50 protein-coding genes and 1 tRNA gene (1 of these 51 running past the window's edge) are annotated in these 57671 nt (G+C 61.5%); 10 read left to right on the forward strand and 41 right to left on the reverse strand.

Going from position 1 to position 57671, the window contains the following annotated elements:
• Nucleotides 1-497: 497 nt before the first annotated feature.
• Genes H3T92_RS04440 through H3T92_RS04450 form a run of 3 tightly spaced genes read right to left on the reverse strand, consistent with a single transcriptional unit; the run spans nt 498 to nt 4100 of the window.
• Entirely contained in the window at nt 498-1520 is a 1023-nt protein-coding gene (locus tag H3T92_RS04440; protein WP_198189440.1) for a nucleoside hydrolase, read from the reverse strand.
• Complete coding sequence (locus H3T92_RS04445) at nt 1517-2626, reverse strand: LacI family DNA-binding transcriptional regulator (protein ID WP_144086046.1); 1110 nt, start codon at nt 2624-2626, stop codon at nt 1517-1519. The genes H3T92_RS04440 and H3T92_RS04445 overlap by 4 nt, the downstream gene beginning before the upstream one ends.
• A gap of 52 nt (nt 2627-2678) precedes the next feature.
• Complete coding sequence (locus H3T92_RS04450; protein WP_198189441.1) at nt 2679-4100, reverse strand: MFS transporter; 1422 nt, start codon at nt 4098-4100, stop codon at nt 2679-2681.
• Nucleotides 4101-4585: 485 nt separating this feature from the next.
• On the opposite strand from H3T92_RS04450, the gene H3T92_RS04455 reads away from it, so the two are divergent.
• Nucleotides 4586-4756, forward strand: a complete 171-nt coding sequence (locus H3T92_RS04455; RefSeq protein WP_198189442.1) for a hypothetical protein — start codon at nt 4586-4588, stop codon at nt 4754-4756.
• 626 nt (nt 4757-5382) lie between these two features.
• Here the strand turns inward: H3T92_RS04455 and H3T92_RS04460 are convergent.
• From H3T92_RS04460 to glyA, 12 genes are all read right to left on the reverse strand, one after another.
• Nucleotides 5383-6468, reverse strand: a complete 1086-nt coding sequence (locus tag H3T92_RS04460; RefSeq protein ID WP_198189443.1) for a glycerol dehydrogenase — start codon at nt 6466-6468, stop codon at nt 5383-5385.
• A 128-nt stretch (nt 6469-6596) separates the two neighbouring features.
• Nucleotides 6597-7523, reverse strand: a complete 927-nt coding sequence (locus tag H3T92_RS04465; protein ID WP_144086040.1) for a hypothetical protein — start codon at nt 7521-7523, stop codon at nt 6597-6599.
• A gap of 74 nt (nt 7524-7597) precedes the next feature.
• Complete coding sequence (locus H3T92_RS04470; RefSeq protein WP_186279457.1) at nt 7598-8338, reverse strand: histidine phosphatase family protein; 741 nt, start codon at nt 8336-8338, stop codon at nt 7598-7600.
• Nucleotides 8331-8807, reverse strand: coding sequence for a ribosome silencing factor (rsfS, locus tag H3T92_RS04475; protein WP_144086039.1), 477 nt, complete (start codon nt 8805-8807; stop codon nt 8331-8333). The genes H3T92_RS04470 and rsfS overlap by 8 nt, the downstream gene beginning before the upstream one ends.
• Before the next feature lie 41 nt (nt 8808-8848).
• Nucleotides 8849-10225 carry a bifunctional UDP-N-acetylglucosamine diphosphorylase/glucosamine-1-phosphate N-acetyltransferase GlmU gene (gene glmU, locus H3T92_RS04480; RefSeq protein WP_260804506.1) on the reverse strand — a complete coding sequence of 459 codons (1377 nt, stop codon included), beginning with the start codon at nt 10223-10225 and terminating at the stop codon, nt 8849-8851.
• Nucleotides 10226-10239: 14 nt separating this feature from the next.
• Complete coding sequence (locus H3T92_RS04485; RefSeq protein WP_024627950.1) at nt 10240-11037, reverse strand: HAD-IIA family hydrolase; 798 nt, start codon at nt 11035-11037, stop codon at nt 10240-10242.
• A 67-nt stretch (nt 11038-11104) separates the two neighbouring features.
• A tRNA-Gln gene (locus H3T92_RS04490) sits at nt 11105-11175 on the reverse strand.
• Nucleotides 11176-11257: 82 nt separating this feature from the next.
• Complete coding sequence (locus H3T92_RS04495; protein ID WP_045924211.1) at nt 11258-12274, reverse strand: ribose-phosphate diphosphokinase; 1017 nt, start codon at nt 12272-12274, stop codon at nt 11258-11260.
• Between the two features lie 103 nt (nt 12275-12377).
• Nucleotides 12378-13058 (reverse strand): nicotinate-nucleotide adenylyltransferase, encoded by a 681-nt coding sequence (nadD, locus tag H3T92_RS04500; protein WP_144086037.1) that lies wholly within the window; start codon nt 13056-13058, stop codon nt 12378-12380.
• Nucleotides 13059-13063: 5 nt separating this feature from the next.
• Entirely contained in the window at nt 13064-13621 is a 558-nt protein-coding gene (locus H3T92_RS04505; protein WP_144086036.1) for a phosphoribosylglycinamide synthetase, read from the reverse strand.
• Nucleotides 13618-14922 carry a glutamate-5-semialdehyde dehydrogenase gene (locus tag H3T92_RS04510; RefSeq protein WP_144086035.1) on the reverse strand — a complete coding sequence of 435 codons (1305 nt, stop codon included), beginning with the start codon at nt 14920-14922 and terminating at the stop codon, nt 13618-13620. The genes H3T92_RS04505 and H3T92_RS04510 overlap by 4 nt, the downstream gene beginning before the upstream one ends.
• Nucleotides 14923-15050: 128 nt before the next feature.
• Complete coding sequence (gene glyA, locus H3T92_RS04515; protein WP_144086034.1) at nt 15051-16358, reverse strand: serine hydroxymethyltransferase; 1308 nt, start codon at nt 16356-16358, stop codon at nt 15051-15053.
• Nucleotides 16359-16561: 203 nt separating this feature from the next.
• On the opposite strand from glyA, the gene thrC reads away from it, so the two are divergent.
• Complete coding sequence (thrC, locus tag H3T92_RS04520) at nt 16562-18043, forward strand: threonine synthase (protein WP_144086055.1); 1482 nt, start codon at nt 16562-16564, stop codon at nt 18041-18043.
• 17 nt (nt 18044-18060) lie between these two features.
• On the opposite strand, the gene H3T92_RS04525 is transcribed toward thrC, so the two are convergent.
• The 15 genes from H3T92_RS04525 to H3T92_RS04595 all read right to left on the reverse strand — a co-directional run bounded on the left by H3T92_RS04525 (nt 18061) and on the right by H3T92_RS04595 (nt 36678).
• On the reverse strand, nt 18061-18777 hold the full coding sequence (locus tag H3T92_RS04525; protein WP_144086033.1) for an ABC-2 transporter permease: 717 nt from the start codon (nt 18775-18777) through the stop codon (nt 18061-18063).
• On the reverse strand, nt 18774-19730 hold the full coding sequence (locus tag H3T92_RS04530; protein WP_415873707.1) for an ABC transporter ATP-binding protein: 957 nt from the start codon (nt 19728-19730) through the stop codon (nt 18774-18776). The genes H3T92_RS04525 and H3T92_RS04530 overlap by 4 nt, the downstream gene beginning before the upstream one ends.
• 22 nt (nt 19731-19752) lie before the next feature.
• Nucleotides 19753-20160, reverse strand: a complete 408-nt coding sequence (locus H3T92_RS04535; RefSeq protein ID WP_144086031.1) for a GntR family transcriptional regulator — start codon at nt 20158-20160, stop codon at nt 19753-19755.
• Nucleotides 20161-20616: 456 nt separating this feature from the next.
• Entirely contained in the window at nt 20617-22389 is a 1773-nt protein-coding gene (locus H3T92_RS04540) for a DNA repair protein RecN (protein WP_144086030.1), read from the reverse strand.
• Nucleotides 22389-23327, reverse strand: a complete 939-nt coding sequence (locus tag H3T92_RS04545) for an NAD kinase (protein WP_144086029.1) — start codon at nt 23325-23327, stop codon at nt 22389-22391. The genes H3T92_RS04540 and H3T92_RS04545 overlap by 1 nt, the downstream gene beginning before the upstream one ends.
• Nucleotides 23328-23397: 70 nt before the next feature.
• Nucleotides 23398-24711, reverse strand: coding sequence for an ATP-dependent Clp protease ATP-binding subunit ClpX (gene clpX, locus H3T92_RS04550; protein WP_101432235.1), 1314 nt, complete (start codon nt 24709-24711; stop codon nt 23398-23400).
• Between the two features lie 144 nt (nt 24712-24855).
• Complete coding sequence (locus H3T92_RS04555) at nt 24856-25524, reverse strand: ATP-dependent Clp protease proteolytic subunit (protein ID WP_144086028.1); 669 nt, start codon at nt 25522-25524, stop codon at nt 24856-24858.
• A gap of 9 nt (nt 25525-25533) precedes the next feature.
• Nucleotides 25534-26121, reverse strand: coding sequence for an ATP-dependent Clp protease proteolytic subunit (locus H3T92_RS04560; RefSeq protein ID WP_029678947.1), 588 nt, complete (start codon nt 26119-26121; stop codon nt 25534-25536).
• 179 nt (nt 26122-26300) lie between these two features.
• A complete protein-coding gene (tig, locus tag H3T92_RS04565; protein ID WP_144086027.1) occupies nt 26301-27677 on the reverse strand; it encodes a trigger factor in 1377 nt (458 codons plus the stop codon).
• Nucleotides 27678-27726: 49 nt separating this feature from the next.
• On the reverse strand, nt 27727-29013 hold the full coding sequence (locus tag H3T92_RS04570) for an HRDC domain-containing protein (protein ID WP_144086026.1): 1287 nt from the start codon (nt 29011-29013) through the stop codon (nt 27727-27729).
• A gap of 368 nt (nt 29014-29381) precedes the next feature.
• Nucleotides 29382-30263 (reverse strand): pyruvate formate-lyase-activating protein, encoded by an 882-nt coding sequence (pflA, locus tag H3T92_RS04575; RefSeq protein WP_015021700.1) that lies wholly within the window; start codon nt 30261-30263, stop codon nt 29382-29384.
• Between the two features lie 98 nt (nt 30264-30361).
• Complete coding sequence (pflB, locus tag H3T92_RS04580) at nt 30362-32737, reverse strand: formate C-acetyltransferase (protein WP_045924199.1); 2376 nt, start codon at nt 32735-32737, stop codon at nt 30362-30364.
• 242 nt (nt 32738-32979) lie between these two features.
• Nucleotides 32980-33216 carry a hypothetical protein gene (locus H3T92_RS04585; RefSeq protein WP_101432280.1) on the reverse strand — a complete coding sequence of 79 codons (237 nt, stop codon included), beginning with the start codon at nt 33214-33216 and terminating at the stop codon, nt 32980-32982.
• A 5-nt stretch (nt 33217-33221) separates the two neighbouring features.
• A complete protein-coding gene (locus H3T92_RS04590) occupies nt 33222-34901 on the reverse strand; it encodes an NAD+ synthase (protein ID WP_415873704.1) in 1680 nt (559 codons plus the stop codon).
• A gap of 82 nt (nt 34902-34983) precedes the next feature.
• The gene (locus tag H3T92_RS04595; RefSeq protein ID WP_144086024.1) at nt 34984-36678 is read right to left on the reverse strand and encodes an MFS transporter; all 1695 of its coding nucleotides are present in this window, start codon (nt 36676-36678) and stop codon (nt 34984-34986) included.
• A 188-nt stretch (nt 36679-36866) separates the two neighbouring features.
• On the opposite strand from H3T92_RS04595, the gene H3T92_RS04600 reads away from it, so the two are divergent.
• From H3T92_RS04600 to H3T92_RS04620, 5 genes are read left to right on the forward strand one after another with little or no spacing between them, the layout of a single operon-like run.
• The gene (locus H3T92_RS04600; RefSeq protein WP_144086023.1) at nt 36867-37574 is read left to right on the forward strand and encodes a TetR/AcrR family transcriptional regulator; all 708 of its coding nucleotides are present in this window, start codon (nt 36867-36869) and stop codon (nt 37572-37574) included.
• The gene (locus tag H3T92_RS04605; protein WP_144086022.1) at nt 37565-37921 is read left to right on the forward strand and encodes a YccF domain-containing protein; all 357 of its coding nucleotides are present in this window, start codon (nt 37565-37567) and stop codon (nt 37919-37921) included. Before H3T92_RS04600 ends, H3T92_RS04605 begins: the two co-directional genes overlap by 10 nt.
• A gap of 28 nt (nt 37922-37949) precedes the next feature.
• A complete protein-coding gene (locus H3T92_RS04610; RefSeq protein ID WP_144086021.1) occupies nt 37950-38489 on the forward strand; it encodes a peptidylprolyl isomerase in 540 nt (179 codons plus the stop codon).
• 12 nt (nt 38490-38501) lie between these two features.
• On the forward strand, nt 38502-38966 hold the full coding sequence (locus H3T92_RS04615; RefSeq protein WP_101432227.1) for a very short patch repair endonuclease: 465 nt from the start codon (nt 38502-38504) through the stop codon (nt 38964-38966).
• Nucleotides 38959-40005, forward strand: a complete 1047-nt coding sequence (locus H3T92_RS04620; RefSeq protein ID WP_198189444.1) for a Gfo/Idh/MocA family protein — start codon at nt 38959-38961, stop codon at nt 40003-40005. Before H3T92_RS04615 ends, H3T92_RS04620 begins: the two co-directional genes overlap by 8 nt.
• 79 nt (nt 40006-40084) lie before the next feature.
• Here the strand turns inward: H3T92_RS04620 and H3T92_RS04625 are convergent, their stop codons facing one another.
• The 8 genes from H3T92_RS04625 to H3T92_RS04660 form a co-directional block, all read right to left on the reverse strand.
• The gene (locus H3T92_RS04625; RefSeq protein ID WP_045924193.1) at nt 40085-41092 is read right to left on the reverse strand and encodes an ABC transporter permease; all 1008 of its coding nucleotides are present in this window, start codon (nt 41090-41092) and stop codon (nt 40085-40087) included.
• Nucleotides 41089-42168, reverse strand: a complete 1080-nt coding sequence (locus H3T92_RS04630) for an ABC transporter permease (RefSeq protein ID WP_198189445.1) — start codon at nt 42166-42168, stop codon at nt 41089-41091. Before H3T92_RS04630 ends, H3T92_RS04625 begins: the two co-directional genes overlap by 4 nt.
• The gene (locus H3T92_RS04635; protein WP_144086018.1) at nt 42165-43721 is read right to left on the reverse strand and encodes a sugar ABC transporter ATP-binding protein; all 1557 of its coding nucleotides are present in this window, start codon (nt 43719-43721) and stop codon (nt 42165-42167) included. The genes H3T92_RS04630 and H3T92_RS04635 overlap by 4 nt, the downstream gene beginning before the upstream one ends.
• Nucleotides 43722-43856: 135 nt before the next feature.
• Complete coding sequence (locus H3T92_RS04640) at nt 43857-44831, reverse strand: ABC transporter substrate-binding protein (RefSeq protein WP_045924190.1); 975 nt, start codon at nt 44829-44831, stop codon at nt 43857-43859.
• Between the two features lie 181 nt (nt 44832-45012).
• A complete protein-coding gene (locus H3T92_RS04645; protein ID WP_198189446.1) occupies nt 45013-46761 on the reverse strand; it encodes an LpqB family beta-propeller domain-containing protein in 1749 nt (582 codons plus the stop codon).
• Nucleotides 46758-48395 carry an MtrAB system histidine kinase MtrB gene (gene mtrB, locus H3T92_RS04650; RefSeq protein WP_144086016.1) on the reverse strand — a complete coding sequence of 546 codons (1638 nt, stop codon included), beginning with the start codon at nt 48393-48395 and terminating at the stop codon, nt 46758-46760. Before mtrB ends, H3T92_RS04645 begins: the two co-directional genes overlap by 4 nt.
• On the reverse strand, nt 48392-49105 hold the full coding sequence (mtrA, locus tag H3T92_RS04655) for an MtrAB system response regulator MtrA (RefSeq protein ID WP_260804502.1): 714 nt from the start codon (nt 49103-49105) through the stop codon (nt 48392-48394). The genes mtrB and mtrA overlap by 4 nt, the downstream gene beginning before the upstream one ends.
• A 120-nt stretch (nt 49106-49225) precedes the next feature.
• Nucleotides 49226-49804 carry a haloacid dehalogenase-like hydrolase gene (locus H3T92_RS04660; RefSeq protein ID WP_144086015.1) on the reverse strand — a complete coding sequence of 193 codons (579 nt, stop codon included), beginning with the start codon at nt 49802-49804 and terminating at the stop codon, nt 49226-49228.
• Nucleotides 49805-50236: 432 nt separating this feature from the next.
• Here H3T92_RS04660 and H3T92_RS04665 point away from each other — a divergent pair, with 432 nt between their 5' ends.
• Nucleotides 50237-50677 carry a MarR family winged helix-turn-helix transcriptional regulator gene (locus H3T92_RS04665; protein WP_144086014.1) on the forward strand — a complete coding sequence of 147 codons (441 nt, stop codon included), beginning with the start codon at nt 50237-50239 and terminating at the stop codon, nt 50675-50677.
• Between the two features lie 16 nt (nt 50678-50693).
• Here the strand turns inward: H3T92_RS04665 and H3T92_RS04670 are convergent, their stop codons facing one another.
• Nucleotides 50694-52091: an MFS transporter gene (locus H3T92_RS04670; RefSeq protein WP_144086054.1), complete on the reverse strand. Its 1398-nt coding sequence runs from the start codon at nt 52089-52091 to the stop codon at nt 50694-50696.
• 185 nt (nt 52092-52276) lie between these two features.
• Nucleotides 52277-53671, reverse strand: coding sequence for a replication-associated recombination protein A (locus H3T92_RS04675; protein WP_101432223.1), 1395 nt, complete (start codon nt 53669-53671; stop codon nt 52277-52279).
• 243 nt (nt 53672-53914) lie between these two features.
• Here H3T92_RS04675 and H3T92_RS04680 point away from each other — a divergent pair, with 243 nt between their 5' ends.
• Both H3T92_RS04680 and H3T92_RS04685 read left to right on the forward strand, forming a co-directional pair.
• Complete coding sequence (locus H3T92_RS04680) at nt 53915-55429, forward strand: amino acid ABC transporter substrate-binding protein/permease (protein WP_260804499.1); 1515 nt, start codon at nt 53915-53917, stop codon at nt 55427-55429.
• Nucleotides 55426-56241, forward strand: coding sequence for an amino acid ABC transporter ATP-binding protein (locus H3T92_RS04685; protein WP_101432222.1), 816 nt, complete (start codon nt 55426-55428; stop codon nt 56239-56241). The genes H3T92_RS04680 and H3T92_RS04685 overlap by 4 nt, the downstream gene beginning before the upstream one ends.
• Nucleotides 56242-56251: 10 nt before the next feature.
• Here H3T92_RS04685 and H3T92_RS04690 read toward each other — a convergent pair whose 3' ends face one another.
• On the reverse strand, nt 56252-57671 hold the 3' portion of the coding sequence (locus tag H3T92_RS04690) for a DEAD/DEAH box helicase (RefSeq protein WP_232342001.1). 1184 nt of this gene lie beyond the right edge of the window; only the last 1420 of its 2604 coding nucleotides appear in the window; its start codon lies beyond the right edge, outside the window — the gene reads right to left on this strand; the stop codon is at nt 56252-56254.

The following is a 57671-nucleotide window of genomic DNA, read 5'->3' on the forward strand; positions in this document are numbered from 1 at the left end:
CCCGACCTATTAACAACCACCCAACACGCTTACAGCCACAAGGCCAAACCCCCAACATAAACAACGCGTTTAGTTCCTATAGCCCCCAGATCGCTCTCTTCTTTCCTTATGCTCAGCAACAGCCGATACATGTCTGAATCATTGCCAATGACTGTGTTGGCACAGTCAAACTGCCATCATTGACTGTGGGCGATCTGTGAAAAAGCCATGGTTTTTCGACTCTTGCAATTGTGTTTTGGCAAAGCTACCCCCTAAGCAAGGCAGAGTCGTCACCACGGGCAATCGGGCATCATGACCGGCGATAGTCATGCACACAGCGTTTTGGGTCGTTGCTATATGCAGGTTGACAATATTCCTGGGATTTCGAAGGTCCAGGAGGCTGCCAAACAGCACATGACCGCCACCGCAGAGTCCAACCACTTGCGGAATAACTGGACGCGTACATGTGCTGCAGCCCCCATGACTAACTCATGAGATAGTGAAAAGGGCTCGGCACTTCAGCGAGGCAGAACAGCCTGCTGCCAGACCTGAATCATGCGCGAATTATCCACGCCAGTGCAAAGTTCCACCTCATACGATCTGACACCACTAACAGGCTGGTCACCATTCCTGTCAGCCAATAACAGCTTGCCGCTGTCGGCAAGATTCACCCGTGCAGGACGAAAAGCAACAAGGTCACTTTCAGCCAGAGCCAAGACGGATACGAGGTCATGAAGCCACATGCCATCGACCGGTCGAGTTCGTCTGCTGTATGTCAGCCACGGTCTCAACCAACGGTTCATCGAGTCCTTCCACGGCGCCTTGCATGCATCGGCCTCGGCGATCATACGATCCCAGCATCGCTGGCTCAGATGCGTGGTCCTGGTCACATCAAGCGGAACCAAGGTGATGGGAATACCAGATTCCAACACCCGCCGGGCTGCCACCGGATCGACGGCGAAGTTGGTGTCCACCTCATCACCGAATCCAATGGCACCGCCCATGATGCTGATCCTCTCAATATGCCCAACGACCTGCGGCTCATCACTGATCAGCCCGGCTAGGTTGGTGAGAGGTCCTATGGCGGCAATGGACACCGAACCGCTGCAAGCAAGCACATCCTGCGCAAGCTGATCAGGCCCGGAAACCTCTGGTATGGCTGATACCTTATCGGCGCTTGATGCATGGAACCCTGCCTGCGATCCCACGGCATTTCTCCATACTTCTGGCGCCTCGGGGCTGCTGGCCGCATTCAGCCTCTTGGTCAGCCAAGGCTGGCGTGATCCCTGCAGCGGGCCATCCGCCCCTCGACGGACAGGAACATCCATGCGTCCCATGGATCTCAGCAAGGCCTCTGCACTGGAATAACCGAGATCAGAGGTAGTGTTGCCGAACACGGTCCATATTGCTCTGGTCTTGAGCTTTTCGGAACGCAAGGCATAGGCAATGGCCAGGGCATCATCGACGTTGGCTCCGGGTACACCGTTGCCCGGGTCACAGTCGACGATAATGTTGACTGCATCTTTCATTTCTGTTTTCATACCTCATTTTGGCTGCATCCACAGCTACGGCCAATGACCAGCTGTGGAGCTGCCGGAATTGTGCCTAAACCAGTACGGACAGGAGCATCCGAACGATTTGTTGGAGCGACGGAAGTCTCGTAACCCCCTGGTTTGTCGTCTCCATCATCGCCAGTGTCCTGATAGGCGCCGTCCGGTTTCAGCAACACCTTGGCAATCTTGTCCGCTATCTCATCCTCGGACAGCTGGACGGCTGTCAGTGACGGAATCAAATATGCGGATTGGTCAGTCCCATTCATCGCCGCCAAAGCAACATCATCAGGCACTTTTTTGTCGCGCTGGGCCATGCCTGCCAGGAAACCCATGGCCTGAAGTTCATTCGAAGCAAAGACAGCCTCAACCTGATCGTCGACCAGCTCCGCCGCCTCGTATCCCCCCTGGCAGGTGTAGGGAACGAAGATCTCCTGCCCTGGCTCAAGGCCGGATTCACGTATGGCCCTCTTCCACCCACGGATTCTTTCCCGCGAATTGAGACGCTCCCGAGGGCCGGCAATGATGGCCAGCTTTTGATAGCCATGCCCTATCAGATGGGCTGTAGCCATCCTGGCCTCTTCGCTTTCGTCAAGGCCCAATCGAACTCGGCGCCCTGCAGAGGGACTCAATTCCTGTCCTTCCGGTTGGTTGAGCATAACCACGGTTCCCGGGTAGGTTTCGAGGGCATCCATGGGAAGAGGCTGGTCCACGCCATACCAAACCAGACCAGAGACCTGCTGACGCTGGAAGGATTCCAAGAGCTCCATCTGGCGACTGGGGTCATCGCTGGAATCGCCGACCAGGAGGGTCTTGCCCAAGGAGAAAAGCTTGTGCTCCAAAGCCTTGGTCATCTGTGCCAGGAAGGGATTGGCCAGGTCTGTCACCAGCAAGGCGTAGGTATCGCTGGTCCCGTTGGCCAGCGACTTGGCGATATTGTTAGGCACATAGCCGGTTCGCCTAATGGCATCTAAGACCTTGCGCCTGGTCTGCTCGGAGACTGGACGTGGACCATGATTGATCACATAGCTCACCACGGCAGATGAAGTACCCGCCTCCCTGGCCACGTCATCCCTTGTCGGACGCCTCGTCACCATTCCCCTCCTTGCAACTGGTCTCCTTACAGATTACCGATTCAATGGAGATTCATCAGATCGCATCGTCAACCAGGGTCAGGTCCCGGCCACGGGTCTCAGGGGCGAAGAATGTCGTGACCAGACCGATCGCTGCCATCAAGCAGTAATAGGCAGCCAAAGGCACCCAGGAGCTGAAGGCTGCCAGCAGTGCCGAAGCGACCATCGGAGCCGTGCCGCCGGAGAGGATGGAGCCAAGCTCCTTGGCGACTGCCATCCGGGAATACCTGTGCTGAATGCCGAAGAGCTCAACACCGTAGGCCGCTTGGACTCCGAAGATGCCCAGCGAAGCCACACCCATACCCACGATTATCACCAGGCTGACAACAATGGTGTTCTTCGACTGCAACAGGGCAAAGGCCGGGAAGGCGTACAGGACCAGAAGCAGGCAAAAGACGCGGTAGACAATCCTGCGGCCGAACCGGTCGGAAAGCCATCCGGAGAAGGGGATGATCAGGAAGCCCAACAAAGAGGCAATCAGCACTGCTGTAGTTGGCACAGATTTGCTCACGCCCAGTGTGACCACGTATCCGATAAGGAAGCTCTGCGAAAGATACGAGGGACCATTCTCTCCTATACGCAGACCAAGCATGATGAAGAAGGCCTTCCAGCCACCCTCGGACTTCTTCTCCTGCTTGCCTGCGGCAGCCAGAATAGCCTCTTCCTTCTTCCTATTGGCCTGGTAGGAACGAAATGCGGGCGTCTCCTGCATGGAGCGACGCAGATAGACAGCGAAAAGCGCAATCAGGATCGAGACTAGGAAGGGAATCCTCCATCCCCAGGTGATCAGACTGCCATGGGGCAAAAGCAGAACCAAAAGCCAGACGGCAGAAGCCAGCAAAGTGCCCGAATTGGACCCGATGCCAATCAATGAGGAAACCAGACCACGATGGTTGACAGGAGAATACTCGGCGAGCATCACTGCTCCTCCCGACAGCTCGGCCCCTGCGCCAAATCCCTGGCATACGCGGCAAAGTATCAAGAGAATGGGAGAAAGAATGCCCACCATTTGGTACGTCGGCAAAAGCCCCAGGGCTGTAGTCGACAGACCCATCAGCATGACTGTGAAGACCATGATGAACTTGCGTCCGCGCTTGTCGCCTATCTTGCCCAGAACAAAGGCTCCGACAGGCCTTGCCAGGAAGCCCACCGCGTAAGTGGCGAATGAAGAGAGCAAAGCAATGACCGGCGTTTGCCCGGGAAAGAAGATGTCGCCAAAAACTAGTCCTGATGCCAGACCGTACAATGCAAAGTCAACATACTCCATGGTTGTGCCCAACCATACAGCCACGATATTGGTCCAGAAACTCTTCCGGCCTTCCTTAGTGCGGAAGTTGACATCAGCTGCTTGCTCCTGTTGACCGGATGCTTCGGAATTTGACTCGGATCGCTGATCCACGCTTTCGTATTCTTCGCTCTTGATCCGATTCGCTCCCATTTCTGCCTCCTTGCAAGGGATCACTACGACTTGACTGCGAATATCGTAGTTCTACCCGCGTAGATAGGAAAGCGACATTGTTTCGCATTTCCGTTTGTTAGCAACACAATATTCTACGCGCGTAGTTTTTCTTGTCAATTTGAGAACTTCTACACGCTCGGGGATTCCCAAAGAATGCAAACTTTTAGTATTGAGACGCAACGCATATCCATGCATCTGTCTTGATTTTTTTGTCAATGAAAAGTGCCGGTTCCATTGTTTCTGTAATCGCTGCAGCTGTGCTGCATGAATAGAGGTTCATATAGGGATCGCTCTTCATGGCGAATCATGCTCAGCGCGCTGACTGGGCTGTCCATGGGGGACGCACTAGACATGCCCACGCATGGCATGAGTCCTGCAGCCATACATGAGCCTACAGCAGGGTCGACATCCTTCGTGATGCCGTTGCAGATCAGCCAATCGCTCCCAGCAAGCCTGCAGGGCCTGTGACCGATGACACCGAGCAGGCGCTGATCGTTGCGGGTCTGATCATCAACGGCATGGGGCATATTGATCTAAAGGAAGTAGCTCAGCGCCTTCTGGACAGGGAGGACGATATAAAGTCGCGTGGATCGCTCGATCTGCTGAGGCCCTCCACCAAGCTGTCGCTTGAATAGGGTTTCTCCAGGGCGCAGGCATCACGACCAGGGGAAGGCCGGCACCATCGATGAGGCGGCTATACGAATCACCCCAGTATGAATAGCCAACAGGCCCAAGGACATCAGACCACTGGCCGGCAGCTTCCTGGGCAGGAATGGCCTGGCATGGCTGGTATCCCTCCTGCTGGGAGGAATCCTCTACGCCATTTTGCATCTCCTCTCCAAGAATTCCGTGGCGGTGAGGAGCAAGAGCCATGACTGAGCCCAGCATCCTCCATCTCGGTCAGGTGGTGGTTGACCTGAGCATGAACATCGACCACCTCCCGGAACGCGGAGGGGACATTTTCGCCAGACGAAGCTCCATAAATGTAGGAGGCGGATACAACGTGATTCGCGCAGCCAGGCAGATGGGAGCACCGATAGCCTACATGGGGGCGATTGGCACAGGTCCGATGGCGGAGATGGCCCGTGGAGCCCTCGGACGAACGCACCTTTGTTTCGGCAAGGGGCGCAGAACGAAACGCCGCCTGAGCCCTGCAAGGATGACCAGTGCAAAACCATACGAAACATAGGCGGCCGCCGACTCCATGCCGGCGGCCGCCTGACTCTTCAAAGAGGGGTCAAAGGGGTCAAAAGTGGGTTTATCAGAGCTGCTTGCCCAGCTGATCGGCTGCACGCAGGGCGTGAGCCACATCGGTAGGGGTCACCTCGAATGGCATGTTGCCCATGGTTTCGTCAGGGCCGCAGGCATGCTCACCGACCTTGAGCAGATCCTCCTCGCTGGCCTGGCCGATGCCGATCTGCTCCAGGGAGGTGGGCAGACCCACGCTGCGGAAGAAGTCATAGACCCCGCGGGTCTCCTCCAGGGGCCGATCCTCAAGGACCAGCTGGGCCAGGGTGCCGAAGGCCACTTTCTCGCCGTGCAGCATGGAGTGGGTGCCCTCCAGGGCGGTCATCCCGTCATGGATGGCGTGGGCTGCAGCCAGTCCGGAGCTCTCGAAGCCCAGACCGCTCAGCAGCGTATTGGCCTCGATGATCTTCTCCAAGGCGGCTGTGCGGACACCGGCCTTGGCAGCGGCCACGGCCTTGACCCCATCCTCCAGCAGGGTGTCGCGGCAGAGACGGGCCAGGGCGAAGGCGGCCATGGTGGCGTGGCCTCCGGTCATGGTCACCGCGTTCGACTGCACGCAGGCGGCCGCCTCATAGTAGGTGGCGAAGGCATCGCCCAGTCCAGATACCAGGAAGCGCACCGGAGCCTTGGCGATGACGTCGGTATCCATCAGGACCACGTTGGGATTGGCAGGCAGGGGCAGATAACGGTCAAAGACGCCTTGGGGCGTGTAGAGCACGGACAGCCTTGAGCAGGGCGCATCCGAGGAGGCCGCCGTGGGCACAATCATGACCGGCAGATGGGCGAAGTGGGCCACAGCCTTGGCGGTATCCAAGGTCTTGCCGCCGCCGATGCCGATCACCGCGTCGCTGTCGCCCAAATGGGCACGATGACGGTCGATCTCCTCCATGGAGCACTCGCCGCCGAATTTCATCAGTTCGTAGGGGATCCCATCGTGCTCAAAGGAGGCGACAATGTCGTCGTGGTAGAGCCCGTCGATGACCGGATCGACGATCAGATGGGCGCCCTTGGTGCCCAGAGCCGCGTATTCTCCAGCCAGCTTTCCCATGGCGCCCTCCTGCTGAACATAGGAGCCGGGAGAGCACAGAACCTTGCGCATACATACACCTTTCTCATCGCTGATCCCGCCTTCGGGACCAGGTCCTTAGTGACGAGCCTCTTGGCCCGTCTGAAAGTGACCCTAGTCACATTACATGGTGAGATGGGTGTGCCGCGCCGGGCGACCGGTCAGTTATGAGGCAAGGAATTGGTCGTGCTCGTCGGCGACGACTGGGGTGTGGAAGCCGTACTTGAGGGGCTGGGCGTGGAGCCTGTCGCATCCGCAGACGGCGAGGGCGTGCTCGTGGGGTTCCCTCCCTGCTGTTGACCTTGCCCGGATCCCTGTTCGTTGCCTTGGTGCTGATTCGTTCCCGAAGGCTGATTCTGGGGGGCACCCGGGGTCGCCTGGTCTTCAGGCTGCTCAGTACGCTGTGCAGGCTTGGAGGGGGTCTCTTCCTCCTGGCTGGGGGTTACCTGGCTGGTCGAAGGGCTGACCACGTTGCGGACCACCTTGTCGGTGCCTTCGCCTTTGGTCAGGGCATTGATGGCCAGGGCGGACAGCAGCACGGCCACCAGAGCGCTGACCACTGAGACGATGATGACGTTGCGGCGGCGCTGATCCAGTTTCTTTTTGCTGGTTGCCGCAATGGGGGCCGCATGGGCCCGAGGACCATTGTTGGACGAAATGGTTCTGCCGGTCTTGGCTGCCGACTTTTCGCCACCGACAGGAGGCATGACCTGGGTGGATCCATCAACCGGCGCCATGACCTGGGTGGACCCGTCGGCAGCACCGCTGGAATCGTCCGAAGCGCCTTTCCCCTGTGCCGGCAAGACCCTGGTCTGCCTATCAGCGGCTGAATCGCTGTCCGTATCCGTCTTGGAATCGTCATCATCCTGGTCGGCACTGCCGACCACAGACTCCTGCAGCTTCTGACCAGAGGCTTCCAAGACATTCTTGTAGATCTGCGAGGCCACAGCAGAGACGATGGAACCGATGGCTACGCCGATGATGGATCCCGCCACGCCGATCTTGGCGGCCAGCCAGAAGGAGGTCATGGCTGCAAGAGCGCCGGCGACGATCTGCGCCCAGGAAATGTCATGAAAGAACTGCTTCACTACGACCCCTTTTGATCCAACGGCTGGTTGCTGCGCTCTTATGGTAGCTGGTCGTCATGGCGATCCTGTGATGGTCAGTCGGTCTGAACCAGCCCTCGGGGATTGTCCCAGTCCCCCCGCATGGCGATGGCAGGACCGCGATTGTAGTCGATCATGGACCAGCGCAGACCGCCGTCTGGCAGGTCTCGTGGCATCAATCGCGCCCAGTGGGCATTGCGCATGGTGACCAGACCTAGGTATTCGGGATATTCACTGGCCATGCCCAGCAGAGCCTGGAGGGCCTGGGCTATGAAGGACCCATGGGAGAAGACCATGAGATCCGTATCCGGACCAGCCCGATGAATCCAACGATTCAGGGTTTCCAAGCCTCGTTTGCCTACCTGTGCCTTGGTCTCGGCACCGTGAAGCAGCTCTCCCCCGGCGCCTCGGGACCAGGATTCGTAGTCCTCGGGCCAGCGTTGGCGAACCTCTTCGGCGCTGGCCCCCTCCCACTCGCCAAAGCTGCGCTCGCGCAGCCCGGAATCAAGATGGACCGTCTGGCCCAAGGGGTCGGCAAAGGCATGAGCGGTGGCGGCAGCCCGACCCAGGTCAGAGGAGACCACCAGCAGGTGACGGTCTTGAGGAGCGCCATCCACGTACTCTGCCCGGAGCTCCTCGGCAGCCCTCTCCACCTGCCAGCGGCCAACGCTGTTGAGGGGAATGTCGATCTGGCCCTGCATCCGGTGCTTTGCATTATATGAAGTCTGCCCGTGACGAACCACGGTCATGGAGCGCACATGCCGTCCACCCTCGACGGTGGCAACCGAGTCAGTCATGGCTTTCCTGAGGGTCGGCGAAACGGCTGCGCAGATCATCCCCATTCAGATCGTCCGCCTTGGAGGCCAGCTGGCTGTCCTGGTCGTCATCGGCGAGGGTGAAGGGGTGCTCCAGCTGCAGGTCGACCTGGGGGCAGTCCTTCCAAAGCCGTTCCAGATCGTAGTAGGCCCGGGCCTGCTTGTGCATGATGTGGATGACGAAGTCACCGTAGTCCAGCAGAACCCACTGGGCCTCCTGGACGCCCTCCCGCGAGCGGGGATCAAGGTTCTTCTGCAGGTGGAGCTGCTTCTCCACCTCCTCGGCGATGGCCAGGACCTGACGTTCGTTGCTGCCGGTGGCCACCATGAAGATATCGGTGATGGCGATGGGCCGGGAGACGTCGAAGGCCACGATGTCCATGGCCTTGACATCGTTGGCAGCCCGAGCGGCCACCCGGACCGCGTCGATGGATTCCTGCAATGCTGGCACTTGTCACGCCTTTCCTTGTTGTGAAGCCGATGCTCCCATGATTACCGCTCCCAGGCGGGCTTCCAGTCCGGAACCTGATGCTGATCATTGGTGGAGTAGACCATGGCCCCGTCCTCGACCGGATGGCGGATGACCGATCCGGCCCCGGTAGTGACCCCGTCGCCCACCTGGACGGGTGCCACGAAGAGGTTTCCTGCGCCCACGTGCACCTCCGACCCGATCTCGGTGCGGTTCTTATGCACGCCGTCGTAATTGGCCGTGATGGACCCGCCGCCCACGTTGCTGTCGTGGCCTATGTGGGCATCACCCACATAAGAAAGGTGGGGCACCTTGGTCCCGTGGTCGATGGTGGCCTTCTTCATCTCCACGAAGGCCCCGGCCTTGGTGTCCTCGGCAAGGACGTTGCCGGCCCTCAGATAGGTCCATGGGCCGATGTTGGCCCGGGCCCCGATCCGGGTCTCCTGCACGCGGGAACGCTCCACCCTGGCCTGCGGCTCGACGATGGCGTCAATCAGAGTGGTATAGGGGCCGATGACCGTGTCCGAGGCGATCTCGGTATGACCCTGCAGGAAGCATCCGGGCAGGATGACGGCATCCTGCTGGATGACCACGTCGTCCTCGATCCAGGTGGTAGACGGGTCCAGGATGGTCACCCCCTGGCGCATGAACTCCTGGCAGACCCGCAGGTTATGGGCCTTGGCCAGTTCAGCCAACTGGACCCTGTCGTTGACGCCTTCGACCTTGAGCGGATCAGGAGCAGCGAAGGCTCCGACCCGGCCCAAGCGGCGGGCTGTCTCCAGGGCATCGGTCAGATAGAACTCCCCCTGGGCGTTGCTGTCGTCCAGACCGCGGACCGCCTGGCGCAGCAGATCCGCCTCGAAGACGTAAACGGAAGTGTTGACCTCCTTGACGGCCAGTTCGGTGCCGGTGGCGTCCCGCTGTTCGACGATACGCAGGACCCGTCCATCCTGATCACGAATGATGCGGCCGTATCCGCTAGGGTCGTCCAGATTAACCGTCAGCACGGTGGCCCCGTCGCCGGAATTGACATGATAGTCAAGCAGGCTTTGCAGCGTATCCGCGTCCAGCAGGGGCATGTCCGAGGCCACGATCAGCACCTGGCCGTCGTGCTGGAGCTCGCCATCCAGCTGATCCACGGCGCACTGGACCGCACGCCCCGTGCCCGGTCGGCTGTCCTGACGCACGATGCGGACCTGGGGATCGTAAGAGCGTGCAGCCTGCGCCACCAAGTCGGCCTGATGATGAACCACCACGGCCGTCAGCTCGGGATTCAGGGCGATCACCGAAGTCATGACTCTCTGCAGGAAGGTCTTGCCGGCCAAGGTGTGCAGAACCTTGGGATGAGCCGAATGCATGCGAGTGCCCTCGCCTGCGGCCAGGATGATGCCAGCGGTCAGCGTCTGCCCGCCGCTCAAAACTCCACCACCCCGCTCTCGGCGATGTCGATCAGATCCTGAATGGAATCCACCACCTGGTCAGGGCGGTAGGGGAAGGTTTCCACCTCGGAACGTGTGGTGATGCCTGTCAGCACCAGGAAGGTGTTCAGACCGGCCTCGACTCCGGCCACCACGTCGGTGTCCATCCGGTCGCCGATCATGGCCGTGGTCTCGGAGTGGCCGCCCACCCTGTTCAGGGCCGTGCGGAACATGATGGGGTTGGGCTTGCCCACGAAGTAGGGCTCCCGGTTGGTGGCCTTGGTCACCAGGGCCGCCACCGCGCCGGCTGCCGGCAGGACGCCGTTCTCGCTGGGTCCGGTGGCGTCCGGGTTGGTGCAGATGAAGCGGGCGCCTCCCAGGATCAGGCGGATGGCTGTGGTGATGGACTCAAAGGAGTATGTCCGGGTCTCGCCCAGGATCACATAGTCCGGGTTGATGTCGGAAAGAATGAACCCGGCCTCGTGCAGGGCCGTGGTCAGCCCGGCCTCGCCGATCACATAGGCCGATCCCTGCGGCATGGTCCGGGACACGAAGTCGGCGGTGGCCAGGGCTGAGGTCCAGATCCGATCCTCGGGCACGTCGATGCCCGAACGGCCAAGGCGGGCCGAAAGGTCACGTGGGGTGTAGATGGGATTGTTGGTCAGCACCAGATACTGGCGGTTGTTGCGCTTGAGGGTGTCGATGAATTCGGCAGCTCCGGGCAGGGCCGTGTTCTCGTGCACCAGCACGCCGTCCATGTCGGTGAGCCAGGTTTCGATCTTCTTGACTGCCAAGACAGTTCCTTTCGGTTGGTCACCGACCCCAAGGAGGCCGTCTCCGACCGGAATCGGCGAGCGTAAGCTCCCCCACCTGGATTCGAACCAAGACTAAGGGTTCCAAAGACCCGTGTGCTGCCTTTACACCATGGGGGAAAGGCGGAACCCTTGAGGCCCCGCCAGGTTTATTATGCCACAGCCGGACGATTACGCCACGCCATGCCGGGCAGGCAGGGCTTTAGGCAAAGAGGAAGCCCTGGCCGTGATGAGCCGGATACGTGTCGAAGAGCCGGGCCACCGAGCCATCCTCAAAGACCGCCTTGATGGCCGAGGCCAGCAGGGGGGCGATGGACAGCACAGTCAATCCATCCCAACGCTTCTCCTGGGGAATGGGGACCGTGTCGGTGACAATGACCTCCTTGGCCTGGCAGGACTTGAGCCGTTCCACGGCAGGCCCGGACATGACGCCATGAGTGGCCACGATGGTGATGGAGTTGGCGCCGGCCTCCTCCAGGACGTTGCAGGCCTCGGTGATGGTGCCGCCGGTGTCGATCAGGTCGTCCACCAGCACACAGTCCAGGCCACGCACGTCGCCCACCACCCGATGGGCCACAGCCTTGTTGGGCTGGGTGATGTCACGGGTCTTGTGGATGAAGGCCAGGGGCACGCCTCCCAGGCGCTGGGCCCACTGCTCGGCCACCCGGATGCGGCCGGCATCCGGCGAGACCACGGCCACCTTGGACAGATCCATCCGGTCGCGCACATAGTCCACCAGCACAGGCATGGCGATCAGATGGTCCACAGGCCCGTCGAAGAAGCCCTGGGACTGGGCGGCGTGCAGGTCAACCGACATGATCCGGTCCGCGCCAGCCGTCTTGAGCAGGTCGAACATGAGCCGGCAGGAGATGGGCTCGCGGCCCAGATGCTTCTTGTCCTGACGGGAGTAGCCCAGGAGCGGGCAGACCGCGGTGATGGATCGCGCCGAGGCCCTCTTGAGGGCATCGATCATGATCAGCTGTTCCATGATGGACTTGTTGACCGGGTCCGAGTGGGTCTGCAGGACAAAGACATCCGCACCGCGCACCGACTCCGTATAACGCACATACATCTCGCCGTTGGCAAAGTCGTATGCCGTCGTCTCCAGGACGTCGATACCGAGTTGATCGGCCACGTCCGCCGCGAGTCTGGGATGGGCCCGGCCTGTGACAAGTATGAGATTTTTTCCTGGTCTGCCTTTGAGTATCGCGCTCACCATATCTCCAAACGTTGTTTTCGCTGAAGCGGACAGCCTCCATAATAATGGCGCGCGCTGACACGGCCGGGCTGTCCGTGTTGGCGAGTCCGACAGTATGCGAAGCTCAGGAAGCCGAGCGGTAGAGCCCGTGCTTGTTGATGTACTGCACCACCCCGTCCGGAACCAGGTACCAGACCGGCATGCCCCTGGCCGAACGACGGCGCACATCTGTGGACGAGATGGACAGGGCCGGAATCTCCAGGGTATCCACCCGCTGAGCAGGCACCTGAAGGTCGTCCAGGCTGGAGGAGTAGCCGGGCCGGGAAACGGCCACGAACTTGGCCAGATCCCACATCCGGTTGGCATCCTTCCAGCGCATGATCTCGGCCACAGCGTCCGCCCCGGTGATGAAGAAGAGGTCGCTGTCGGGACGCATCCGCTTGATGTCGCGCAGGGTGTCCACTGTGTAGGTGATGCCAGGACGCTCAATGTCCACCCGGGAGACGGTGAACTTGGGGTTGGAGGCCGTGGCGATCACGGTCATCAGATAGCGGTCCTCAGCATTGGTCACCGTCTTGTTCAGCTTGAAGGCCGGACGGCCGGTGGGCACAAAAATGACCTCATCCAGGTCGTAGACCCAGGCCACCTCCGAGGCAGCCACCAAGTGGCCGTTGTGAATGGGGTCGAAGGTGCCGCCCATGATCCCCACCCGGGGTCGGCGGTTATGGTGGGCAGGCCTACATGCCCCGTCAATATCTGGTGGCTCCTGCCCGGATTCCCCCTCCTTGGACAGCTCAGACATCATCCGGTTCACGCCTGCTCGCCCTCCCGTCTGGCTTCCGAGGCGTTCTCCTCGTTCTCAGACTTGGCCTCTTCGCGCATCTGCTCGGCGCTGGGATTGACCCGGTCGGGATCGATCCGCTCCATGTCGGCATTCCACTCCTCCTGGACCACGCGGCGAATCTCGGAGTAGGTGGGCAGTGGGAAGCCCGGCTGGTAGGCCCGACGAACCTGGGCCACGCATCCGGTGATGGCTACCAATGAATCGGACAGGTCGGCAATGCGCCCCTCCTGCTCCTGTTTGCGGAAGACCGGCACCCGCTCCTCCATGACGGTGATGTCATGCCTGACCTCGTTGAGCTGGTCCTTGTCCAGGTCGTACACATCATCGGCATGCTCGTCAGGCCAGCCAATCAGGACAGCGTCGGCGTACTCCAGGCAGGAGCGCTGGTCTGCATCCGGAATGCCGTCCTCGATTTGGACCAGAAAGACGTACCGCAGCAGGCTCAACCGCTCTGAAGCAACCCTGAGCCAGATGCGCGGATTGTCGTGCTCGCGCTGGAAGAGCTCTTCGATCTTCTCGTTCACGGCCGCACCTGCCCCCTGCCGTAACCGATCCACTTGGTGGTGGTCAGCTCCTGCAGACCCATGGGTCCTCGGGCGTGCAGCTTCTGGGTGGAGATGCCCAGCTCGGCGCCCATGCCGAACATGCCGCCATCGGTGAATCTGGTTGAGGCGTTGACCATGATCACTGCCGAATCCACCCGGCGGGAGAACTCCTCCACGGCCTCGTAGTCCCGGGCCAGGATGGCCTCGGTATGACCGGTGGAGTGACGGTTGATGTGCTCGATGGCCTGATCCAGGGAGTCCACCACGCGCACCCCCATCTTCAGATCCAGATACTCGCGGTCCCAGTCGGCTTCCTCTGCGCGAACCAGCAGTTCTTCAGGCAAACCATGCCCGGCGAGAATGTCCATGGAGACCGCGTCCAGGCGCAGCTCGACCTGGGCCTGCGTCAGCGCTTGGGCCACACGGGGCAGGAATTCAGCGGCCACATCCCGGTGGACGATCAGTTTTTCGGCGGCGTTGCAGACGCCCACCCGCTGGGTCTTGGCGTTGATGATGATGGGAATGGCCTGATCCATGTCCACCGAGCGATCCACGTAGATATGGACATTGCCAGCCCCGGTCTCGATGGTGGGCACGGTGGCCTGCTCAATTACGCTGCGGATCAGCCCTCGGCCACCCCTGGGCACCAGCAAATCGATATGACCGCGTGCCTTCATCAGGGCCTGGGCCCCATCGCGACCGTATCGGTCCACGGAAGCCACCAGAGCCGGATCCAACCCCTGCTCACTAAGCACCCCGCCTATCAGTTCCACCAGGGCGCGGTTGGTACGCTGGGCCGCGTGACCCCCTCGCAGGAGGGCCGCATTGCCGGACTTGAGGCAGAGGGCCACCACATCGATGGTGACGTTGGGCCTGGCCTCGTAGATCATGGCCACCACGCCCAGGGGAACTCGCACCTGATTGAGCCGCATGCCGTTGGGCATGTCATGGCCGCGAACCACCTCGCCCAGGGGATCGGTCAGCCCCGCCACCATGCGCACGCCCCGGGCGGCATCCGCGATACGAACCTTGTCCAAGCGCAGACGGTCTATCAGACCGGCGCTCATTCCTTCTTCAAAAGCCTGGGTGCAGTCCTGCTCATTGACTGCGGCAATCTGATCGGCCTGATCGATCAGTGCATCGGCCAGGGCCAGCAAGAGGGCATTCCTGGCCTGGCCGTTCATGCCTGCCAGGCCTGCCTGTGCAGCGGCCGCCGCATCGGCCATGGCACAGACACGATCGAACACATCCTGACGATCGGAGTTCTCGCTTTCACTCATGTTCGTCAGATCCTTTCGCCCTCACGGGTCTGCCAGACCCGTATTCTGTACCGATTGTAACCCTCAGCGAGGGCAATGACGACAGGAGGAGGGAGGGCACTGCCGCGCCTGCCTCCTCCAAGGGCCGATCAGTGGGTCTGGTCCAGCTCAGGATAGAGCGGGAAGGCCTCGACCAGGCGGTCCACCCGGGCCTTGAGGGCATCCAAATCCGCCTGGGGACCCTGGGCCAGCGCTGTGCCGATCACGTCAGCCACCTCCTCGTACTGGGCCGGGCCGAATCCGCGTGTGGCCAGGGCGGAGGTCCCGATGCGCAGTCCGGAGGCCACAGAGGCAGGACGCGGATCGAAGGGGACCGTATTGCGGTTGACGGTGATGCCGATCCTGGCCAGCAGGTCCTCCCCCTGACGGCCGTCCATCTCGCTGTTGCGCAGATCCACCATGACCAGGTGGACATCAGTCCCTCCAGTGAGCACGGTGATGCCGTTGTCGGCCACATCCTTGGCCATCAGGCGCTCAGCCAGAATCTTGGCGCCCTCCAGAGTGCGCTCCATCCGCTCCTTGAATTCAGGCGTGCCGGCCAGCTTGAAGGCCACAGCCTTGGCGGCGATCACATGCATGAGCGGGCCGCCCTGGTTGCCGGGGAAGACCGAGGAGTTGAGCTTCTTGGCATACTCCTGACGAGCCAGGATGAACCCGGACCTGGGTCCGCCCAGGGTCTTGTGGGCCGTGGAGGAGACCACATCGGCATAGGGCACCGGGCTGGGGTGCAGGCCGGCCGCAACCATGCCGGCGAAGTGGGCCATATCCACCCAGAACTTGGCCCCCACCTCGTCGGCGATTTCCTTCATGGCTGCAAAGTCCTCAATGCGCGGATAGGCGCTCCACCCGCCGATGATCAGGGCCGGATGGGTCTCCAGGGCCCGCTGGCGGATGATCTCGGGCTCGATGCGGAAGGTGTCCGGATCGACCCCGTAGGACTCAGCATGGTAAAAGCGTCCGGAGAAGTTGATCTTCATGCCGTGTGTCAGGTGGCCGCCATGGTCCAGGGCCAGGCCCAGCACGGTGTCGCCGGGCTTGATCAGGGCCTGATAGACGGCGGCGTTGGCCTGGGCGCCCGAATGCGGTTGGACGTTGGCATATTCGGCGCCGAACAGGACCTTGGCGCGGTCCCGGGCCAGGTTCTCGACCTGGTCCACCCACTCGCATCCGCCGTAGTAGCGTTTGCCGGGATAGCCCTCGGCGTACTTGTTGGTCAGCACGGATCCCTGGGCCTGCAAGACAGCCTTGGGCACGAAGTTCTCAGAGGCGATCATCTCCAGACCGCCGCGCTGGCGCTCCAACTCTCCATCCAGCAGTGCTGCGATCTCCGGATCCACCTGCGAGATCGAAGAGTTCAGGACATCGTAGGATTGCTGTACCGGGTTCTCTTCGACCATGGGTCGCTCCTTTGTCTGTAACGTACAGCCTCGGATACAGGGGCTGGTGGGCAACACTGTACGCCATGCCGACCCCTGGCAGGCCCTGGCGTCCACAGACAGTTTCCTCCGCGAGCCGAGCAAGGCCATGGTTCAGACCCCTGCACGGGGTAGAATGCCCTGGTAATGATCAGTTCGGCGACATGGCGGAGGGGCAGGCAACCATGAGCACATACCACAGCACCCGAGGCGGCAAGGAGCAGCTGCAGTCCAAGCAGGCCATCAGACGAGGCCTTGCTCCTGACGGCGGACTCTACGTCAGCGATGGACTGGACGCACTGACCATCGACCCTGCCGACGTTGCCGGCCTGGACTACAAGGGCACGGCCAAACTGGTCCTTTCGAGACTGCTGAGCGATTACTCTTCCGCTCAGCTGGACTCCTGCCTGGACGCAGCCTACGGAGAGCAGTGGTCCGATCCGGCAATCACCCCTCTGGTGGACCTGGGCGGCAACGACTTCGTACTGGAGCTCTTCCGCGGGCCCACCTCGGCCTTCAAGGATGTGGCCCTGCAGCTGCTGCCGAGACTGATGGCTCTGGCCGGGGACGATGGCGAACGGATCATGGTGCTCACAGCCACCTCCGGAGACACGGGCAAGGCGGCGCTGGCCGGTTTCGCAGACGCGCCGGGCACGGGCATCACTGTTTTCTATCCTCAGGGCAAGGTCAGTCAGATCCAACGCCTGCAGATGGTCACCCAGGAGGGCGGCAACCTGCAGGTCTGCGCGGTTCGGGGCAATTTCGACGATGCCCAGTCCGCAGTCAAGTCCATCTTCGCCGACACTGATCTGGCTCATGAGCTGGACGAGAAGGCCTCAACCGTTCTCTCGTCGGCCAACTCCATCAATGTGGGCCGCCTGGCCCCGCAGGTCGTTTACTACTTCCGGGCCTACGGGTCCCTGATGGAACGGGGAGTGATCAGACCTGGGGATCCGGTCGAATTCTGCGTGCCCACCGGCAACTTCGGCGATGTGCTGGCTGGATACTACGCCAAGATGATGGGCCTTCCGGTGGCCCGCCTGACCGTGGCCTCGGACCGCAACCGGGTCCTCAACGACTTCCTGACCACTGGCGTCTATGACCGCAACCGCCCCTTCTACGCCACCACCTCCCCCAGCATGGACATCCTGATCTCCTCCAACCTGGAGCGGATGCTCTACTACATGGCCGGCGGCGACACCGAGCTGATTGCCTCGCTTATGGCCGATTTGGAGTCCAAGGGACGCTACCAGGTGCCTGAGGCCCTGATGACCAGAATCCGCGGGCTCTTCTCCTGCGGCTGGGCCGACGAAGACCAGGTGGGATCAGCCATCAGCGACTGCTGGGAGGACCGGGGATACCTGATCGATCCGCACACGGCCTGCGGCTACCAGGTCATGACCGGGCAGACCGACAGGGATCCTGCCGTGCCCCGGGTGCTGCTGTCCACGGCCAGCCCCTATAAGTTCCCCCGGGTGGTCTGCCAATCCCTGGGCCTGGAGACCCCGGACAGCGACTTCGACTGCATGGACATCCTGGCCGAGTCCACCAACACCAGGCCCCCCAAGGCTCTGCGCACCCTGGAAAACGCGCCTGTGCGCTTCCAGGACTGCATCGATCCCGGAGATATGTCCGACTACGTCCGCCACGCGGTCATGCAGTCCTGAAGCCTGAGCGAATCGGCTCAGATTTCCTTCCTGGCATAGACCTTGCGAGATATGGCTATCGAAACCATATCAGCCGCCAGAATCACCGCCAGCCCGAGGAGCACCGGCCGCCACAGGTCGGATGTCAAAAAACGCATGATTGAATTCCAGACGGCCCCCCAGCCAAAGGGCAGCCAACTGCCGACAAGGGCCGTTATTGGTACCAAACCAAGAAGCGCCAGAAAAGCTATCACGGCTTTGGCCATTTCCAGCCAATAAAACAGGGGGGCAGCTACTGCAAAGAGCAAAGACTCCGACATGAACAATCCCAGAGCAAACAGGACGGTAGCACGCCAATGGTCCTGACCCTGCAAAAACGAATCAGCAACGCAGAAATAGAATATTGCATAGCCGCAAGACTGAACCAGGACCAGCAGACTTACAGCAGCATAGCGTCCGAATACCTGGTGATCACGTGTTATGGGCAGCAGACCGTTCAACCGAATCGCCGCATTGCTGAAATCGACAAACAAACCAGATACCAGGCCTACAATCAGTCCGATTCCCATGCCGGCCACCAATCCCGTCAACGCAGTCCGTGCATCATCCCCATCATTGCCTGTCAGAGCCATGACCAGGTTCAGCAGGATTCCGATGACGGGCGCAGACAGGAAAATCAGCACACCAACCCAAGTTCTCCCTGCTCCTGAGAAACGTTGCATGTCCAGCCTGATCTGCTCGGCTATCGCCTTCATGACTCCACCTCCTTGTTCTTGTCGGCCGCAGCAGGTGGGCCTGCGGTCAGTCTGATGATGTTGTCAAAGTCGGCCCGCTCCACCAGGTAGCGGTCCTCTGAAGGCTCCATGGCGGTTGGGGAAGCCGATGCCAGAAAATCCTTCAAGCGTTCAGTGGGCACCAGAGCCTCAAAACCTGTGGCGGAGCGCTGCAAGCCCATCAGATGCGGCATTTGCCCTCCAGCCAGATCGTCCGGCCCCCCTCTCACTATCTGGAAAGCCTCCATCAACTCGTCCTTGGGGCCGGTGTAGAAGACAGACCCCCGATTGATATAGGTGACGAAGTCAGCCACCCGTTCGAGATCCGCGGTGATGTGCGTGGAGAAAAGCACCGAGTGACAACCGTCGCCGATGTAGTCCAGCAAAATATCCATGAGCTCGTCCCTGGCCAGGACATCCAGACCGCTGGTGGGCTCGTCCAGAATCAAGAGCCTTGCATCGTGGCTGAGGGCGACGGCCAGCATCAGCTTCATCTGCATGCCACGGGAAAGCTTGCCGATTTTGCGGTTTTCCAGCAGACCGAACCGACGCAGATAGTCGTGGTAGCGATCACTGTCCCAAGAGGGATACATGGGTGCCATCACTGGCTCGACGGCCTTGACCTTCCATGCCTCCGGGAAATAAATGGAATCGAAGACCACGCCCAGGTCTGCTTTGACCTCCTCCTCCTGGCTCAAGGGATCACGGCCCAAAATGCTGATTGCTCCGCTGTCCCGGCGGGTCATATTCAGCAAGAGCCGGATCAGGGTGGATTTGCCTGCGCCGTTGGGGCCTATCAATCCCATGATGTAGCCCATGGGCAGGTCCATGGTGACCTGGTGCAGGCGGAAACCCGTGCCGTCGGCCTTGGCGTAGCTTTTCCCCAGGTCACTGACGCGCAGGGCATAGTCGACCTCTTCGCCAGAGGTTGTCATCACCGGTGATGCGCACATGCTGCTATTCCTTTCCCTCTTCGGACGCGGGCGCAGAACCCTTGTCGCCAAGCAGGCCGTCGAGCAGGCCGCGAATCCGATCCGGCTCCATGCCGGCCCGACGAGCCGTATCGACTGCCTCGCCTAGCAGGGACTGCACGCGGTCCTCCAGATGCTGCCGCATGACCTGGTCGCCGCTGTCGGCCACGAAGGTCCCCTTGCCTTGGATGTTCTCCACCAAACCCTCTTGAGCGAGTTCGGTATAGGCGCGGGTCACGGTCAGCACGGACACCCTGAGCTCCTGTGAGAGATGTCGCAGGGAGGGCAGTCCCTCCCCCGCTTTCAGGTCTCCGGTCAGGATGGCCGAACGTATCTGGTCCTCGATCTGCCGATAAATCGGCTGCCCGGACAGGGATGAGATGATCAGCTTCATCCAAGCCCCTTTCATTGATGGGCGGCACGACTCTGGCTAAGCTGTGCCGGTGTTCATGTATACACTATAACAGTTTGATCATGAAGACAAACTCCGACCTTGATCTTCCAAGGGGTGGTTCATGGATTGATAGATACGTCTCTAGTGCCGAAATCCCCGGCCGATCACAATTTCAGACAAAATCCATTTGGGCCAGGTCGCCGCCGCATTGTTCATGTCGAGGGCGGATACGGTGTCATCAACGAAAATCCAGCATGTTCGTTGCCGCACGGCCGCCAACAGCCGATTGACTACCGTCAATGCGTCAGAATGAAAAGCAACAGAAGGACAGATGTCGAGCATGCAGCAGCACGGCCGCAAAAAGCGACAAAGTCGTCAGCAACAAAGTCGTCGCAACTGGTCAAAGTCGCTGAATCGAGGGACTTCGGCATGGCAAAGTTGAGCCGACAATCAGATCTATCGGGCCTGGAGCCTGCTGGAGGCCAGAAGCTCTTGGGCGTGCTTCAGGGAGGTAGTGGACTCGCTGCCCGCCAGCATCCGGGCGATCTCCCGCTCCCTGTCCTCGCCCTCCACCTGGCGGACCAGGGTCTCTACGGCATCGCCGCCTTCACGCCCCTTGGCCACGACGAACTGCCGATCGGCCCAGGAAGCCACCTGCGGCAGGTGGGTGACCACAATCACCTGGGCGGTGACGGCCAACCGGGCCAGACGACGACCCAGCTCGACGGCAGCCCGACCGCCGACTCCAGCATCCACCTCGTCGAAGATGAAGGTCATCGTCGGGTCGCCAACCTGGCAATCCAGACCATTATGCCCATCTCCAGCGCCGTCAGATCCCGATGAGGTCCGGCCTTCGGCGGCCACCAGCTCCAGGGCCAGCATGAGCCGGCTGAGTTCGCCGCCCGAGGCGCTCTTGCCCATGGGCAGAAGGTCCGAACCCGGATACGGCCTGAAGAGAAAGTCGATCTGATCCAGACCATGCCCGTCCATGTCCTGGTCCTGGCGTGGCCTGACACGGATCTCCAGCCCGGCACCCGACATGGCCAGGGAGCGCAATTCGCCGTCGACGAGTTCGCTCAGCCTTCGTGCAGCCTTGCCCCGTGACGCAGACAGATTCCGTGCGGCCTTCAGGGCGCTCCCGCGAAGCTGCTCAACCTGGACCTGAAGCTCCTCCAGCTTCTCAGGTGAGGCATCCATGTCCTCAAGTTCAAACGCAGCCTTCTTGCGCCAGGCCAGAACGTCGTCGATGTCTGGTCCCCAGCGCCGGGTCAGCTCATCCAGATCGTGGATGCGGGCGTTGATCTTGTCCAGATCGCCCTCCTGGCCTTCGTCGTCCAGCTGGCTGCTCAGGGTGAAGACCAGGTCGGACAGATCGGCATTCAGCGAGCGCAACCGCTGGGCCGACTCCTGAAAGACCCCCTCTACACCGATGCCCTCCAAGGCGGCGATGGCTCGTTCTACCAGGGCCGTAGCCGATGGTGAGTCTGCATCCGGGTCAATCTGGCCGGCGTCCAAGGCGGATAGTGCGGCCATGACTCCCTGACTGATCTGGGCAGCATGTTCGATCCGGTCTCTTTGGGCCTTGAGTTCACGATCCTCGCCGGGATGGGGGTCGACACGGTCGATCCGGGCGATGGACTCGCGAAGATAATCAGCCTGGGCCATAGCGCCAGACTGCTGGTTGCGCAGCTCCTCCAGATGGTCCTGAGCCTGTCGGTACTGCCTCCAGGCCTTGGAAAAAGCCTCCAGCTGCGGACCGTCACCAGCGTAGGCATCCAGAAATTCACGCTGCCGGGCCGGGCTGGCCATACGCATCTGATCTGCCTGGCCATGGACAGTGACCAGCATCCCAGCCACCTCCTGCAGCAGGCCTCGAGGAGCAGTTCTGCCGTTCAGGGCGGCACGGGAACGCCCCTTGACAGGCATGGTCCTCGCCAGGAAGATCTGCCCCTCATCCTCCAAGGGGAGGCCAGCCCCGGTTATGGATGCGGTCACTGGATTCTCGGCTCCTGCCGTTCCAGCATCGAAAATTCCTTGCACCCAGGACTCCCGAGCTCCAGGCGATACTAGCTGCGGACGGGCGGTGGACCCCGAGATCAGCCGGATGGCGTTGAGCAGCATGGACTTGCCAGCCCCGGTCTCCCCGGTGATGGCCGTCATGCCGGCAGCAGGGCGCAGCAGGGCATGATGGATGGGACCCAGGTCTCGTACTTCCAGCTCTTCCAGCATCAGTGCTCCTTGTTCGACTCCGGCGGCTCCCTCTGGTCCTGCCCGTTCGCAGCCACCGAGGGGCGATGCTGCTCCCTCCAGCCGACCACCGGCAGGTCGAACTTGGAGACCAGCCGTCTGGTGAAGGGCACCCCCGACAGCCTGGCCAGCCGCAGGATGTCATGGGACTGCCGCACCACAATGCGGGACCGCTTGGGCACTGGCCGTTGACGGCGCCCGTCGTTGCAGATCCAGCCGGCCGACTGGGAATCACCCAGAACATCCAGGGTGAACTGCGACTTCGGGCCGATGATCAGGGACCTGGCGAAGAGGGCGTGGGCAGCAATGGGCACCATCTGCAACGACTGTGCATCCGGCCAGACGATGGGCCCGCCCACCGAAAAGGCATAGGCCGTCGATCCGGTCGGGGTGGCCACAATCATGCCGTCGCAGCCGAAGGAGCTCATCTCCACATCGTCCACTCGGACCGATACCTCGATCATCTTGCCCCGATCATATCGTTCCAGGGTCATGTCATTAAGGGCCCAGTCGCTCAGTGGTCGATCGGCTCCGGGTATCCACAGGTCCACGTGGGCCACCATGCGCTCGTCGATGGAGTAGTCATGATCGGCCACCCGGCGAATGGCCTCACCAATCTGGAAGCTCTCGAACTCCGCCAGGAACCCCACGTGGCCAAGATTGACCCCCAGGATGGGCACCTCGGTACCCTTGACCAGCTCTGCAGCCCGCAGGATGGTCCCATCGCCGCCCAGGACGATGACGATCTCGGTGTCGTCGGCCACCTGCTGGCTGGGACTGCCGAATTCCGGGGCGGCAATGTTGTCGACAATCGAGACGCGGAATCCGTCCCGGCGCAACTGCTCCTCGACCTCGTCAACCAGGTGGCCGCTTGCCCGGACCCGGCTGTGCGTGACCACGACAGCGCTACGAGCACCCATGGGGCCTCCCTTCCGGCAACAATGCTCATCCTATCGGGCCCGGCCAACAGCGGCGCCCATCGTGGCGGGGTCAGGCCAAACGACGACCAGCAGCTGTGGCCATGCCCTGCCCGGTCTCATACCGGGGCGATCCGGTCCCATCCACGGCATCGGCATCCACCACGACACGGGAGACATCCGTCCTGTCGGGCAGCTCGAACATGGTCGCCTCCAGGGTGTGCTCGATGATTCCACGCAGCCCACGGGCGCCCACCTTGCGCTCCAGAGCGATGGCTGCAACCCGATCCAGGGCGGCATCCGTGAAGACCAGATCAGCCCCGTCGTCCAGGAACATGCGCCGGTACTGGTCGACCAAGGCATTATCCGGTTCGGTCAGCACCCGCCGCAGCTCATCGGCGCCCAGCGGCTCCAGGGTGGAGATGACCGGCAGCCGCCCCACGAACTCGGGAAGCAGGCCAAACTGTTCCAGGTCCTCGGCCCTGACCTGGCTCATGACCCGGTCGTCGGGCACCCTATCGCTGCCCTGAGTAGCCGAGAATCCGCTCTCCCGCAGGCCCAGCCGCCGACGGACAATCTCCTCAAGACCGACGAAGGCGCCACCGCAGATGAAGAGGATGTTGGCTGTGTCCATGACGACCGTGCGGACATCCCCATGCCGCCGCGAACCCTGGACCGGCACACGGGCCTGGGTACCCTCGATGATCTTGAGCAGAGCCTGCTGGACCCCCTCGCCGGACACGTCCCGGGTAATGGAGGTGTTCTCGCCGGATTTTCTGGCGATCTTGTCGATCTCGTCGATGTAGATGATCCCCCGCTGGGCCAGGTCCATATTGCCGTCGGCGGCTTGCAGCAGCCCCTGCAGGACGGACTCCACATCCTCGCCCACATACCCCGCCTCGGTCAGGCTGGTGGCATCCACAATGACAAAGGGGACGTTCATGATGGTGGCCAGGGTTCGTGCCAGGTAGGTCTTGCCCACGCCGGTGGGACCCATGAGCAGGATGTTGGACTTGTCCACCTGGACGCGTGGGGCTGCGTCCTTTTGTTCAAACGCTGCGTCAGTAACACGGCCACGGTCGCCCAGGTCCATATTGACGCGCTTGTAGTGGTTGTAGACAGCAACAGCCAGGGTGCGCTTGGCGGCCTCCTGGCCGATGACATACCGGTTCAGATAGGCGAATATCTTTGAGGGTGCAGGCAGGGTCACCCGCCGGTCGGCGGCATCCTTGGCCATATCCTCCTGGATGATCTGGGCGCATAGGCGTATGCATTCGTCGCAGATGGCGCAGGAAGGCCCCTTGACCAGGCGACGCACCTGGTGCTCGTCCTTGCCGCAGAACTCGCATCGATTCAGTCCGTCATTGTAGCTGACCACACGGCCCATGGCTCTCCCTTCCTGGAGAATCCGCTAGGATCGCCGAAATCATATATGACCGGCATCGTCCATGATGCCAAAAACGTCCGGAGGCCGTGGGTCCCGAGGACCCGCCGCCATCCGGACGATCAATCATGTACGCAGTCACCGGAGCTAATTGCGGTGCTCCAGGACCTCGTCCACCATTCCGTAATCCTTGGCCTGCTGGGCGGTCAGAATGGTGTCCACTTCGATGTCCTTGCGAATCTTGTCGACATCCTGGCCAGTGTGCTTGGCCAGGGTCTCCTCCAGCCAGGTGCGCATGCGCAGCATTTCCTTGGCCTGGATCTCGATCTCGGTGGCCTTGCCGAAGTCCTGCTCCATGGCCGGCTGGTGAATCAGCACACGGGCGTTTGGCAGGATCAGCCGCTTGCCCTTGGTGCCGGCCGCCAGCAGAACGGCAGCAGCCGAGGCAGCCTGGCCCAGGCAGACAGTCTGCACATCGGGCTTGATGTACTGCATGGTGTCATAGATGGCGGTCATGGCCGTCATGGATCCCCCCGGCGAGTTGATGTAGATAATCACGTCGCGGTTGGGATCCTGGCTCTCCAGAACCAGGAGCTGGGCCATGATGTCGTCCGAGGAGGTGTCATCCACCTGGACGCCCATGAAGATGATTCTGTCGTCGAAGAGCCTGGTGTAAGGGTCCTGGCGCTTGTAGCCGTAGGGGGTGCGCTCCTCGAACTGCGGCAGCACATAGCGGTCGGTGGGCATGGCGCCCAGGCCGCGAGGGCCGGCCAGTCGACGGGCCCGTGCTACGAATTGCGCTTCTTCAGATGCCATGTGGAGTGCTCACTTCCCTTGATCCGCGGTCATAGTGCCGTGGGTGGTCACGATCCGGTCGACGAAGCCGTACTCCAGGGCTTGCTGGGCCGTGAACCAGTGATCGTATTCGTTGTCCCGGTAGATCTCTTCCAGGGTGTGGCCGGTCTGCTCGGCCGTCAGCTGGGAGAGTGTGCGCTTCATGTCCATGATCAGTTCGGCGTTGATCCTGACGTCAGTGGCCGTGCCTCCGACGCCGCCCGAGGGCTGATGCATGAGCACCCGTGCATGGGAGGTGACGAAGCGCTTGCCCTTGGCCCCGCTGGAGAGCAGGAACTGGCCCATGGAGGCCGCCATGCCGACTGCGACGGTGGCCACATCAGGCTCGATCAACTGCATGGTGTCGTAGATGGCCATGCCCGCGGTAATGGAGCCGCCTGGCGAATTGATGTAGAGCCAGATATCCTTCTTGGGATCCTCGGCCGCCAGCATCAGCATCTGTGCGCAGATGACGTTGGCGTTGGCGTCCTTGACCTCGTCCCCCAGCCAGATGATCCTGTCCTTGAGCAGTCGATTGAAGATGGGATCGGTCGGCGTAGGGGCCTCCCCCTCCTCCATCACGGGACTGGTTGCCAATGAGTTGTTCACCCTGTCTCCTTCGATAAACGTATCTGTATTGAGAGTAGCCCCCGCAATCGACGCGGTCTTGGTCTTTCTGCTCTTTGCGCAACCGTTGCGACAGGGCCGCACCCAGGCTGTTTCGCCACTGGGTGCGGCCCTGTTCGCTGCTTTGAAAGCTACTCCTGATCCTGGGAGAGCTGGTCGGCCACTTCAGCCGCGGCGGAGGCAGCCTGGACGCTCTCGTCCTGCTCCTCCTGGGCCTCGGGCTCATCCTCGCCTAGGAAGCGGCTCAGATCCACCTCCTGGCCATCGGGATCCTTGAAGGTGACGGCCCGCATGCCGGCCAGCATGCCCTTGGAGCGGCCGACCTCCTGCACGGCCGAACCTAGCTGGCCGTTGCGGACGATGCCGTTGATGAAGGCGCTGGGATCCATGCCGTACTGCTGAGCGATGGAAGCCAGGAAGTTGGTCACGTCGGCCTGGCTGACCGTGATGCCCAGCTTCTCAGCCAGGGCGTCCAGTGTCATCTGGTCACGCAGCTCCTTCTCGACACTCTTCTCGGCCTCGGACTTCTCATCCTTGCTGGCCTTGTCGGGATCCTTGCCGGTGTTCTTGAGCTGATCGGTCACCATGGACTGCTTGATGCCCTTGGGCACCGGGATGTCCAGGCCGTCCTGGAGCTTGGCGATGAAGGCGTCGCGTGCGTCAGTGGCCTGCCGACCCTCGGCATCCACCTGGCACTGCTTGCGCACGTCCTCGCGCAGCTCTTTCAGGGTCTCGAACTCCGAAGCCTCCTTGGCGAACTCGTCGTCCAGTTCGGGCAGCTCCTCAGCCTTGACCGAGTTGACCTTGACCTTGATCTGGGCCTTCTCGCCCTGGTGCTCGCCGGCCTCCAGGGTGCCCTCGAAGGTGGTCTCCTCCCCGGCGGACAACCCGTCCAGGGCCTCATCCAGGCCGTCCAGCATGGTGTTGGAGCCCAGCTCGTAGCTGACCCCCTGCTGGGAGTCCACGGACTCGCCGTCGATGACGGCATCCAGGTCGATGTTGGCATAGTCGCCCTTGGAGGCGGGACGATCCACGCTGACCAGGGTGCCGAAGCGCTGACGCAGGTTGTCCAGACGCTTGTCCACGTCCTCGTCGGTGACGGCAGGCTTGGGGACCTCAATCTCCATGCCCTCGATGTCGGGCAGCTCGAACTTGGGACGAATCTCCACCTCAGCGGTGAACTTGAGCTTGGTGTCGTCCTTGGCCGAGGAAGGCATGTCCTTGACATCGATCTGCGGCTGGGCCATGGCGTGCAGCTGCTTCTCCTCCAGGGCCTTGGAGTAGAGCTCGGGCACGCCGGCGTTGACGGCCTCGCCCGCCACGCTGGCAAAGCCCACACGCTGATCGATGATGGGTCCGGGCACATGGCCCTTGCGGAAGCCGGGAATGGTTACCTGCTTGCCGATCTCCTTACGGGCCTGATCCAGGTAGGGGTTCAGCTCATCGGGATCGACGGTGATGGTGAGCCTGACCTTGGTGGGCTCGAGGTTTCTGACGCTGATTTTCACGCTGCGCTCCAATTCATCCAAACCGTTTGATCTGCCAGTAAGGCAACCGTTACATAATAGCGCGAGTCAGGGACTCTGACAGGAGCGAAACCTGCCAGGGACGGGCGCCCTCCTGACGCAGGAAGTCAGCCACATCCCGCTTCTCCGGTTGATCGGTCCAACAGAGGTTGCGCAGGTAGCGGGGCTTGATCAGAATCTCGTCGGGGGTGTTGGTCTGGCGTCCCACCTCTGTCACCGCCTTGCGCGCTGCCTCCAGCCTGGCATATCGTTCCGGGTGGCGGTGCCGCCAGACCTGCATGGACTTAGGGGCATTGGTCTCCTCACACCGCGGCTTGGGAGGCACAGGCAGCTCTTCGGTGGGCAGATGCAACGCATCCAAAATGGCCTGTTTCCAGACTGAGGGTCTGACCCGGCGCTGGATGGGAGCATAGCGCTCGAACATGCGGTCCTGCTCACCGCCGGTGTGGATTCTGACCCGTTCATTCAAGGATCGGATGGCTCGGAACTGGGCGTTGTTGCGGGGCTTGAGCCTGCCGGCCTCGATGATGGCCTTGTCGGGCAGGAGCAGCGTCGGAGCGATGTCGTTGCGCCGGGCCAGCTGGTCTCGGGTGGTCCACAGCGAACGGGCCACAGCAAGGCCTCGACGGTCATTGTGCAGGGCATTGATATGCGAAATATGCCGCCAGGGCTGCTCGGGCTCCGGCTTGGGGATTTTGCCCTGCTCCAGCAGCCAGGTGAATTCCTGCCTGGCCCACTCATCCTTGCCGTGACGGCGCAGATCCTCCAGCTCGCACGATCGCACCTGATCCAGCAGCTCCACATCCAAGGCGGCGTAATTGCGCCAATCACGCGGCAGTGGGCGGTAGGACCAGTCTGCGGCGGAGTGCTCCTTAGCCAGAGTCAGCCCCAGATAGTGTGCGGTAACTGCAGACAGGCCGTAATGACCGAGATTAAGCATCCTGGCCGCCAGCTCGGAGTCGAAGAGCGATGAGGGCCTCATGCCCAGTGCGTAGAAGCCTGGCAGATCCTGGGGGGAGTCATGAATGATCCACTGGGCACCATCAACGGCCTTATTGAATTCCGACCAGTCGCAGCCCGCCTGCGTCAGAGCCGGTGGGTCCAGCAGGAATATCCCCGCCCCCTGGCGCTTGAACTGGACCAGGTAGTCGTCGTGGCCATAGCGGAAGCCTGATGCGCGTTCAGCGTCCGCGGCCAGCGCACCGCTCCCCTGGGACAGCAGCCGACATGCCCGGCGATATCCGGCCATATCGTCGATGACCGACGGTACACCCTGGGCGGGCTCTGAAAGCAGCTGCGTCTTAGGATCCGTGGTCACCTGCGCTCAACCTCTTTTTTAGTTTGTCTTCCATAACGCCACCGGGCCGACCAGGCCCGGAAAACACTCGCCTGAAAGCATAGTCCATGGCCTCAACCCGCTGACAATCGTTTACCGAGCATGACTGGTCAGCAATTTATCGATTTACAGTGTCGGTCATCCATTGGATCCGCCACCCATTGGCTCTTCCAACCATTAAGTCGGTCATTCAGCGTGCAAGGCATTCAGTGAGTCGGTCATTCGCTGATTGGCTGGCTGGCCTGCGCCCAAGCAAACAAAACTCCCCACGGCATCTGCCGTGAGGAGTCACAAGTTGATTATTCGGGTTTGTCCTAGGACCGCCCGGGAACCACAGTGGGTTCTGCGGCTCAGTAGACCACGAAGCCGTGGGCCTCAAGCTGCTTCTTGACCCGATCCTTCAGGGCCGCCGAAGGGCCTTTGGCATCCTCCAGCGGGTAGGGGATGCGAAGCTCATGCCACTTGGGCCGTCCAAGCTGATGGAAGGGAAGCACATCAATGTGCTCGATGGCATCCTTGAACTGTTCGCACACCCGCGCGACGTTCTCGACGTTCTCCTCGGAGTCGGTCAGCCCCGGCACCAGCACGAAGCGAACCCAAATCTTGCTGCCACGGGCAGCCAGACGCTTGCCGAATTCGATTGTGGGGGCCAACGTGCCGCCGGTCACCTTCTTGTAGGTGGCCTCGTCGCCGGATTTGACGTCCAGCAGACACAGGTCGATATCGTCAATCATGGCATCGGTGTAGTTGCGATTGAGGAAGCCCGAGGTGTCCAGGCAGGTGTGGACGCCCATCTCCTTGGCAGCGCGAAAGACGCGTGAGACAAAGGCTGCCTGCATCATGGACTCACCGCCGCTGAAGGTGATTCCTCCGCCCGTGCTCTTGAAGAGGTCCTGGTAACGGGCCACCTTATCGATCATGGCCTGTAGGTATACGGGCTGGCCATCGCGCATCTTCCAGGTGTCAGGATTCTGGCAGTACTGGCAGCGCAGGGGGCATCCGCTCATGAAGACGGTCATCCTTGTGCCCGGCCCGTCCACTGAGGTATTGATGTCCCAGGAGTGAACAAATCCGATGTCGCCCGTGCGCAGGGCATTCATACGGTCGTGCCGGTCCAGTCCAATGGGCGATTCGAACCCCGAAAGGCCGCCCATCAGGGTCTGGCTCTGGTAGACCTTGGATTCCTTGAGCATGTGCGGCTGTGTGGTATGGAAGGTGGTGGTCTCCGTCATTGGATCCTCCTGAAAAAGACGAAAAGGGGGCGGGGCCTTGGTGCGCCCCGCCCCATGATTCACCGTCTCATCAACGGTTGACTATCGCACAAGGGCGATCAGTCGGTCACCGCGCCCTGGTGGAAGGTGCGGGAGATCACGTCGAGCTGCTGCTCGCGGGTCAGCTTGACGAAGTTGACGGCGTAGCCCGAGACGCGCACGGTCAGGTGCGGGTACTTCTCGGGGTGCTCGACGGCATCCTCCAGCTGCTCCTTGCGCAGTACGTTGATGTTGGCGTGGTAGAGCCCGTGGCCGTTGCCGGCGTCCAGGATGCCCACCAGGTTGTTGATGCGCTCATCCTCGTCGCGGCCCAGGCCGTCAGGGGTGATCGTGTTGGTCAGCGAGATGCCGTCCAGGGCGTCGTCGTAGTCGATCTTGCCCACGGAGAACATGGAGGGCAGCATGCCGTGCGAATCCATGCCGTTCTCGGGGTTGGCGCCGGGAGCGTACGGAGTGCCCTTCTTGTGGCCGGAGGGGAAGGACCCGGTGTTCTTGCCATACTCCACGTTGGAAGTAATGGTCAGGATGGACTGGGTCGGCACAGCGCCACGGTAGACAGGCAGGCGCTTGATCTGGCCCATAACGGTGGAGACAGTCCACTTGGCCAGGTCGTCGGCGCGATCGTCGTCGTTGCCGTAAACCGGGAACTCGCCGACGGTCTTGTAGTTGACGATCAGGTCGTCGTCAGCGCCCTCGACATACTCAGGGGTGCCCTTGGCATCCTTGTTGTAGATCGGGTAGACCTTGGCGTACTTGATAGCCGACAGGGAGTCAGCGGCGATGGACAGGCCGGACATGCCGCAACCCAGGGTGCGGTAGACCTCCTTGTCGTGCAGGGCCATCTCAATGGACTCGTAGTCGTACTTATCGTGCATGTAGTGGATGATGTTCAGGGCCTCGACATAGGTCTCGCTCAGCCACTCCAGGGCCTTCTCGTAATTGTCCTTGACCTCTTGGAAGTCCAGAGAACCGTCTTCCTTGGGGGTGACAGGCTTGATCACGTCCTTGTCGATGACCTGCATGCCGGTCATCTCGTCACGGCCGCCGTTCATGGCGTAGAGCAGGGCCTTGGCGGAGTTGACGCGAGCGCCGAAGAACTGCATCTGCTTGCCTACCCTCATGGGGGACACGCAGCAGGCGATGGCAGCGTCATCGCCCCAGTGGGCGCGAATGTCCTTGTCGGACTCGTACTGGATGGCGGAGGTGTCGATGGAGATACGGGCGCAGAAGCGCTTGTAGCCCTCAGGCAGCTTCGGATCCCAGAAGATGGTGATGTTGGGCTCGGGGCCGGGTCCAAGATGCTCCAGGGTCAGGGTTGCCAGCAGACGGAAGGAGGTCTTGGTGACCATGGGCCTGCCGTCATCGCCGAAGCCAGCGTCGGACCAGGTGGCCCAGTAGGGGTCGCCCGAGAAGATGTTGTCGTAGTCCTTGGTCCGCAGGAAGCGCACGATGCGCAACTTCATCACGATGTTGTCGATGATCTCCTGGGCATCGGTCTCGTCGATCAGGCCAGCGGCCAGATCACGCTCGAAGTAGACGTCGAAGAATGCGGACAGACGGCCGATGGACATGGCGGCGCCGTCCTGGCTCTTGACCGAGGCCAGGTAGGCCATGTAGGTCCACTGGACAGCTTCCTTGGCGTTCATGGCAGGACGGCTCAGATCCAGGCCGTACTCCTTGCCCAGGTTCAGCAGCTGCTTGAGAGCCTTGATCTGCTCGGCGTGCTCCTCGCGGAAGCGGATCCAGTGCTCGATCTCTTCCTCGGTGAAGTCGTTGCGGTAAGGAATCGAATCCTTGTCGGCCTTCTTGCGGGCAATCAGCTCGTCAATGCCGTAGAGGGCCACACGACGGTAGTCGCCAATGATGCGGCCACGGCCGTAAGCATCGGGCAGACCGGTCAGAATCTTGTTGTGGCGGGCCAGCTTGATCCTCTTGGTGTAAACGTCGAAGACGCCATCGTTGTGGGTCTTGCGATACCGGGTGAAGATCTTCTTGACCTCGGGGTCGGGCTCCTTGCCGGCCTCCTTGAGGGCCTGCTCAACCATGCGCCAGCCGCCGTAGGGCATCATCGCACGCTTGCAGGGTACGTCGGTCTGTATGCCGACAATCACGTCATCCTGAGTCTCGCCGGCAGGCTTGCCGTCGATGTATCCGGCCGGGAAGGCGTCAATGCCCGCCGGAGTGTGGGTGTCCACGTCGTAGACGCGCTGCTTGCGCTCCACGGCGAGGAAATTGTCATCCAGGTAGTTCCACAGGAACTTGGTCTTCTCTGTGGCCGGTGCCAGGAAGGATTCGTCACCGGTGTACGGAGTGTAGTTCTTTTGAATGAAGTCGCGAACGTCGATGTCTTTCTTCCAGTCCTCGCCCTTGAAGCCCTTCCAAGCCTTGGCTTGCAGCTCTGCGGGAGAGACGGTGTTGGTCTCAACTGCTGTCATAGTCAACTCCTTGTTGATATGGTCAATGGCGCTTCCTCACACCACTGTCACTTTCAAGTATAGGGTGCGCACTACCACGGGAAACCGAATCGCGACGTGAGCTATATCACACTAAGGGCGGACTCGCAATGGGCGCCACGCCCATATCTTGCAAACTCGCCCGGCACACCGTCTGAGTCCCGATTCGTTCTGCCTGCATGGCCGACTGGTCGCTAACGCTAGTGAGCGATCCAGCAGGAGCTTCATCTGTCAGCTGATGACTGTCCCTGCCCAGGGTCTCCCTCCCAGGCCTGCCGCCAGCGACGGTCTTCTTCATCCCATTCCTTGTTCCGGCGCTTGGCGATCTTCCAGGCATCGAGGGCCTCCTGCCTGCTGCGGTAGGGGCCCATCCGCCTGTCCTGGGGAGACAGCTTGCCCTGTTCGGGTTCGCCGGTGACGGTGTTGAAGTACCAGGCCGTTTGCTCTTGTTCGGAACCCATGGTGATCATTCCCTGAAGGCGTTGGTGACAGGCAGCCGACGGTCCCGGCCGAAGGCCAGGGAGGTGACCTTGGGCCCCAGCGGGTACTGACGCCGCTTCCACTCGGCTCGATCCACCAGCCGCATGACCGTGTCGACCGTGTCGGGATCGAAGCCATCGGCCAGAAGGTCGGCCCGACCATGCGCACGCTCGATGTATGCCTCGAGGACCTTGTCAAGCAGGCTGTAGTCGGGCAGGGAATCAGAGTCCTTCTGCCCTTGGCGCAGCTCGGCCGAAGGCGGCTTGACGATGGAATTGACGGGGATGGGCTCACGTTCGCCCCGTGCCTGAGCCTGGGCGTTGCGCCAGCGGGCCAGCTGCCAGACCCGGGTCTTGAGCAGATCCTTGATGGGCGCGTAGCCGCCTACTGCATCACCATAGATAGTTGAGTAACCGCAGGCCAGCTCGGACTTGTTGCCTGTGGCTAGGGCCAGAAGCCCCTCGGCATTGGCGTAAGCCATGACGATGACGCCGCGTATCCGGGCCTGCAGGTTCTCTTCAGCCACCCCTTCCAGATGCAGCTGCCCTTGGAAGGCATTGAATTCCGGGCCTATGGCTTGGACCACGTAACGCACGCCCAGACGCTGGGCCAGGTCGGCGGCATCATCCCGGGAGCCTTCCGAGGAATAGCGGCTGGGCATGGAAATGCCGCGCACGTGCTCCCCCCCGCAGGCATCGGCGGCCATGGTGGCCACCAGGGCCGAGTCGATCCCGCCTGAGAGCCCCAGGCAGACGCCAGTGAAGTGATTCTTGGCCATATAGTCTTGTAGCCCCAGCACGCAGGCCCGATAGACCTCCTCGTCTCCAGGCATCTCTTCGGCCATGCATGACTTGCTGGGCATTGGGCGCTCCCCTCGTGCAGGCAAGGTCCACGTGGACAGATCCTGGACGAACCTGGGCGAGCGCTCCAGCAGGGTGCCATCCTGGTCCACCACAAAGCTGCCGCCGTCGAAGACCAGATCATCCTGCCCGCCCACCTGGTTCAGGTAGAGCAGAGGCGCACCGACCTGTTTGGCCCGGCGAGCCGCCAGCTCGTAGCGGACATGCCCCTTGCCCTCCTCGAAGGGGGAGCCATTGATGGTCACCAGGAGGTCGATGTCCCGGCCAGCCAGGTCGCTGATGGGATCGCCCTCCTGCCAGATGTCCTCGCAGATGGCCAGCCCTATCCGGTGCCCCTGCACCTCCAGGACCACGGTTCTGTCCCCCGGAGTAAAAATCCTGTACTCGTCGAAGACTCCGTAGTTGGGCAGGAAGTGCTTGTCATAGCCGGCCTCGACACGCCCCTGGTGCAGCACTACCAGCCGATTGCGGGGCCTGTCCTGATCCGCGTCGGTGCCCACGGTCCCCACGATCACATGCAAATGGCCCAGACCCTGCTCGTCCAGTTCCCTGGCCAGACGGTCGGCCCGGGACCAGGCGGCCCGACGGAAACTGGCGCGAAAGGCCAGGTCCTCGATCGGGTAACCGGTCAGGCTCATCTCAGGAAAGACCACCAGGGCCGCCCCTTGCTTAGCTGCCTTATGGGAGTAATCCATAATAATGTCGGCGTTGCCGTCAAGATCGCCCACACAGGTGTCGATCTGAGCCAGAGCCACCAGCAGATCGCCATCCCGCTGCGGCTGTTCGTCTTGTATGCCCATACCCATGATTCTAAACCGTGCCGGGCCAGCCGGCGGGCAGACAGTTCCGTGCAGGGAGGGACCCGGGAAAAACGGGATCGCGGACGCCTCAGACCTTGTCGGCGCCAGCCTTGCGGGCGGCCCGACGCACCAGCACCGAGGCAGCCAGTCCCACGAGAAGCAGCAGGACTGCAAAGCCCATGGCCCACTGGGCGCCCTGGGTGAATCCCTCGGTCAGGGCATTGGTCACCTGAGGACCCAGGGCTCCCAGCCGACCCCGTGTGCCCTGGGCGCGCAGGCCGACGATGGCATTCCCGGCAGAGGACTGAACGGATCTGACCAGGCCATCGGCCATCTGCGCCGAGATCCCCTTGAGCGCCGTCAGATGCCTTGGCAGCACCAGGCTCAGAGCCAGGGAGAGGGCGGAACCGGAGACTGCAGCACCCAGGGCGGTCCCCCACTGACGAATGGTGGACTGGGTGGCCGAAGCCTGTCCGGACTGGGCCACCGGAACACCGGAGAGCACCAGGCTGGTCAGCTGTGCCGAGGCAAAGCCCAGGCCGGCACCGTAGATGATCAGAGTCAGGGTCATGGGCCAGACCGGCACCGACCCGCGCATGAGCAGAATGGACAGGGCCACGCCGACGATCTCCATCAGCAGGCCCGTCTGCACCGTGCCACCGGCCCCCAGACGGGCTGAGACAACCCGGGCCAGACCGCCCGAAACAACTGACCCCAGAGCCATGACGCCCAGGATGGATCCGGCCCCCAGTGGACTCAGGCCTCTGGCGTTGATCAGGTAGAGGGGCAGGATGAACATGACTGCGAACTGACCAGCGTTGACGATGGCGGCCGTCAGGTTGCCCCAGCCGAAAGTGCCGATGGCGAACATGGAAACGTCCAGGATGACCATCCTGCCCCTGCGCGCCCTGGACAGCTCGGTCATCGCAAAGGCGGCCAGCAGGGCCAACCCCAGGAGCAGACTGACCGGGACCGGCGACAGGGGTGCCGATGCGGACCAGTGCAGAGGGCCCAAATCGAGTGCGGCGCGTGGATGCCACCAGCCGTAGGTCTGCCCCTCGATCAGTGCAAAGACCACCAGGGCCGACCCCAGGGCCGAAAGGAGTATGCCCTTCCAGTCGGCAAGCATTCCCCACCGGTCACCGGTCTGCCCGGGCGCTGACTTGGTCTCGGGCACAAAGACCGCACTGGTCAGGAGGACGATCAGTCCCAGGGGCAGATTGACCAGGAAGATCCACCGCCACCCGATGGTGCTGGTGAAGACCCCGCCCAGGAAGGGGCCGACCGCCGCAGCGGATGACATGACGGCCCCCCAGATGCCGAAAGCGGTGGCCCGGTGCCGACCCCTGAAGGTGGCGGACACGGTAGACAGGGTGGAAGGCATGACCAGGGAGCCGCCGATTCCCTGAACAAGCCGGGCCAGAAGCAGCATTGTGCCGGAGGAAGCCGATGCGGCGAAGACGGAACCCAGCACAAAGATGACCGTGCCCACCTGCAGGATCCGCTTGCGTCCGATCATGTCCCCCAGTCGACCGGAAGGCAGGAGCAGGGCGGCCAGGACGATGCTGTAGAGGGCGGTCACCCACTGGGCCTGAGCCAGATTGATGTGGATGGCGGCGATGATGGAAGGAATGGAGACGTTGACGATGGACGAATCCAGCACGATCATGGCCAGACCCAGGGCCAACACCCAGAGGGCACGCCAGGGCGGCGTTGCCTCCTGAGACTCTTGACGGTTCTTCTGGCTGCCCATCTTCACGTCCGCACTTGCCAATCCGGTCATCTGAACTCCCCTCACCCTGGCCTGCGAATTTTTTGCGACTATACGTCGCGAAAACTCGTCTGGCAAGTTCACTCTGCGCGGACAAGCCGCACGCTGAACCAGTCCTGGCAGCTTGGTTCCGCAGCAAATAGGCCATATCATATGCCCCATGACCGGCCCACTCCCAGGAGGCCGGACCAAGGAGGACCATGCCCAGGATCCGCGAATCCACGCTCCAGGAGCACCGCGCCAAAACCCTGGACCAGATCATCGCCGCCGCCGAGGCCATCCTGCGCACCGGCGGACGAGGCCAGCTGACCATGGCCGAGGTGGCCCGACGCGCCAACCTGGCCCGGAACTCCCTCTACCGCTATGCCCGGGATGCCGATCAGCTCTGCGATATGGTCATGGAACGGCATCTGCCTGACTGGGGCCAAGCCCTGGACCAGGCCCTGGGCAGGACAGACGACCCGCGGCGGACGATTGAGGTCTGGACCCGCACCAATCTGGAGCAGGCCGGACTGCACGGACACGGCTGGCTGATGAACCTCTACGCCGAGCAGCACGACGAGCAGTTACGCCGGGCCCTGATCTACGGCAGTCCCTCGAATCCCCACGAGCCCACCTCAAGGAGCGATCGGTCCACAGACCGGCAGATCCAAGCCCTGCTGAACTTCCACCGGCAGGTCAACCAGCCGCTGATCCAGGCGTGGACAGCCCTGCGCCCAGCGGATCCGGCCATGGGCGTGGAGGTGACGCGGGGCATCGTCCAATCCGGCATGCGACTGATCGACGCCCTGGACTTGGATCTCGCTCCCGAACAACGGCAGGAACGACTGACCATCATCATTGAGAAGGTGACCGCCTGCGCCAAGGCCGTCACCGCCACCCTGACGGAAGGACCCGCATGCGCCTGATCGGCAACATCTGCTGGCTGCTGCTGGGAGGACTGGCCATCGCCCTGGCCTGGACCCTGGTGGGTATCGTGCTCTGCCTGACCGTAGTAGGCATCCCCCTAGGCATCCAGGCCTTCAAGATGGCCAGACTCACCCTGACCCCCTTTGGCCGACAGGTCATCTATGGAGGCGGACTGGGATCCTGGCTGGCCAACCTGCTCTGGATCATCCTGGGCGGGTGGTGGCTGGCCCTGGCCTATCTGGTGGCCGGACTGGTCACCATGTTGACCGTGGTGGGCATCCCCTTCGGTCTGCAGGCCTTCAAGATGGCCCGCCTGGCCCTGATGCCCTTCGGATCCTCAGTGTGAGTCGCCATCTTATGAAAGGATTGGTGACATGAGCACAGTTATCATGCATACCTCGGAGGGCGATATTCGCCTGGACCTCTTTGACGATCAGGCCCCTGAAACCGTAGCCAACTTCCTGGACCTGGCCGCAGGCCGCAAAAACTGGACCGACCCCGAAACGGGCCAGAAGCGTCAGGATCCCTTCTATGACGGGCTGACCTTCCACCGGATCATCAAGGATTTCATGATCCAGGGCGGCTGCCCGCTGGGCACCGGCACAGGCGGCCCCGGCTACGAGTTCGACGATGAGATCGACCCCTCCCTGACCTTTGAGGAACCCTACAAGCTGGCCATGGCCAATGCAGGACTGCGCCGTGACCCCGCCACAGGGAAGACCCATGGCACCAATGGATCACAGTTCTTCATCACCACCGTGCCCACCCCCTGGCTGAACGGGCATCACACCATCTTCGGCCAGGTGGCCGATGAGGATTCCCGGAAGGTGGTCGACAAGCTGGATGCCGTGGCCACTGACCCGGGCGACCGTCCCCTCGAGCCGGTCTTCATCAACAGCGTCGAAGTCCTCTGAGCCGTGCCGGGGATGGTTTCGAAAAAGGCACCCAGCAGATTCCAGCCCGGCACACGCAGCTACACCATGTCCCGCATCAGGGGCACGGAAACATCAATAGAGCGCCAGGTCCGGTCCTACCTCTTCTCGCGCGGTCTGCGGTTTCGCAAAAACGACAAGCGGTATCCGGGCCATCCTGATGTGGTCCTGCCCAAGTGGCGGGCCATGGTATTCGTCAATGGCTGTTTCTGGCACATGCATCAGGGCTGTGCCAAATTCTCCCTTCCCAAATCCAATGTGGAATATTGGACCACCAAGCTGACAAGGAACCGTCTGCGGGATCAGGAGCAGGGCAAAAAACTGAAAGCCATGGGTTGGCGGGTTTTCACCGTTTGGGAGTGCCAGCTGGATGCCCGCCATGCCCAGGAAACCCTGCAAACATTATATGAGGCCATCACGGCTGATGGCCATCCAAACGAAGGAGTCAAGGATGAGTAGATTGAACGGCAAAGGACAAGAGGCTGAGCAGAAGGGCATGCGGGTCAACTTCGCCATTCTCGGCGCCGGACGGATAGCCAATGCGCTGGCCAAGACGGTGGTCATGATGGCCAAAGACCAGCAATACAGCCATCTGGTTGCCCCATACGCCGTGGCCTCGAGGGATGGGGATCGCGCAGCCGCTTTTGCCAAAAAATATGGATTCGAGCACTCTTATGGTTCCTACCAGGAGCTCCTGGACGATCCCCAAGTGGATCTGGTCTACATCGCCACGCCTCACAGCCTCCACGCCGAGCAGGCCATCGCCTGCATGAAGGCGGGAAAGAACGTGCTGGTCGAGAAGTCCTTCACGGCCAACGCCGACCAGGCCAAACAGGTCATCGAAACATCCGAGAGCACCGGCCTGCTCTGCACCGAGGCCATCTGGACCAGGTACATGCCCTCGCGCTCCATCATCGACGACATCGTCTCTTCGGGAGAAATCGGCACCGTCAGAACGGTCACCGCCAACCTGGGATATGTGACCATGGGCAAGGCCAGAATGACCGACCCGGCCCTGGCCGGCGGCGCCCTGCTCGACGTAGGTGTCTACCCTCTCAACTTCATCGACATGGTCATGGGACCCAAGCCTATTGAGCGGGTCTGCACGGATTGGGTCCGCAGCCCGGAGGGCGTTGACAGCCAGAACTCCACGACCATTCTCTACCAGGATGGATCCATGGGGGCAGCGACCAGCTCCATGGTCTCGGCCAGTGACCGGACCGGCAGCATCTGCGGAGACCAGGGCTACCTGCAGTGCGCCAACATCAACAACGTGGAGTCAATCGACCTGTACGACGCGGATCACCAATTGAAGAAGCGCTACCCCATCCCTGACCAGCTGACCGGTTATGAGTATGAGGTGTCCAGCGCAGCGCAGGCCATTCTGGACGGCGAGACCGAGTGCGCCCAGATGCCCCACAAGGACACCCTGCGCATCATGGAGCTCATGGACTCCCTGCGCCGCCAGTGGGGCCTGGTCTTCCCCTTCGAATCATGAACTAGCAGCGCGAATGGGGGCTGATGCCGCAATCGCCACGGCATCAGCCCCCATTCAGATCATCCAGGAAAGCCCTGCGTCATTCCTTTCTCACGAAGGTCACCAGACGCTGGAGGATGACGAAGACCAGGATCATCAGACCGACCACGATGGTGACGGCCTCAGCAGGGACTCCGAAGTCCGAAGTCAGAGGATCGATGATCGAGCGGACCAGCGCACCTATGACAGAACCCAGCACGTAGCCGTAACCGCCAGTGATCAGGGTGCCGCCGATGACGACCGCAGCTACAGCGTCCAGCTCCCAGCCCACGCCCATGGTGTTCTTGGCTGAACCGATGCCAGCCACATAGACGATGGAAGCGATGGAGGCCAGGACAGCCGAAGTCAGGTAGATGACATACTGCGTCCGCTTGACCGGAAGGCCCATCAGCTCGGCCGAGGACCGGGAACCGCCGATGGCGTAGATGGTACGGCCCGTCCTGGTCTTGTGGAGGATGACATAGCTGACTGCCACAACGACCAGAGCGACTACCACGCCGAAGTTCAGCGAAAGATCATTGGAAATCTTCGGGTTGTCGATGATTTTCAGTCCCTCGCCGCCGATCCAGCTGAAGTTGTTGTTCTGCGGCATATTGAGCGAATCAGTTGAAATGATGGAGGCTATGCCCCTGGCCAGGAACATAGTGGACAGTGTGGCGATGAAGGGCTGCATGTTGAACTCTTCGATGAGCACGCCGGCCAGCAGCCCAAAGACTGCGCCAATGGCGATCATGATGACGATGACCACCGCCGCCGGCACGCCGGCGATCATGAGCTTGACACCGACGACGCCAGTGATGGCGACTATGGCCCCCACGCTCAGATCGATGCCGCCGGTGAGAATGGGGAAGGTCATGGCTACTGCCAGGATCACCAGGTAGGCGTGGTCCATGAACAGCGAGGACATGAATCCCAGCCGGATATAAGTGCCGAAGAGCACCTGGCCCATGATCAGCATGAGCAGGAAGATGACCACGGCAGCGACTGTCGGAATGGCCCTGGGGCTCAGCCGGAAACCTGCTTGTCTGCTTGCACTCTTCTTCATCATGCCACCACCTCTGCAGGCTGCCTCATGGCACGCCTGCGTTTGAACTCAGCGACCGCGTTGTGCACCTTGGGCGCCTGCATGACGCAGATGATGATGACCACCACGGCGAAGAAGGCTGGCGTGGCGGCTGAATCAATGCCCAGGGTGATGATGGTCTTGCGGATCATCGCAATGATCACGGCACCGAAAGCGCTTCCCAGCAGCGAGAACTTGCCGCCCAGCAGGGAGGTGCCTCCAATGACCACAGCCAGAATGGCGTACATCTCCAGATCCTGACCGGTCTTGACCACATCGACCCTCATCACTGAAGCAGTCGCGAACAGCCCTGCCACAGCGGCCAGCAGACCCGAGATGGCGTAGACCAGGAAGAGGATCCGACGGGGCTTGATGCCGGTCATTCGGCTGGCTTCCTGGTTGATGCCCACCGACTCGATCATCATGCCGGCTGCCGTCTTCCTCATCAGAAGACCGACAAGGCAGACGATGATCACGGCTATGACGAAATTGGCCGGGATTCCCAGAATGAAGCCATTGGCCATCCAGCGCAATGGTCCGCTGCCGGCCACGCCTGAAGCGTCGGCATTCTGCCCATTGGTGATGACCTTGGCCAGTCCCCTGCCTGCCAGCATCATGATCAGCGTGGTGATGAAGGGCTGGAGTCCCAGAATGGAGACCAAGGCGCCGTTGATGCAGCCCAGAACCAGACCTACGGCCAGGGAGATCAGAATGGCCATCCAGACGTTCACCCCGTTGATCAGCATCTGCATGGCTGCAGCTCCGGCCACGGCCATGAGCGAGCCGACCGAAAGGTCGATGCCCGAGGTCGAGATGACCAGGGTCATGCCGGTGGCGATCATCAGGTATCGCGCAGACTCCTGGATCATGGTGATCAGGGGTCCTGCCAGGCCGCCTGTGCGCGGATTGTATGACAGGCTGAGGAAGGAATGATCCACTAGGGTGCAGACCACAATCAGCGCGAGGAAGGCGACCACGCTCCAAATCAGCTGATTGCCGAATATGCGGCGCAGGAAGGATGGACCTTCATCCTCCGATTGCTGCTTGGCGGGCTTGCTCATCTTTCCTCCTTTCCTTGAGATTGTCCGGAGACCGAGGTGTTGGCTATGTCTTCCACGATGGTCTGCTGGGAAACCGTGTCATCGTTGTCCATCAGGTCGATCTTGTGACGGTCCTTGAGGACGGTTATCTGATCGGAGAGGCGGACGACCTCATCAAGTTCAGAGGAGATGAAGACCACGCTCATGCCCTGAGCGGCCAGATCCAGCACCGTCTGCTGGATCTCCGCCTTGGCGCCGATGTCGATTCCCCTGGTCGGTTCGTCCAGGATCAGCAGCTCAGGATCCGTGGCCAGCCACCTGGCCAGCAGGACCTTCTGCTGGTTTCCTCCTGAAAGGTTCTTGATCAGCCTGTCGGGATCGGCCGGGCGAACATTGAGCTCCTTGATGTACTTGTCGACTATCCGGTCAGCCTCCTTCCTGGGGATTGGCCTGAACATGCCCCGGGTGGCCTGGAGGGCCAGGATGATGTTCTCCCTGACCGTCAGGTCGCCGATGATGCCCTCATCCCTTCTGTTCTCCGTAGAGTAGGCAATCTTGTTCTTCAGGGCGTTGGCCGGGCTGTCGATGGAGATCTTCTTCCCATCAAAGGTGTAGGTACCCTTGTCGGGCTTGTCTGCGCCGAAGAGCAGGCGGCCGATTTCGGTTCTGCCGGAACCCAGCAGGCCGGCCAGTCCCATGATCTTGCCCTTGAAAAGATCCATGTCGAAGGGGTAGATGCTGCCCTTTCTGCCGAAGCCGCGGACGCTGGCCAGAGGCCGGTCTGTTGCGGCTTGGGGTGTCTCTTTCCTCGACTTGGTGCCGATCAGCGAGAGCTCATCGGCGTTCTTGCCGATCATCTTGGTAATAAGGACATCGCGCGGCATGTCCTTGACCATGGTCTCCTCGACGAATTTGCCATTGCGCAGAATGGTCATTCTGTCGGCGATCTCGTAGACCTGGTCCAGGAAGTGGGAAACGAACAGTATGGCGATGCCCCGGTCCCTGACCTTGCGCATGATCCGGAAAAGATCCTGAACCTCATTGGCATCCAGCGAAGATGTCGGCTCATCCAAGATCAGGACCTTGGCATCGATGACCATGGCCCTGGCGATGGCCACCAGTTGCTGCATGGCTATGGATATCTCATTGAGCGGTGTGTGAGGATCCAGATCCGTCAGGCCCATCTGGGCCAGAAAGCCTTTGGCCGCCTCATGGGTCTTGCGCCAGTTGATGCCCAGGTGCCCCCTCACCTCGTGCCCGAGCATGACGTTTTCGCCCACGCTCAGATTGGTGCACAGGTTGACTTCCTGGTAGACCGTGGCGATGCCGGCGTTCTGCGCATCGGCTGTGCCGTTGAAAATCCTGTTTTGGCCGTTGACGGTGATGGTTCCCGCGTTGATTTTGTATACCCCGGTGAGCGCCTTGATCATGGTCGATTTGCCTGCGCCGTTCTCCCCCATGAGGGCATGGACCTCACCGGGGAACAGACGCAGATCGACATTGTCGAGCGCCTTGACACCAGGGAATTCAATGCTGATTCCCTTCATGGAGACCAAGGGTGCTTCTTTTGTCATTGTCTTGCCTCATCAAACTGAATGCTGATCGGGGGCGGTACAGCGGCCCAAAGACCCTTTCCCGCCCATGAAAAACGGCGTACCGCAACCTTCCCGGGTGCGCCGTCCTGTGCGTCCTATGCGATCAGCGATAGATCAGTACGCTCTGGAATCGATGACCTTCTTGGCCTCGTCGGCGGTGAAGACCTTCGAATCAATGACGATGTTCTTCTTGACCTTCTTGCCGTCCAGGTAATCCTTGACGGTCTTGGCGGTCGTTTCGCCGAAGAGCGGGTTGTACTCGATCACCAGCGACAGATCGCCGTCGATCAGGGCCTTCAGAGCAGGCTTGGTGCCATCGATGGTGATGATCTTGACCTTGCCCTTAAGACCTGCGGCATCGACAGCCTGTGCAGCGCCCAGGCCCATCTCGTCGTTCTGCGAGAAGATGAACTGGACATTCTGGCTCTTGTACTTGTCCAGCAGTCCGGCGGTGACGGTCTTGGCCTCGTCAGTGGACCAGTTGGCCGACTGGCTCTCCAGAACCTTGATGTTGCCGCCGATCTTGGAATCCCAGCCCTTCTGGCGATCCTTGACCACCGACAGGCCGGCAGGGCCCTCCAGAATCAGGCCATTGGCTCCATCGGGGAAGTTCTTGTTGACGAACTCTGCCGCCTGCTGCCCTGCCCACTCGTTGGAAGGTCCGATGTGGGAGGCGACCAGGCTTTCGTCCTTGGTCTGCACGTTGCGGTCGACCAGGAAGACCGGGATCTCGGCCTCCTTGGCCTTCTTCAGCGACTCATCCCATCCGCTGTCCTCGGTGGAGGACAGGACGATGGCATCAACCTCGTCGTTGACGAACTTGTTGAAGGCCTGGATCTGCTTCTGCTGATCGTTGTTCTGGGTCGGCGAATAGATCATGTTGAATCCGGCGTTCTTGAAGGCCTTCTTCAGATCGTTCTCGTTGGCCGTGCGGAAGCCGCCCTCAGGACCCACAGCAACGAATCCGATGGTCTTCTGCTTGTCGCCGCCCTTGCTGGAGCTGGATCCGGAAGAGCCGCAAGCTCCCATGGCCAAGACCGCAGCCGAGGCCGTGGCGATGGTCAGCGCCTTCTTCAGTACTGTATTCATTGTTCTCCTCCTTGAGTAGTCAGCATCGAAGCCACAGCATTATGATCATCGATGATGACATCCACGATTTTCAGTATCGTTTTTCCTCTTGCCGAGCTCAAGGCGCAGTGATAACAAATCGATAACAGTTCAACCACACCGACAGCCAAGCCGCAGCCGGTCCCACCCATCCCGGTGATTGTCACCTGCCGCTGGTAACCGTATCCACCTGGGAATCAATGATGTACCACATGCCCTCCAGGGCTCCGGAAAGGCAGTGAACGATGCCCGAACGGTCCAGGGCGATCAGGCTCTGCATCTGATTGACCTGCCCTGCAGCCAAGCCTGTGGTTCCGGCCGGCAAATGCTGGATCGTCTCCGGACCAGGGGCGATCTGGGAATGGCCGCCCGCATCCATGTCGCCATCCTTGTAGACCAGGGTGTCGTCGTTGTAGAAGGTCAAGGCCCTGATATCCCGATGTCGGGCGATGACCTGGATCTGGTCGCTCAAGCCCTTCGGCCGCTGATTCTCGCCTCGGACGATACCCAGCATGACCAGGGTGTTCATACCCTGCGAACCGTCATCGAGCACCAGGCATAGACGCTGCCCCTCAGGTGCCACAGTCAGGGCGACCACACGCCGCCCATGCAGCCAGGGCAGGGCGAATTCCAAGGCACCCGGCTTGCCTGCGTCGACCAGGATGGCGGAATCACTCTGCCTGACAGCCCAAACCTCATCGGTGAAACTGCCGGCTATGGCGGTAATGGGTGTGCCGGCAAACAGTTTTCCGCAGGATGAAGCATCGGGTTTCAGACAGGTCACCTGGCCCTGATCAGACAGCAGCGCACCGCCATTGGAGGAAAAGACCAGCCCCCTGGGCTCATGAAAGACGGGAGGCTGACCGACCCTGATCAGGTTCGAGGAGTTGAAACCTACCACCCCGCTGCTGCCCAGACTGTAGATGCGGTTGGAAGTCTGCCCTGAAGCTATGGTCAGGTCGTCATCCGCGTGGGAGTAGTCAATCCCTGACGCATCGACCACCCGCAGATCAAACTCGCCATTGCCGTCGCCCAAGAGCATCCGCATTTGATGGACCAGCATGGCCCTGTTTTCGCTGCTCAGGGAGGCGAAGGAGCTGCTGACCCTGATTTCCATGCGTCCCTTGACCTGCTGCACCGCATCGACTGCCAGGGAGACCTTGGCGGTGTTGAAGTTCGTCACGGAATCCCGCAGCCAGGCCGGAGGTCCCTTCAGCAGTTCCTTCAGGGCCAGGGTCCTCCAGTTTCGCCAGCCGAACCAGCGGTTGTCGGGAACAGGCACACCCTTGGCCAAGGGGAACTGATAGATGACGACCTGACGGTAGACCTGCATGAAATCATCCGAAGAGATCACTATCCCCGCCGGGGCCTTGCTGATCCGCCATTGGCCGCGCACTTTAGCGAGCTCAAACCGTTCGGTCCTGTACCCTGAGCCGCAGTCCTGCTCGGTGACGGAGAATATTCCATGGGCGTCCAAGGAGCCAATGCACTCGGTGGTCAGGTCAAGGGCAGTCCTCTTCCCGCTGCCCTCGTCATCCACTCGGTCATAGACAGGGGAACCCTTATAGATCGAGACGGATGCATTGAAATCCCATCCCGCAAAGGCCCGCTTGGTCATGTAGGACTTGGCGACAGCAAAGCCATCGCTTTGAATGCCGGTAGGCAGAGCCGCCAGGAAGCCCTTGACAATGCTCTCTGGCACGGCTCCGTCCACAGGACCTTCCGGGGAGGAGAAGACGCGATGGGGCTGATTCTCGATGGGACTGAGCTGACGGACCGACCCTGAGGTCGGCAGCCCGAATGGATTGGCGCAGCCTCCTGCGACCAGAGCAGCCACCATGGCCACACACATCCCCAGCATCCGCACAGGGCGAAAGGCTCTTGGCCAGCGTGACGGTCTGAAAATGCTCATGATGCAGCCTCTTCGAAGAAGCCTTCCACGTCCAGACCATGGCCAGGCTGGAATCGGACCGGCGCACTCCCCTGATCCAGTTGCTCGGAGACATCCCTGGGCAGGGTCAGCAGGAACCAGGTCCCCTGCCCAACCTGCGAGCGCACCTGGAGCAGGCCATGCATGAGGTCGGTATTGTCCAAGGCGATCGACAGCCCCAGACCTGTACCGCCCGTCAACCGAGACCGCGAAGGATCGGCCCGCCAGAACCGTTCGAATATATGAGTCAGGTCTTCGGGCGCAATGCCGGTTCCCCAGTCGCGCACACTGAATACCACGGCGTGCTCCGAGACGGCCAGCCGCAGCTGCACCGGCCCGTCCTCGGCGAAATCGATGGCATTGTTGACCAGGTTGCGCAGAATCGAAGTGCAACGGCTGGCATCGACGGTGATCATCACCTTGTGGTCGGGAAGGAGCGCCTTCACGGGAACCCCCTTCGTCCTGGCTATCTGGGCGACCTGCTGGACCACGTTGCGGACCAGATCGCAGGCATCGCACAGGTCTGGATTCAGCGATGTCTGGCCAGCCTCGTACCTGGATATTTCGAGAAGATCCTCAAGCATGCTGGCGAAGCGCGACACCTGCTTGTCCAGCAATTCCACGGTCCTGCGCTTGCTGGGATCCAGGTCGTCCCGAGTCTTGAAGAGCAGGTCCGTAGCCATGCGGATGGTGGTGACCGGGGTCCGCAGCTCATGGCTGACGTCTGATACAAACCTGCGCTGGTAGGCTTCGGCCTCCTCCAGCTGACCGATCTTCTCATTGATGGAATCAGCCATCACGTTGAAGGAACGCTGCAGGGTGCCCAGCTCATCGGTCCGGTCCTCGGTGACCCGGACGTCCGACTCCCCTTGGGCCAATCCCTTGGCGGCACCTGCCACCTTGGTCACCGGACGGATGACTGAGTGAAGGGCCAGGAACACGATGATCCCCATCACAACGCTGGTCACCACGCTGACCGCAAGAAGGGCCATCTGCACGGAGAGCACGGAGCGCTGCTGGTCTGCGAAGGAGTAGATGGCATAGAACTCGATCCCTCCGGTGGTGGCCGGCCTCAGCATTGACCCCATGACGATGCCCGGGACCGGGTACTGACCCTTGTCGGCCGTGTTGATCATCTGCGAGTATGAGTGGCTGCCATTTGAGACGACGGCATTCCTGATTTCCGGGGTGATCAGGTCGCTGTCTCCCGGGGCAGTGGATACAGGGACGAACCTGCGGGCTGTGGAGTCATCTGGCCAGATGAAGACCCCAACCATGTTGGGCGCCCCCTCATTCTGAACGTTGGCTGCCATATTGACCACCAGTTTCTGATAGCTGCCCTCATCACCGGTGATGTCTGCGGAGTCAAGTCCTCCCTGAGCCCTGGTCAGCTCAGCGGCAAAGTCGGCCTGCGCCTGTCGCAGAACCTGGTTCAAGAGGGAGGTCCTGACCGAATACAGGGAGGCTGTCATGAAGACGACGCCGATCAGGAGTGCCGAAACCGTTGCCAGAAGGACCATCCGTATCTGCAGGGAGCTCCTGACTGCTCTGTAGAGCCTGCGCAGGAACATCCCGACTGCGGAAGACACCACCCTGTGCCTCGTGCGACTGCTCATGATCCTGGCTGCTCAGCCGCATACTTGTAACCGATGCCCCGAACCGTCTCGATGATTCTGGGATTTTCAGGATCGTCTTCGATCTTCTGCCTGAGACGCTGCACGTGGACGTTGACCAGACGGGTATCGCCCATATCCTGGTAATCCCAGACCTTCCGCAACAGCTCTCCCCGGCTGAGCACCTCCCCGGGATGCGAGGCCAGCACGTAGAGCAGCTCGAACTCCGTGGGTGTCAGGGAAAGCTGCCTGCCCCGCTTGACCGCAGTGTGCTCCTGGCGGTTGATCTCTATCAGGCCATGGATGGCGGCCGGTGACTCCTGCCCCTCCTGATCAGCCCGGACCGAGACCGGACGCAGACGTGCATGAATCCTGGCCAGGAGTTCATCGGTGCTGAAGGGCTTGACCACATAGTCATCGGCTCCAGCCTCCAGACCCTCGACGATGTTCTTGGTATCGGATTTGGCCGTCAGCATGATGATGGGGACATTGGATCTGGACCTGATCCAGCGGGCGATGCCGATCCCATCCATGCCGGGCAGCATGATGTCCAGCAGCACCAGATCAGGTTCCACCGTAGGGAATATCTCCACTGCCCTGGATCCATCCGTACAGGTCACCGGCCTGTAGGACTTCGTCTGCAGCACTATTGACAACATCTCGCCCAGATCCCTGTCATCGTCGACAATCAGTATCGTGGCCGGCTCTTTCACAAGAAGCCCTCCCTCGTTCTCAGCATGCCATTATGCTCACTTGCTTCTAAGCAGAACGATAGCAGGGTTGGTCGGGGCTGCACCCGCCGACGGATCTTGGCGGGAATTGGCAGAGCTGACCTATTTGATGCGACGGACCCGGCCATGCTCCACCATATAGGCTCGCCGCGCCAGATCGATCATGGGCAGATCGAAGGCCGAATCGGTGTAAAAGGCGTCAATGGCCGTCTTCCGGCCCAGGGTCTGCTGAAAGTGCAGGGGCTTGTCAGGCCCGAAGTTGAGGTAGCCCACGGTCAGGGATTCCAAATCCAGGGTGGAGCCGATGCAGCGGGTGATGCCCAGTCGGCGGCAGGCCTCCCCCGCCACCAGATCAAAGGAGGCGGTCACCACCACGTCATCAGCCTGGGGGGTGTACCAATCCATGATCTTGTGCATGTTGGCATCCCAGAATTGGTTGACCAACCGGTCCATGTCAAAGCCGGGACGCGAGGTCAGGCGACGCAGGTAGCGCGAGCCCACCCGGCGCATGGCCGAGTCCAGTTGCTCGAGTGTGACCCGGCCCAGACGATAGCGGACGGCATAGAAGAGGGCAATCGGCAGGTAGCCAAGCACCCGCGGATCCTTGCGGGCAGTGAACAGGTAGAAGTCAAGCAGGCTCTCGCCATCGTAGATGGTGCCGTCGAAGTCCAGTACCCGCATGCCAGTCCTTTCCAGATCTCAGCGCTAAAAAGCGAACATCTTAGCATACCGTGGAGCAATGACGGTGATAGTCCCCGACTTCCATGGGTCATACTCCCCCAAATGCTGACCTGTACAGCCTCACGAATAGGCAGTCCTTTTTCAGCCGACAAGCACGAAGGAGACCGACAATCCCTAGACGATCGACCGTGACAGGCCTCGATCGGAATCGTCGTCTGGGCAATCGTGGCCTGCCTGATCCATGTCCTGATCGTGGATCATCCCCATGGTGTCGACGGTATTGATATGATGAAAATGCGTTGTTCACATAAGGCCGAGGTTTGGGACTTGTCGAAAATAGGCCTGGAAGGGGAACGGCGCCGAAGGGGTCCATGCGGTCAATCATGTCCGCCGAGCTCTTTGATTTTCCTTACCAGCTAGGGGGCAGCAGCGATGTTGAAGAAGAGCCACTACCACAACCTGAGCAGCTGCATAGCCGGAATCTACCGGCATGCACGCAATGACACCAGCCGGTACATGGGCGACTCCACCTTACGGGGCACTCAAGGTGATCTGATCGTATATCTCTATGATCATCCAGGCCTCAGCCAGCGGCAGATCGCCCGGGATCTGTGCGTAGACCCCAGTTTGCTGGCCAGGGATCTCAAGGCTCTGAAGGCCCAGGGCCTGGTCAGCCGTGAACAGAACCCCGCCGATCACCGCGTCAATATCATCGCCCTGACCAGGTCGGGCGCAGACATCGCGCGCAAACGGATCAGGTCGGTCAACAACTGGTGGACGGACCTGTTCAAGCAGAATCCCGATATCGACCCCGAGACCTTCCAGTCCGAGCTTCGCTGCGTCTACAACCGTCTGCTGGCCAATCAGCTCTGACCCGCTTACCGCAGAATCAGCCCACTGAACGACCCGAGGTCTCCCAACCCATGAGGCCCACGACCAGCATGGAGACCAAGGCCACCAGGCTGATGGTGACGAAGATTGAGGTGCTCCCCCATACGCTGAGCATGGCACCGATCAGCACAGGCATGAGCACATTGCAGAGCTTGGCAACGGCATTGGCGATGCCCACGCAGCGGAAGCGGACCGTGGTCGGGAAGAGCTCGGGCGCATAGACGGCCACCACAGAAGACATGAGCACGTAGAGGCTGGCCATGAGCAGGATGCCCACCAGGATGGCCGTTACCTGGCTGGTCTGTGCAGCGTAGAGCAGCCCAAAGACCGCCGTCAGCAGGAAGGCCGTGACGATGATCCGCTTGCGGCCGATGCGATCCAGCAGCAGGGATCCGATCAGGCAGCCCAGCGGAGCGCCCAGCATCATCAGGGTGCTGATCCACAGGGATCCGCTCAGATTGATGCCCCGCTTGAGCAGGATGGTGGGCACCCAGGAGGTGAAGGCGTAGGAGCAGACATTGGTGGCCGAAACCGCCACAGTGGCCACAATCAGGCCGCGGACAATGCTGCCCGAAGCCTTGGCGGATGCCTCAACGCCCTCATCCTTGCCAGCAAGTGCTGAGCCGCTGGCAGAATCGGAGCTTGCCCCTCCCCGGCCATTGTCGGCCTCCAGAAGCTCGACCACCTGGGTGGCCTCGTCCATTCGCCCGTGCAGGGCCAGCCAGCGAGGGGACTCAGGGATGTCACGCCGCAGATACCAGATCAACGCCGCTGCCAGACCAATGCCCACAAAGAGCGGTCGCCAGGACCAGCGCGGAATGATCCAGGCGCACAGGAGCATGGCCAGGGGCACTCCGGTGTTGGCCACCAGGGAGACGATGGCACTCCAGCGACCGCGATGCCGGATGGGAGCGAATTCGTTGACCATGGAGAAGCCGGTGACGATTTCGGCGCCCAGCCCCAGCCCCGCCCCCAGACGGCAGACCGAGAGGACGGCCATGTTCGGAGCCAGAGCACCCAGCAGGGTAAAGCCGCCGAAGAGCAGCAGATTGATCTGATAGGCGGTCTTGCGCCCCCGCAGGTCTCCGATGAACCCGGCCAGGAGCGAACCCACCAGGAGCCCCAGGAAGCCGGCCGACAGGAAGAGGGAGTTCTGGGCGACCGTGGACCACCCGGTGCTCAAGGCTGAACTGGCTACAGCGCTGCCCACATAGACATCGATGCTGTCCATGAGCATTCCCGCGGCCACCAGGGCCACGATCTTGTAAAAAGTAGCCGATTCACGAGCATTGTCTACTCGCCGGGTAATCTCGCGGACCGCCAAGTCGTGCTCGGCCACGCCGAGACCTTTGGATTGTTCGGATATGTCTGCATTGTCAATGACCGCTGTCGACATCGTCACCCTCGCGCCCGTCCATGAGGCAGGCATGCCCCATGCGTCCATGCCAGACCCGCCGACGGCGACAGGCTCCTTCTGGGAGCATGGCGACCGTCACTATGGAAGGCCTGGACCCTGCGGCGTTTCGGTCATTGTGTGGCTGCTCAACGTCTATTGGGTGCCCAGTATAGGAGTCTGGACGGTCATTGCCCAGACCCGGCGTTTCCCTCCGGTCCGGCGGCCCTGTCCAGGATGGCCCTGATGGCCTCCAGACGGGGACCCAGCTGACGCTCATAGCCCCGGTCATTGGGGTGATAGTAGCGTCGCCCGACCAGTTCGTCCGGCATGTACTGCTGGGGCGCCACTGCATCCGGCGCATCGTGGGCATACTGATAGCCCTCGTGGTTGCCCCAGGCCTTCATCAGTTTGGTGGGAGCGTTGCGCAGATGCAGGGGAACCTGGCCGATATGCCCGGCGTCCACGTCCTCCAGGGCCTGGTTGATGGCCATGTAAGAGGCGTTGGACTTGGGCGCAGTGGCCACGGCGATGACTGCCTCGGCCAGGATCAACCTGGCCTCTGGCATGCCCACCATGGCCACGGCCTGGGCAGCCGCGACCGTGATCTCCAGCACCTCCGGAGAGGCCATGCCCACCTCCTCGGCGGAGGCGATCATGATCCGTCGGGCGATGAAACGCGGGTCCTCGCCAGCCCGGATCATCCGAGCCAGATAGTGCAGGGCCGCATCCACGTCGGACCCCCGCATGGACTTGATGAAGGCCGAGGCCACGTCATAGTGGTCGTCGCCCTTCTTGTCATAGCGGACCGCGGCCACATCCATGACCGAGGAGACCACCTTGGCATTGATCAGGGGCCGACGCGCCCCCTTGGCACGAGGTCCATCCTCGGTGACGGCCCCGGCCGCAGCCTCCAGAATGGTCAGGGCCCGGCGGGCGTCACCCCCCGAAAAACGCACGATCTGGTCCAAAGCCGCCGGATCCAGCCGCACCTGGTCCTTGAGCCCCCGCTGGTCCTTGACGGCCCTGCGGACCAGTTTGGCCAGGTCCTGGTCGTCCAGGGCCTCCAGCTTGACCACCACCGAGCGCGAAAGCAGGGGCGCAATGACCGAAAAGCTGGGATTCTCCGTAGTGGCTGCGATGAAAGTCACATCCCGGTTCTCCACGCTGGGCAGCAGGGCATCCTGCTGGGACTTGGAAAAGCGGTGGACCTCATCGATGAAGAGGACCGTCTCCTGCCCCTGGCTGACCAGCCGCTCCCGGGCCTGGGCGAGGACCTGCCGGACCTCCTTGACCCCCGAGGTGACGGCCGAAAGCTCCTCGAAATGCCGCCCTGACTGTCGGGCGACGATGTAGGCCAGGGTGGTCTTGCCCACCCCGGGAGGTCCGAAAAGAATGACCGAACTGGGAGCCGTCAGGCGGTTGTTCGGATCCGACCGAGCCAGCCGCTCCAAGGGGGTTCCAGGAGCCGTGACCTTGTCCTGGCCGACCACCTCGTCCAGGCTCCTGGGCCGCATCCTGACCGCCAGAGGCAGAGTGTGCTCCTCGGGGGGATCCGCCGCCTGGAAGAGATCATCAACCATCTGCAATACCTCATTCCTCGGGGCCCTATGGCTCCCCGCCTTCACCAGCATAGGCCTGCGCCTGCCACAAACAGCAAGACGAACGCGCTAGACTGGAAACCTATATGACCGTATCGCCCAGCGCGTAGTTGGGTCCCGGAAACCCGGTGTGTGTACAGTTTACTGGTCATCCGCCTGAACATCTTCAGGTAGGCCCATGAAAAACCGGGACCGGCACAGTAGGAGCAATAAGGAGAATCGCCAGTGATCGCCAAGCATGTTCGCCAGGGATGGACATCCGGTCCAGGCAGGTGGGCCATGGGCCTGCTTGCCCTGGTCCTGGGGCTCTCAGCCCTGATTGTCGCCCCCCTGGCCACGCCGGCGCAGGCGGCCCAGGACTCACCCGCCGCGCAGGCGGTCCACGGACGCACCTTCCGCGTCGCCACCGACACCACCTTTGCCCCCTTCGAATTCCGCGACTCCTCCGGCAAGCTGGTCGGCATCGACATGGATCTGATCCGCAAGATCGCCGACATCGAGGGGTTCTCGGTGCAGATCCAGTCCCTGGGCTTCAACGCCGCCCTCCAGGCCTTGAACTCCCAGCAGGCCGATGTGGTCATAGCCGGCATGACCATCACCGACCAGCGCAAGCAGGTCTACGACTTCACCGACCCCTATTTCGACTCCGGCGTGCAGATGGCCATTGCCAAGGACAACGACCAGATCCACAGCTACAAGGATCTGCGAGGCACCGTGGTGGCCGTCAAAACCGGCAGCGAGGGCGAGGCTTTCGCCAAGCAGCGGGCGGCCCAGTACGGTTTCACGGTCAAGGCGGTGGACCAGTCCTCCACCATGTACGAGATGGTCAAGTCCGGCAATGCCCAGGCGGTCATTGACGACTACCCGGTCCTGGCCTACGGCATCGCCCAGGGCAACGGGCTGAAGACCGTGACCAAGAAGGAGCCTGGTGCCTCCTACGGGGCGGCCGTCCGCAAGGGCGAGAACAAGGAGTTCGTGGCCGCCTTCAACGAGGGCCTGGCCAAGATGAAGGCCGACGGCAGCTATAAACAGCTGGTCGATTCCTATGTGGGCAGCGGCCAGTCCAGCAAGAGCGCCCCCGCCTCCAGGCCAGGATTCTTCGAGCTGGTCCGCCAGGCCTTCCCCTCCCTGATGCTGGGCCTGCGCAACACCCTGGCCATCACGGCCATATCCTTCGTCATCGCCCTGGCCATCGGCATCATCCTGGGACTGTGGCGGATCAGCCCCAATCGGATACTGTCCTGGATCGCCCGGATCTACGTGGCGGTCTTCAGGGGCACACCCGTCCTGGTCTGGGCCTTCTTCTTCTACCTGGGCGTCCCCCAGCTGATCGGTCACCGCATCAGCATCTGGCTGGCCGGCGCACTGACCCTGTCCCTGAACTCCGGAGCCTACCTGGTGGAGATCGTGCGCGGGGCCATCGAGTCGGTGGATGTCGGGCAGATGGAGGGAGCCCGCAGCCTGGGCCTGACACGTCGCATGGCCCTGCGCCGGGTCATCCTGCCCCAGGCCGTCAGATTCGCCACGCCCTCCATCATCAACCAGCTGGTCATCATGCTCAAGGACTCCTCCCTGCTGCTGGCCATCGGCTTCGGCGAACTGCTCTACCAGGCCCAGCAGATCTACGCGGCCAACTTCCGCGTGACCGAGACCCTGTTCATGGTGGGCGTCATCTACTTCGTCGCCATCAGCGCCCTGACCTGGATGGCCAATATGCTCGATAGGAGGCTGCATCGATGAACTTCGAGGACCCGGACATGGACACCGGACGACTGACCCGTCGCATCCGCCAGAACCAAAGTCGCCTCAACCAGGGAACTTCCCAGGCGGCCGTATCCATCCGCGACCTGCATAAGCGCTACGGCGACACCGAGGTCCTCAAGGGGATCGACATGGAGGTCAAGCCGGGCGAGGTCATCTCCATCATCGGTCCCTCGGGCGCGGGCAAGTCCACCCTGCTGCGCTGCATCAACGCCCTGGAGATGCCGACCTCGGGCACCATCAGCGTCTATGGAATCGACATTTCCGATCCCAAGACCAACATCGACAAGCTGCGCGAGCACGTGGGCATGGTCTTCCAGCACTTCAACCTCTTCCCCAACATGAGCGTGGCCGACAACATCACGCTGGCCCCCCACATGCTGCACAAGACGCCCAAGGAGGATGCCCGGCAGCAGGCCCTGGACCTGCTGGAGACCGTAGGGCTTCAGGAGAAGGCGGACGCGCGGCCCACGGATCTGTCAGGCGGGCAGCAGCAGCGTGTGGCCATCGCCCGCGCCCTGGCCATGCACCCGGACATCATGCTCTTCGACGAGGCCACCTCGGCCCTGGATCCGGAGATGGTGGGCGACGTGCTTGAAGTCATCCGCTCCCTGGCAGAGGGCGGCATGACCATGATTCTGGTCACCCACGAGATGGCCTTTGCACGGGAGGTCTCCTCCAGGGTGATCTTCACCGATGCCGGGATCATCGAGGAGGAGGGCACGCCAGAACAGATCTTCGGCCACCCGCAGAGCCCTCGGCTGCAGTCCTTCCTCTCCAAGGTCCTGTAACGCCTCGGGGCTAGAGGTCCATCAGCTCCTCGATGGGACCCACCCGGTACTCCTTGAAGACCACCTGGCCGCTCTCCTGGGTGGCATCCAGATCCACGATGCCTGCGATGCCCCAGTCGCGCTCCCCCTCGACGTCGTCGAAGATCTGTTGGACCCGCCAGGTGTGCCCCTGGTACTCGTCACGGTCATCCAGGCTGAAGAAGTCCGAGGACCTGGCCTGGGCATCGGTCAGGATCCGCTCATGGTCCTCGTAAAGGTCGTCCAGTGCATCGCTCCAGGCCCGCAGGCCATAGCCCCAGTCCGCATCAAGATCGGCCAGGACCTCCGGCCGGTCGGCGGCAACCAGCTCCACCCGCTGGAACATGGCGTTGCGCACCAGCAGGGTCAGTCCCCGCCGGTCCGCCACCACCTGGTTCTCCACCTTGGGCGGAGCGGCATCCAGGCCGCTTGCGACCTCGCCATGTTCAGCCCTGCCCGCGGCCTCCCACTCATCCACCAGGCTGGAATCCACCGAGCGCACTATAAGTCCCAGCCAGGCCAGGATGTCCTCCAGCCGCTCATCCATGAACTCTTCGGGAACCGTCCTGCTGAGCGCCCGATAGGCATCGGACAGATAGCGCAGCAGGGTCCCCTCCGATCGGGATATTCCGTAGCGGGCGATGTAGCCGTTGAAGTCCGAGGCCGTCTCGATCATGTCCCGCAGAACGGACTTGGGGTGGATCTCATAGTCGTTGGCCCAGGGAACGTCCCGACGGTAGCGGTCGAAGGCCTCCCCCAGCAGCTCCTCCAGGGGCTTGGGCCAGGTCACCTCCTGCAGGCGTTCCATCCGTTCCTCGTACTCCAGGCCATCCTCCTTCATCTGCTGGATGGCCGCGTCGCGGGCCTGCCGCTGCTGGGCCTTGAGTATCTGCCGGGGATCCTCCAGGGTGGCCTCGACCATGGAGAGCAGATTCATGTCGTAGTCAGGGTCCTCGGGATCCAGCAGCTCCAGGGCGGCCAGCAGGAAGGGCGAGAGGGGCTGGTCCAGGGCGAAGTCCTCGGGCAGGTCCACGGTCGTGAAGTAGTCCAGGCCGCCGTCGGGGTTTCGTTCGGTCTCGATGACCCCGGTGTCGGTCAGGGTCTGGAAGATCTCGTCGGCCCGGTCCTGGAGATGCTCCTTCTGCTGCGGGGTCTGACAGGAGTCCTCGATCAGGTCCTCGACCCGTCTCCTGGCATCACCGCCCTGGTCGACCTCGTTGAGCACCATGGCATGGGAGATCTTCAGGTGCGGCGTCAGGGTCTCGGGACGGGCCTCGATCAGCTTGTCGAAGGTTCCCTTGCCCCAGGTGACAAACCCCTCCTGGGGCTTCTTGCGTTTGATCCGCTTGAGCTTCTTGGGGTCGTTGCCCGCCTTGGCCACGGCCCTGGCGTTCTCTATCTCGTATTCGGGG

Source organism: Bifidobacterium sp. W8112 (genome assembly GCF_016101425.1).
In the GTDB taxonomy this organism is placed as follows: Bacteria; Actinomycetota; Actinomycetes; order Actinomycetales; family Bifidobacteriaceae; genus Bombiscardovia; species Bombiscardovia apousia.

What these genes read in the sequence shown, in the direction of transcription:
- H3T92_RS04440 (WP_198189440.1), bottom strand. Translation starts at nt 1,520, where the DNA reads ATGAAAACAGAAATGAAAGATGCAGTCAACATTATCGTCGACTGTGAC.
- H3T92_RS04445 (WP_144086046.1), bottom strand. Translation starts at nt 2,626, where the DNA reads ATGGTGACGAGGCGTCCGACAAGGGATGACGTGGCCAGGGAGGCGGGT.
- H3T92_RS04450 (WP_198189441.1), bottom strand. Translation starts at nt 4,100, where the DNA reads ATGGGAGCGAATCGGATCAAGAGCGAAGAATACGAAAGCGTGGATCAG.
- H3T92_RS04460 (WP_198189443.1), bottom strand. Translation starts at nt 6,468, where the DNA reads ATGCGCAAGGTTCTGTGCTCTCCCGGCTCCTATGTTCAGCAGGAGGGC.
- H3T92_RS04470 (WP_186279457.1), bottom strand. Translation starts at nt 8,338, where the DNA reads ATGACTGACTCGGTTGCCACCGTCGAGGGTGGACGGCATGTGCGCTCC.
- H3T92_RS04495 (WP_045924211.1), bottom strand. Translation starts at nt 12,274, where the DNA reads ATGGTGAGCGCGATACTCAAAGGCAGACCAGGAAAAAATCTCATACTT.
- nadD (WP_144086037.1), bottom strand. Translation starts at nt 13,058, where the DNA reads ATGATGTCTGAGCTGTCCAAGGAGGGGGAATCCGGGCAGGAGCCACCA.
- H3T92_RS04510 (WP_144086035.1), bottom strand. Translation starts at nt 14,922, where the DNA reads ATGAGTGAAAGCGAGAACTCCGATCGTCAGGATGTGTTCGATCGTGTC.
- glyA (WP_144086034.1), bottom strand. Translation starts at nt 16,358, where the DNA reads ATGGTCGAAGAGAACCCGGTACAGCAATCCTACGATGTCCTGAACTCT.
- thrC (WP_144086055.1), top strand. Translation starts at nt 16,562, where the DNA reads ATGAGCACATACCACAGCACCCGAGGCGGCAAGGAGCAGCTGCAGTCC.
- H3T92_RS04525 (WP_144086033.1), bottom strand. Translation starts at nt 18,777, where the DNA reads ATGAAGGCGATAGCCGAGCAGATCAGGCTGGACATGCAACGTTTCTCA.
- H3T92_RS04530 (WP_415873707.1), bottom strand. Translation starts at nt 19,730, where the DNA reads ATGACAACCTCTGGCGAAGAGGTCGACTATGCCCTGCGCGTCAGTGAC.
- H3T92_RS04535 (WP_144086031.1), bottom strand. Translation starts at nt 20,160, where the DNA reads ATGAAGCTGATCATCTCATCCCTGTCCGGGCAGCCGATTTATCGGCAG.
- H3T92_RS04540 (WP_144086030.1), bottom strand. Translation starts at nt 22,389, where the DNA reads ATGCTGGAAGAGCTGGAAGTACGAGACCTGGGTCCCATCCATCATGCC.
- H3T92_RS04545 (WP_144086029.1), bottom strand. Translation starts at nt 23,327, where the DNA reads ATGGGTGCTCGTAGCGCTGTCGTGGTCACGCACAGCCGGGTCCGGGCA.
- clpX (WP_101432235.1), bottom strand. Translation starts at nt 24,711, where the DNA reads ATGGGCCGTGTGGTCAGCTACAATGACGGACTGAATCGATGCGAGTTC.
- H3T92_RS04555 (WP_144086028.1), bottom strand. Translation starts at nt 25,524, where the DNA reads ATGGCATCTGAAGAAGCGCAATTCGTAGCACGGGCCCGTCGACTGGCC.
- H3T92_RS04560 (WP_029678947.1), bottom strand. Translation starts at nt 26,121, where the DNA reads ATGGAGGAGGGGGAGGCCCCTACGCCGACCGATCCCATCTTCAATCGA.
- pflA (WP_015021700.1), bottom strand. Translation starts at nt 30,263, where the DNA reads ATGACGGAGACCACCACCTTCCATACCACACAGCCGCACATGCTCAAG.
- pflB (WP_045924199.1), bottom strand. Translation starts at nt 32,737, where the DNA reads ATGACAGCAGTTGAGACCAACACCGTCTCTCCCGCAGAGCTGCAAGCC.
- H3T92_RS04585 (WP_101432280.1), bottom strand. Translation starts at nt 33,216, where the DNA reads ATGGGTTCCGAACAAGAGCAAACGGCCTGGTACTTCAACACCGTCACC.
- H3T92_RS04590 (WP_415873704.1), bottom strand. Translation starts at nt 34,901, where the DNA reads ATGGGTATGGGCATACAAGACGAACAGCCGCAGCGGGATGGCGATCTG.
- H3T92_RS04595 (WP_144086024.1), bottom strand. Translation starts at nt 36,678, where the DNA reads ATGACCGGATTGGCAAGTGCGGACGTGAAGATGGGCAGCCAGAAGAAC.
- H3T92_RS04600 (WP_144086023.1), top strand. Translation starts at nt 36,867, where the DNA reads ATGCCCAGGATCCGCGAATCCACGCTCCAGGAGCACCGCGCCAAAACC.
- H3T92_RS04605 (WP_144086022.1), top strand. Translation starts at nt 37,565, where the DNA reads ATGCGCCTGATCGGCAACATCTGCTGGCTGCTGCTGGGAGGACTGGCC.
- H3T92_RS04610 (WP_144086021.1), top strand. Translation starts at nt 37,950, where the DNA reads ATGAGCACAGTTATCATGCATACCTCGGAGGGCGATATTCGCCTGGAC.
- H3T92_RS04615 (WP_101432227.1), top strand. Translation starts at nt 38,502, where the DNA reads ATGGTTTCGAAAAAGGCACCCAGCAGATTCCAGCCCGGCACACGCAGC.
- H3T92_RS04620 (WP_198189444.1), top strand. Translation starts at nt 38,959, where the DNA reads ATGAGTAGATTGAACGGCAAAGGACAAGAGGCTGAGCAGAAGGGCATG.
- H3T92_RS04625 (WP_045924193.1), bottom strand. Translation starts at nt 41,092, where the DNA reads ATGATGAAGAAGAGTGCAAGCAGACAAGCAGGTTTCCGGCTGAGCCCC.
- H3T92_RS04630 (WP_198189445.1), bottom strand. Translation starts at nt 42,168, where the DNA reads ATGAGCAAGCCCGCCAAGCAGCAATCGGAGGATGAAGGTCCATCCTTC.
- H3T92_RS04635 (WP_144086018.1), bottom strand. Translation starts at nt 43,721, where the DNA reads ATGACAAAAGAAGCACCCTTGGTCTCCATGAAGGGAATCAGCATTGAA.
- H3T92_RS04640 (WP_045924190.1), bottom strand. Translation starts at nt 44,831, where the DNA reads ATGAATACAGTACTGAAGAAGGCGCTGACCATCGCCACGGCCTCGGCT.
- H3T92_RS04645 (WP_198189446.1), bottom strand. Translation starts at nt 46,761, where the DNA reads ATGAGCATTTTCAGACCGTCACGCTGGCCAAGAGCCTTTCGCCCTGTG.
- mtrB (WP_144086016.1), bottom strand. Translation starts at nt 48,395, where the DNA reads ATGAGCAGTCGCACGAGGCACAGGGTGGTGTCTTCCGCAGTCGGGATG.
- H3T92_RS04660 (WP_144086015.1), bottom strand. Translation starts at nt 49,804, where the DNA reads ATGCGGGTACTGGACTTCGACGGCACCATCTACGATGGCGAGAGCCTG.
- H3T92_RS04665 (WP_144086014.1), top strand. Translation starts at nt 50,237, where the DNA reads ATGTTGAAGAAGAGCCACTACCACAACCTGAGCAGCTGCATAGCCGGA.
- H3T92_RS04670 (WP_144086054.1), bottom strand. Translation starts at nt 52,091, where the DNA reads ATGTCGACAGCGGTCATTGACAATGCAGACATATCCGAACAATCCAAA.
- H3T92_RS04675 (WP_101432223.1), bottom strand. Translation starts at nt 53,671, where the DNA reads ATGGTTGATGATCTCTTCCAGGCGGCGGATCCCCCCGAGGAGCACACT.
- H3T92_RS04685 (WP_101432222.1), top strand. Translation starts at nt 55,426, where the DNA reads ATGAACTTCGAGGACCCGGACATGGACACCGGACGACTGACCCGTCGC.